The 52,346-nt window shown below is 47.0% G+C and carries 51 protein-coding genes and 6 pseudogenes; 17 read left to right on the top strand and 40 right to left on the bottom strand.

The genetic code is table 11. From position 1 onward, the window contains the following. Nucleotides 1-161: pseudogene (locus I6E38_RS04980) on the top strand (IS1380 family transposase); the annotation flags it as partial. A gap of 278 nt (nucleotides 162-439) precedes the next feature. Here I6E38_RS04980 and I6E38_RS04975 read toward each other — a convergent pair. The 19 genes and pseudogenes from I6E38_RS04975 to I6E38_RS04885 all read right to left on the bottom strand — a co-directional run. Further along, nucleotides 440-1,012 carry a UpxY family transcription antiterminator gene (locus I6E38_RS04975; RefSeq protein ID WP_008021340.1) on the bottom strand — a complete coding sequence of 191 codons (573 nt, stop codon included), beginning with the start codon at nucleotides 1,010-1,012 and terminating at the stop codon, nucleotides 440-442. A 505-nt stretch (nucleotides 1,013-1,517) separates the two neighbouring features. Continuing rightward, nucleotides 1,518-2,726, bottom strand: a complete 1,209-nt coding sequence (locus tag I6E38_RS04970; protein ID WP_005816149.1) for a putative resistance-associated DNA invertase — start codon at nucleotides 2,724-2,726, stop codon at nucleotides 1,518-1,520. An 88-nt stretch (nucleotides 2,727-2,814) separates the two neighbouring features. Beyond that, nucleotides 2,815-3,312: a lysozyme family protein gene (locus I6E38_RS04965; protein WP_005816141.1), complete on the bottom strand. Its 498-nt coding sequence runs from the start codon at nucleotides 3,310-3,312 to the stop codon at nucleotides 2,815-2,817. Between the two features lie 53 nt (nucleotides 3,313-3,365). Next, nucleotides 3,366-5,555 (bottom strand): type IV secretory system conjugative DNA transfer family protein, encoded by a 2,190-nt coding sequence (locus I6E38_RS04960; RefSeq protein WP_005816140.1) that lies wholly within the window; start codon nucleotides 5,553-5,555, stop codon nucleotides 3,366-3,368. Nucleotides 5,556-5,635: 80 nt separating this feature from the next. Then, entirely contained in the window at nucleotides 5,636-6,544 is a 909-nt protein-coding gene (locus tag I6E38_RS04955) for a fimbrillin family protein (RefSeq protein WP_005816138.1), read from the bottom strand. Nucleotides 6,545-6,610: 66 nt separating this feature from the next. After that, a complete protein-coding gene (locus I6E38_RS04950; protein WP_005816136.1) occupies nucleotides 6,611-7,264 on the bottom strand; it encodes an Lcl C-terminal domain-containing protein in 654 nt (217 codons plus the stop codon). An 8-nt stretch (nucleotides 7,265-7,272) separates the two neighbouring features. After that, nucleotides 7,273-7,746, bottom strand: a complete 474-nt coding sequence (locus I6E38_RS04945) for a hypothetical protein (RefSeq protein ID WP_425285375.1) — start codon at nucleotides 7,744-7,746, stop codon at nucleotides 7,273-7,275. A 71-nt stretch (nucleotides 7,747-7,817) separates the two neighbouring features. Then, the gene (traN, locus tag I6E38_RS04940) at nucleotides 7,818-8,663 is read right to left on the bottom strand and encodes a conjugative transposon protein TraN (protein WP_005816133.1); all 846 of its coding nucleotides are present in this window, start codon (nucleotides 8,661-8,663) and stop codon (nucleotides 7,818-7,820) included. A gap of 69 nt (nucleotides 8,664-8,732) precedes the next feature. Beyond that, nucleotides 8,733-9,875, bottom strand: coding sequence for a conjugative transposon protein TraM (gene traM, locus I6E38_RS04935; RefSeq protein WP_005816128.1), 1,143 nt, complete (start codon nucleotides 9,873-9,875; stop codon nucleotides 8,733-8,735). Next, a complete protein-coding gene (locus I6E38_RS04930) occupies nucleotides 9,859-10,278 on the bottom strand; it encodes a hypothetical protein (protein ID WP_005816127.1) in 420 nt (139 codons plus the stop codon). The genes traM and I6E38_RS04930 overlap by 17 nt, the downstream gene beginning before the upstream one ends. A 12-nt stretch (nucleotides 10,279-10,290) precedes the next feature. Next, nucleotides 10,291-10,905 carry a conjugative transposon protein TraK gene (gene traK / locus I6E38_RS04925; protein WP_005816126.1) on the bottom strand — a complete coding sequence of 205 codons (615 nt, stop codon included), beginning with the start codon at nucleotides 10,903-10,905 and terminating at the stop codon, nucleotides 10,291-10,293. A 3-nt stretch (nucleotides 10,906-10,908) separates the two neighbouring features. Then, the gene (locus tag I6E38_RS04920; protein WP_005816123.1) at nucleotides 10,909-11,310 is read right to left on the bottom strand and encodes a hypothetical protein; all 402 of its coding nucleotides are present in this window, start codon (nucleotides 11,308-11,310) and stop codon (nucleotides 10,909-10,911) included. Nucleotides 11,311-11,375: 65 nt separating this feature from the next. After that, nucleotides 11,376-12,506 (bottom strand): hypothetical protein, encoded by a 1,131-nt coding sequence (locus I6E38_RS04915; RefSeq protein ID WP_005816122.1) that lies wholly within the window; start codon nucleotides 12,504-12,506, stop codon nucleotides 11,376-11,378. Continuing rightward, nucleotides 12,506-12,907: a hypothetical protein gene (locus I6E38_RS04910; RefSeq protein WP_005816121.1), complete on the bottom strand. Its 402-nt coding sequence runs from the start codon at nucleotides 12,905-12,907 to the stop codon at nucleotides 12,506-12,508. Before I6E38_RS04910 ends, I6E38_RS04915 begins: the two co-directional genes overlap by 1 nt. A 15-nt stretch (nucleotides 12,908-12,922) precedes the next feature. After that, on the bottom strand, nucleotides 12,923-13,753 hold the full coding sequence (locus tag I6E38_RS04905) for a phage antirepressor (protein ID WP_005816120.1): 831 nt from the start codon (nucleotides 13,751-13,753) through the stop codon (nucleotides 12,923-12,925). A gap of 43 nt (nucleotides 13,754-13,796) precedes the next feature. Next, nucleotides 13,797-14,561, bottom strand: coding sequence for a DUF5045 domain-containing protein (locus I6E38_RS04900; protein WP_005816119.1), 765 nt, complete (start codon nucleotides 14,559-14,561; stop codon nucleotides 13,797-13,799). A 27-nt stretch (nucleotides 14,562-14,588) separates the two neighbouring features. Beyond that, on the bottom strand, nucleotides 14,589-15,314 hold the full coding sequence (locus tag I6E38_RS04895) for a hypothetical protein (protein ID WP_005816118.1): 726 nt from the start codon (nucleotides 15,312-15,314) through the stop codon (nucleotides 14,589-14,591). Nucleotides 15,315-15,328: 14 nt separating this feature from the next. Further along, on the bottom strand, nucleotides 15,329-17,869 hold the full coding sequence (locus I6E38_RS04890; RefSeq protein ID WP_235392955.1) for a hypothetical protein: 2,541 nt from the start codon (nucleotides 17,867-17,869) through the stop codon (nucleotides 15,329-15,331). A gap of 220 nt (nucleotides 17,870-18,089) precedes the next feature. Then, nucleotides 18,090-19,442: pseudogene (locus I6E38_RS04885) on the bottom strand (TraG family conjugative transposon ATPase); the annotation flags it as partial. A gap of 546 nt (nucleotides 19,443-19,988) precedes the next feature. Here I6E38_RS04885 and I6E38_RS04880 point away from each other — a divergent pair. Genes I6E38_RS04880 through I6E38_RS04860 form a run of 5 tightly spaced genes read left to right on the top strand, consistent with a single transcriptional unit; the run spans nucleotide 19,989 to nucleotide 22,730 of the window. Beyond that, entirely contained in the window at nucleotides 19,989-20,204 is a 216-nt protein-coding gene (locus I6E38_RS04880; RefSeq protein ID WP_235392954.1) for a helix-turn-helix domain-containing protein, read from the top strand. Then, a complete protein-coding gene (locus I6E38_RS04875) occupies nucleotides 20,179-21,009 on the top strand; it encodes a DNA-methyltransferase (RefSeq protein ID WP_235392953.1) in 831 nt (276 codons plus the stop codon). Before I6E38_RS04880 ends, I6E38_RS04875 begins: the two co-directional genes overlap by 26 nt. 8 nt (nucleotides 21,010-21,017) lie before the next feature. Then, nucleotides 21,018-21,989, top strand: a complete 972-nt coding sequence (locus I6E38_RS04870) for a HindIII family type II restriction endonuclease (RefSeq protein ID WP_235392952.1) — start codon at nucleotides 21,018-21,020, stop codon at nucleotides 21,987-21,989. A gap of 12 nt (nucleotides 21,990-22,001) precedes the next feature. Beyond that, entirely contained in the window at nucleotides 22,002-22,259 is a 258-nt protein-coding gene (locus I6E38_RS04865; RefSeq protein WP_235392951.1) for a hypothetical protein, read from the top strand. After that, entirely contained in the window at nucleotides 22,260-22,730 is a 471-nt protein-coding gene (locus I6E38_RS04860; protein WP_235392950.1) for a hypothetical protein, read from the top strand. 65 nt (nucleotides 22,731-22,795) lie between these two features. On the opposite strand, the gene I6E38_RS04855 is transcribed toward I6E38_RS04860, so the two are convergent. The 11 genes and pseudogenes from I6E38_RS04855 to I6E38_RS04800 form a co-directional block, all read right to left on the bottom strand. Then, nucleotides 22,796-23,101, bottom strand: a complete 306-nt coding sequence (locus tag I6E38_RS04855; RefSeq protein ID WP_235392949.1) for a hypothetical protein — start codon at nucleotides 23,099-23,101, stop codon at nucleotides 22,796-22,798. Between the two features lie 21 nt (nucleotides 23,102-23,122). Continuing rightward, nucleotides 23,123-23,671, bottom strand: coding sequence for a hypothetical protein (locus I6E38_RS04850; protein ID WP_235392948.1), 549 nt, complete (start codon nucleotides 23,669-23,671; stop codon nucleotides 23,123-23,125). 18 nt (nucleotides 23,672-23,689) lie between these two features. Continuing rightward, a complete protein-coding gene (locus I6E38_RS04845) occupies nucleotides 23,690-24,955 on the bottom strand; it encodes a relaxase/mobilization nuclease domain-containing protein (RefSeq protein ID WP_235392947.1) in 1,266 nt (421 codons plus the stop codon). Further along, nucleotides 24,952-25,347: a plasmid mobilization protein gene (locus tag I6E38_RS04840; RefSeq protein ID WP_235392946.1), complete on the bottom strand. Its 396-nt coding sequence runs from the start codon at nucleotides 25,345-25,347 to the stop codon at nucleotides 24,952-24,954. Before I6E38_RS04840 ends, I6E38_RS04845 begins: the two co-directional genes overlap by 4 nt. Before the next feature lie 259 nt (nucleotides 25,348-25,606). After that, nucleotides 25,607-26,419: a hypothetical protein gene (locus I6E38_RS04835; RefSeq protein WP_235392945.1), complete on the bottom strand. Its 813-nt coding sequence runs from the start codon at nucleotides 26,417-26,419 to the stop codon at nucleotides 25,607-25,609. A 111-nt stretch (nucleotides 26,420-26,530) separates the two neighbouring features. Continuing rightward, complete coding sequence (locus tag I6E38_RS04830) at nucleotides 26,531-26,968, bottom strand: helix-turn-helix domain-containing protein (protein WP_235392944.1); 438 nt, start codon at nucleotides 26,966-26,968, stop codon at nucleotides 26,531-26,533. A 25-nt stretch (nucleotides 26,969-26,993) separates the two neighbouring features. Then, on the bottom strand, nucleotides 26,994-28,133 hold the full coding sequence (locus I6E38_RS04825) for a site-specific integrase (RefSeq protein ID WP_235392943.1): 1,140 nt from the start codon (nucleotides 28,131-28,133) through the stop codon (nucleotides 26,994-26,996). 412 nt (nucleotides 28,134-28,545) lie between these two features. After that, the gene (locus I6E38_RS04820) at nucleotides 28,546-29,259 is read right to left on the bottom strand and encodes a helix-turn-helix domain-containing protein (RefSeq protein ID WP_262912330.1); all 714 of its coding nucleotides are present in this window, start codon (nucleotides 29,257-29,259) and stop codon (nucleotides 28,546-28,548) included. A gap of 267 nt (nucleotides 29,260-29,526) precedes the next feature. Then, a pseudogene (locus tag I6E38_RS04810) lies at nucleotides 29,527-30,924 on the bottom strand (TraG/VirB4 family ATPase); the annotation flags it as partial. Nucleotides 30,925-31,046: 122 nt separating this feature from the next. Further along, a complete protein-coding gene (locus I6E38_RS04805) occupies nucleotides 31,047-31,346 on the bottom strand; it encodes a DUF4133 domain-containing protein (RefSeq protein WP_005816074.1) in 300 nt (99 codons plus the stop codon). Between the two features lie 48 nt (nucleotides 31,347-31,394). Beyond that, nucleotides 31,395-31,490: pseudogene (locus I6E38_RS04800) on the bottom strand (DUF4134 family protein); the annotation flags it as partial. A 362-nt stretch (nucleotides 31,491-31,852) separates the two neighbouring features. Between I6E38_RS04800 and I6E38_RS04795 the strand changes: the two are divergent. From I6E38_RS04795 to I6E38_RS04780, 4 genes are read left to right on the top strand one after another with little or no spacing between them, the layout of a single operon-like run. Continuing rightward, nucleotides 31,853-32,050, top strand: coding sequence for a helix-turn-helix transcriptional regulator (locus I6E38_RS04795; protein ID WP_217348435.1), 198 nt, complete (start codon nucleotides 31,853-31,855; stop codon nucleotides 32,048-32,050). 2 nt (nucleotides 32,051-32,052) lie between these two features. After that, the gene (locus I6E38_RS04790) at nucleotides 32,053-33,168 is read left to right on the top strand and encodes a DNA cytosine methyltransferase (RefSeq protein ID WP_235392942.1); all 1,116 of its coding nucleotides are present in this window, start codon (nucleotides 32,053-32,055) and stop codon (nucleotides 33,166-33,168) included. 2 nt (nucleotides 33,169-33,170) lie between these two features. Next, complete coding sequence (locus tag I6E38_RS04785) at nucleotides 33,171-34,250, top strand: restriction endonuclease, SacI family (RefSeq protein WP_235392941.1); 1,080 nt, start codon at nucleotides 33,171-33,173, stop codon at nucleotides 34,248-34,250. Nucleotides 34,251-34,262: 12 nt separating this feature from the next. Then, a complete protein-coding gene (locus I6E38_RS04780) occupies nucleotides 34,263-35,528 on the top strand; it encodes a hypothetical protein (protein WP_235392940.1) in 1,266 nt (421 codons plus the stop codon). 120 nt (nucleotides 35,529-35,648) lie between these two features. Here I6E38_RS04780 and I6E38_RS04775 read toward each other — a convergent pair whose 3' ends face one another. The 9 genes and pseudogenes from I6E38_RS04775 to I6E38_RS04735 form a co-directional block, all read right to left on the bottom strand. Then, on the bottom strand, nucleotides 35,649-36,254 hold the full coding sequence (locus I6E38_RS04775; protein WP_235392939.1) for a hypothetical protein: 606 nt from the start codon (nucleotides 36,252-36,254) through the stop codon (nucleotides 35,649-35,651). A gap of 12 nt (nucleotides 36,255-36,266) precedes the next feature. After that, entirely contained in the window at nucleotides 36,267-37,493 is a 1,227-nt protein-coding gene (locus I6E38_RS04770; protein ID WP_235392938.1) for a relaxase family protein, read from the bottom strand. Between the two features lie 8 nt (nucleotides 37,494-37,501). Further along, nucleotides 37,502-37,891, bottom strand: a complete 390-nt coding sequence (locus I6E38_RS04765) for a plasmid mobilization protein (protein ID WP_235392937.1) — start codon at nucleotides 37,889-37,891, stop codon at nucleotides 37,502-37,504. Between the two features lie 284 nt (nucleotides 37,892-38,175). Continuing rightward, nucleotides 38,176-39,000, bottom strand: coding sequence for a hypothetical protein (locus I6E38_RS04760; RefSeq protein ID WP_235392936.1), 825 nt, complete (start codon nucleotides 38,998-39,000; stop codon nucleotides 38,176-38,178). A gap of 64 nt (nucleotides 39,001-39,064) precedes the next feature. Further along, entirely contained in the window at nucleotides 39,065-39,382 is a 318-nt protein-coding gene (locus tag I6E38_RS04755) for a hypothetical protein (RefSeq protein ID WP_235392935.1), read from the bottom strand. A 2-nt stretch (nucleotides 39,383-39,384) separates the two neighbouring features. Beyond that, nucleotides 39,385-39,702: a helix-turn-helix domain-containing protein gene (locus I6E38_RS04750; protein ID WP_004302115.1), complete on the bottom strand. Its 318-nt coding sequence runs from the start codon at nucleotides 39,700-39,702 to the stop codon at nucleotides 39,385-39,387. A 141-nt stretch (nucleotides 39,703-39,843) separates the two neighbouring features. Continuing rightward, nucleotides 39,844-41,112, bottom strand: coding sequence for a site-specific integrase (locus I6E38_RS04745; protein WP_235392934.1), 1,269 nt, complete (start codon nucleotides 41,110-41,112; stop codon nucleotides 39,844-39,846). Between the two features lie 28 nt (nucleotides 41,113-41,140). Further along, nucleotides 41,141-42,313, bottom strand: a complete 1,173-nt coding sequence (locus I6E38_RS04740) for a site-specific integrase (RefSeq protein ID WP_235392933.1) — start codon at nucleotides 42,311-42,313, stop codon at nucleotides 41,141-41,143. A gap of 198 nt (nucleotides 42,314-42,511) precedes the next feature. Further along, nucleotides 42,512-42,772, bottom strand: a pseudogene (locus I6E38_RS04735) (DUF4134 family protein); the annotation flags it as partial. An 889-nt stretch (nucleotides 42,773-43,661) separates the two neighbouring features. Here I6E38_RS04735 and I6E38_RS04730 point away from each other — a divergent pair. The 7 genes from I6E38_RS04730 to I6E38_RS04700 all read left to right on the top strand — a co-directional run bounded on the left by I6E38_RS04730 (nucleotide 43,662) and on the right by I6E38_RS04700 (nucleotide 51,039). Continuing rightward, complete coding sequence (locus tag I6E38_RS04730) at nucleotides 43,662-43,856, top strand: hypothetical protein (RefSeq protein ID WP_177831165.1); 195 nt, start codon at nucleotides 43,662-43,664, stop codon at nucleotides 43,854-43,856. After that, complete coding sequence (locus tag I6E38_RS04725; protein ID WP_235392932.1) at nucleotides 43,853-44,449, top strand: GNAT family N-acetyltransferase; 597 nt, start codon at nucleotides 43,853-43,855, stop codon at nucleotides 44,447-44,449. Before I6E38_RS04730 ends, I6E38_RS04725 begins: the two co-directional genes overlap by 4 nt. A gap of 428 nt (nucleotides 44,450-44,877) precedes the next feature. Further along, the gene (locus I6E38_RS04720) at nucleotides 44,878-45,153 is read left to right on the top strand and encodes a hypothetical protein (protein WP_235392931.1); all 276 of its coding nucleotides are present in this window, start codon (nucleotides 44,878-44,880) and stop codon (nucleotides 45,151-45,153) included. Then, a complete protein-coding gene (locus tag I6E38_RS04715; protein WP_235392930.1) occupies nucleotides 45,143-45,334 on the top strand; it encodes a hypothetical protein in 192 nt (63 codons plus the stop codon). The genes I6E38_RS04720 and I6E38_RS04715 overlap by 11 nt, the downstream gene beginning before the upstream one ends. Nucleotides 45,335-45,339: 5 nt before the next feature. After that, entirely contained in the window at nucleotides 45,340-46,455 is a 1,116-nt protein-coding gene (locus I6E38_RS04710; RefSeq protein ID WP_235392929.1) for an efflux RND transporter periplasmic adaptor subunit, read from the top strand. Nucleotides 46,456-46,463: 8 nt separating this feature from the next. After that, nucleotides 46,464-49,652 (top strand): efflux RND transporter permease subunit, encoded by a 3,189-nt coding sequence (locus I6E38_RS04705; protein WP_235392928.1) that lies wholly within the window; start codon nucleotides 46,464-46,466, stop codon nucleotides 49,650-49,652. Further along, the gene (locus I6E38_RS04700) at nucleotides 49,636-51,039 is read left to right on the top strand and encodes a TolC family protein (RefSeq protein WP_235392927.1); all 1,404 of its coding nucleotides are present in this window, start codon (nucleotides 49,636-49,638) and stop codon (nucleotides 51,037-51,039) included. The genes I6E38_RS04705 and I6E38_RS04700 overlap by 17 nt, the downstream gene beginning before the upstream one ends. A 204-nt stretch (nucleotides 51,040-51,243) precedes the next feature. On the opposite strand, the pseudogene I6E38_RS04695 reads toward I6E38_RS04700, so the two are convergent. Continuing rightward, nucleotides 51,244-52,281, bottom strand: a pseudogene (locus I6E38_RS04695) (PD-(D/E)XK nuclease domain-containing protein); the annotation flags it as partial. Nucleotides 52,282-52,346 lie beyond the last annotated feature (65 nt).

Here is a 52,346-nt window from a genome sequence, read left to right as displayed (position 1 = left end):
CCAAGGCTTTTGGGCTCAAGAAAACGAGTCGCATAAAGGCTTTTGTCTTCAGATTCATCTCCGTACCTGCCAAGTGGATCATGACTGCAAGGCAATACGTGCTGAATATCTACACAGAGAACCGAGCTTATGCAAAACCCTTCAAAACAGAATTCGGATAAGAATCCTTTCTTTCCGGTTTGAATCTGCGTATTACCTCAAGTCGCATCGTGGGGTAAGGGGATGGTGGCTACATATTGATGTTGTGCTGTTGCTTTTTACTGAAAGCTGCTACTAACGACTCATAAATCTACCCTTAATCGTGTATTGGATGATAGTTGCGGATTTTAGGTTAAACTCATTCTCTATCTAACTTTAATAGGCCGTTTGTGTCGGTCTGTCCTGTACTAATCCCTCTGTATCAATCAATTCGGGGGGGGTAATTCGTGTTTCCATAATCTCAGTCTATGATTTGAATATATTCCGGCTTCACCTCAGCTGAAACCGCCAGTAGGTCGGGAATAATGACGACAAGCTGCCGACCTCTCTTTTTTGCCACTTTTATGAAGTAGCCCTCCACCTGGTCGAACGGTCCGCCATGTACCCTTACTCTTTTACCTTTTTCAATGTTGATTTTATCTTTTTCCTTGTTGATTTCGCTGATTTTGTAGAAGTGTACCTCTTCATCTGCCTGCTTGCACACCTTGATGAAGTTGGTCATGTCTTCATCAGGTACAGTCAGATAGACAAGTTCTCCGCCACTTTTCCATGTGACAAACTGTAGGTCGTAATAATAATTGTGTTTGAAATCAACAATCTTCTGATGACTTGCATGCACAAACACCAGACTATGGATGACGGGTACCATGAAAAAGACTTTCTTGCCCTTGACAGTGCGAAGGACTTTCTGCTTGGGTATGAAATACTCTAAGCCATACGTTTCATTAGAGAGCCGATCTTCGGCAGTATTCTCGTTCTTGTAGGCCCGCATGACATACCACAGTATCTTATCCTTGTCCAATACATTCACCATACTGTTTTGACATGTGTTTTTTGAGAAAAGAACGTACTCATGGTTCATCCCGATATGCGTATCGGTCTGTATATCAGCAACTTTCTATGTGTTTCAACTACAATAGTCATCTATTCTCATCTTTCTGAGTCCACCCCCTGCAAAGCCCCTCTTTACGACATAAAAATTCGGTCGGAAAAGGTATGCAAAAGATGTTTCTCTCTTTAAGAGAAATATCGTTTTGCTAAACAGTTGATATTGAGGTATCATTTTATCGTAAAAGACATATTTGCTCAACAATTGCTTGACGGAAATCAACAAATTTTAGCATTTTTGTAAAAAAGTCGCTATATAATTTGGTGAATTGGAGTTATTTTCATATTTTTGCATCCCGAAGAGTTTCTCTTAAAGAGAGAAACACCTTTTTGCTCAACAATCCCCGACTTTTTTATTATAGTTGCGGTATCACACCGCAATACAATAGTTATAAATATTGAAATAAAGGTGCAGTGAGACGCTGCACCTCCTAAAGAGAATTGATGATGAGATTGTTGGCGTTGTCAACGACAGAGGTGTCCAATGAGGAGAGGTATATCTGTGTGGTTTTCTCGGAGTCATGCCCCAATGCCTCGCTGATAGTAGATACGGGCACGTTCTTGCTCTTGGCTATGCTTGCCCAGGAGTGGCGGGCTACGTAGGTGGTCAGGGGTACGGACAGGCCTATCATTTCTCCGATTTTCTTCAACTGCTTGGTGATACGGCTATAGGCATTCTTGTACTGTCTCCAGAATATGGCTCCCTCTCCTTTTGCTATAGGGAGCAGGTAGGGAGAATCATCTGTTTTGTACTTCGCCACTATCTCCTGCATGGCAGGTTCCCATTTGATGTGCAACTGTTGTGAGGTCTTCTGACGGCGGTAAATGAGCGTACTGCCATGCAGATTGCTTGGTGTAAGTTGTGCCATATCGATGAACGACATCCCACGGGTATAGAAACTGAACAGGAACATATCCCTTGCAAGCTCCAAACGGGGGTTCAGACTCAAGTCCAGCTCTTTCAGTTGCTTGATGATTTCCAAGGGGAGTGCCCGCTTGACGGTCTTGTCGATGCCGGTATATACATGCTTGAACGGTGAGGAAGAGATGACCAGTCCGTCATCTACGGCATGATTGTAGATGGTGCGCAGGTTGCGGATGTAGAAAGAGGTGGTGTTGCGGCACAGTCCGCTGTCTTTCAGCCACTGTTCATAGCCTTGTATCGTTGTCCCATCGACTTCCTCCAATGGCACATCGCCTCCTTTCAGGTAACGCTGGAGGCTGTTGAGGGTGGTTTTGTACCTTGCTACCATCCGCTTCTTGCCGATGCGTCTCAGTTTTTCGTTCAACTCCAGCGTATAGCCGATAATGCCATGTAATTCTTTTCCCTCATGGAAGTTGTCAACGACGGTGTCTGCTGTATATGACTGCCCTTCCTTGTCCAACCGTGCAATGACCAACAGCAGTTTCTTCCTGTCAGCATCCAATGTATCTTTCAAGGAAAGAAGATAGGCTTGACGTTGTGGAGTGACGGAAGTTGGCAAAATGATGTTTGAATGGTCCGCATCCCACTCTGAGGAATAGATTCTGTACTCTGTATGGATCTGACGTGCCACACGATTGTGTATCACCTGATAATACAGGCGACCCTCTTTCTCTTGAACAGATGATGTTCTGAACTTTAATTTGATGGATGCCATAATGCTCTGACTTTAACATTGAAATTGCAATTATTACCTTTATATATAATATAAGTGACAGACAAACAGGTATAGGAGGGATGGTGCCTCACCGCTCGGCATACAACAGCTGATATTCCACCCACCTCCGTTTCCTAATGGATGCCACTGCTTTTCCCCTCCATTTGCAATAGCTCAGATAGAGTGGCAGGATGTCCCTGTCGCCACGTTCCAATCGGGTGAGCAGGGACGCTTTCGGGTATCGTCCATTGCCTAACAACTTGGCTGGTCCAATCTGGTACGAGAGGGTGGCAAGCAGATAAGCATCCCTGCCATAACGGGCATATAGGCGCAGGTGCCGGAGGAGGTCTGTCCGTAACAGCAAATCTGCACGCTGACGTGTCAGTGTTTTCGGGAAACGCTCTCCCTTCTGTAGCTGGTGACCATAGCCCACATAGCCCGGTGTGGTCTTTGGGTCGTGCCAACCCTCGAAGTGTTTGGTAATGGCTACCATCCGTTCAAACAGTGCCCTGTCAATGGTTTGGCTTTGACAGGGCACGCTACAGATGGCCAACATGCTCAATAGTACGATGATGTATCTTCTCATTACATTATTTTATATAGGAGGTGCGATGTCTCACCGCACTCTAATCAATATCACTACATCATAGTGCGGAACTGCTGAATCTCTTTAATCATGGCTTTCACGTCCTCCCCAACCTGAACGAAGTTCTTGTAGAGGATGCGCTCTCGCTCTTCTTTCGACTTGAACTTATAGAACTTAGGGAGAGGGACATACTCCGATTCCTCCTTCTTTATTTCCGTCATATCGAAGTCGGTCTTGCAGTAGAACTTGGATGTCTTGAACTCCTCGCTCTCCTGGATGTTCATGCTTCCGTTCATCCCGGTCTTGGTGACTACGAAGTCACGGGCGGTCTGTCCACATATCCAACCTGTGGGCATATCGGAGATTTTGCTTGCAGGCACCAGGCTGTCCATATTCTCATTGAGGTTGATGGAGGTCTTGTCACGGTCGATGGTCACGCCCTTTTTGAGTTGCACTACTTTACCGAAGATGTCACTCGACAGCCATTCGAGGGTTTCCTTGGCTCTTGCCGAACCGCTCACCACATTGCCCACGGTGGTGATGATTTTCTGCATACCCACCTTGCCATAATCGGCTTCCAACTGCGGAAGTTCCTGAAAGCCAAGTGCCACGCTCACCTTGTTGCTTCGGGCTGTGCCTATCAGTCGGTCTATCTTGTGGAAATACAAGGTCGGCAACTCATCGACGATGATGCTGACAGGAACGTTCTTGCCCTGTCCTGTATTCACCCTCGTTACAAGGCGGTTGAGAATCAAGGCATTCAGTGCACCGATGATGCTCTCCATCTCGGGGTCGTTGGCAATGAGCAGATAACTTGGATTCTTCGGGTCACTGACCTTCAGGTCGAAGTCATCGCCGTCCTTGTGGAATATCCAGTAAGATTCCTTGGTGGCGAGACGGGAGGTATAGACACGTAGCGTGCCAATCATACCTTCCAACTGCTCCATGGCTTTGTTGGCAAAGGCAGTCTGGAACGGGCCAAGCAAGGGGGCTACCTCGTTGTCGGTCTGAAGTACCTCGAAGATGGTCTGATAACTCTCATTGAGGAACGATAGGATATGTGGCATGTCGCTGTACTTGCCCAACCAATAAGCGGGCTGCACCTCCGCGCCCGAATGGTCGAACACCCGTCCTGTGGGTATCAGCCTTTTCGTCTTTGGGTCTTCACGCCGCTCGGCAATCAGCATCTTTCCGTCCTTGTCGTAGGGCTCCTTGCCGTAGTTGCAGAAGAAATAGATGCAGGCGGCAAGGAAGTTGACGGCAGAGGTCTGGAAGAACTGGTCGCTGCCACCGCCGCCTTCCTTCTTGCCTTTTTGCAGGGATTCAAGCAGGGTCTCGGCGGTCTCGCTCGCTGCGGCAAGGTTGTTGATGTACTTCAACTGGATGGGGTTCACACGGCGCGAATACTCCACATCCACAAAGTTGATGATGTTGAACTTCATGCCATGGGGCATCTTGCTGTCCTTGGCATTCTTGTTCTTCAAGTAATGATAGTAGAGTTTGGTGGCGAGAGTGGGAAACTTATAGTCGTACACCACCATGGCAAAGCCCTTCTCGCTGTGCTGCCTGATAAACGGCTCGATGATGGAGAAGGTCTTACCAGAACCAGGAGTACCCACAACCCATGTGCCACGGAACGGATTGACGATGTTCACCCATCCCTTGCGGAACTTGCCCTTGTAATAATAGCGCATAGGGATGTTCACGCTGTACTTGTTCTCCTGCAACTCCCTGCATTGCTCAAAGCTCTCATTCTCGAAGTTGAAGCGGTCTTTCAGCAGCCCTTCCTTCAGGAACTTAGAGATATTGTCGAGGGCGATATGCACCAATACGACACCGACGATGGAAGTGAGCATATAGAGCCAAGTGTTCAAACGGAGGGTATAGAAACAGGGCATTATCGAATGACCGAACAGCCATACGGACTGCACAATCAGCAGCACTCCCGACAGCAGCGGATAGAGCACCTGCCTGCGAGCGTCAAACTCCAGATGCTTCTTGTTGCGCGTTCCCACACAGGTGATACATATCAGCAGGAACGTAGCCACCTTGCTATACACGAGGTTGCCGTCATGGTAAATCATCCACCGCTTGATGCGAGTGTGGATATCCGTCACTACGCCGCCCAAGAAGTCCAACTGCTCCGGCTCCAGTGCGTAGGCGAAGAACTCCATCAGGATGGAGACATAAATCACCGCCCTGAATATCTTGTAAAAACCCTGTAACTCTTTGCTTTCTTCCATTTACTTTACGATGATGTTGGGTGATAATGAGAAAAGATGAAGGATGCCACGGTGGACACCCTCCAATCCTCTTATGAGTTTTATTCGTAGCCGTTGATGGTCTTCTCAGACTCTACTGTCCACGGAGAAATAGTTGCAGATATGACCTCCAAGGTGTTGCGTACAGGCTTCAATGAATAGCTGTAGGAATGACCCGCTTTCCACGTGTCGTTTGTGAGGAATACGAAGTTCTCCCCATTGCTGAGTTGCAATGTCATGTCTGGCATAACCTGTGCAGGAACATAAAGCGTATATTCCATGTGGTCACTTTGTGGGTCGCCGAAATAATAGGTCGTCACCGACTCGTCACTGCATTCTACCTTTCCGGTCTTGATGTTGAAAGTACCGCTGTCAAAATAACCGACGAACGTGAGTAGGCTTCCTGCAAAATCATTGGTGGTGAAACCGTATTCTGGTGAGGTATAGACCTTGATGATGACACGCACCATCTGATGGGTGAAGTTCAATGTAAGGCTCGGATTGGCGTATGATGCCGCTCCACTGGCAAACAGAAAATCATTGACCTTCTGCTCACTCTGTACAGCTGCCTCCGGCACTTGGAACTCTATGAGGTCGTTGGTAGGATTTGCCGTATAGGGATAGTAGGCATTGAAGGTGTGAGTGTCTGTGTCCGTGAAAAACACCTTGTTGGCTGACACAAACTGATTCGTGCCGCCGCTTCGGGTGAACTTCATATTGTTGATCATCCCTGTGGAAGAGATGCCAATCATATCATTGAGTTCCCACTGGTTGTCAACGGCTCGTGTGGAAACGGCAGGTTGCAGCATCTCCAGATTGGTGAATACCTGAAGCTGCTTGGTTGATGTGCTGTCGGTCACGACCACAGAACCTCCGCCACCGGGCAGGTAAATCTCATTGACGATGTCTTGGTCACAGGACGTGAGGAGCATGGCTCCAAGTCCCAACATTAGAAACAAATTCTTTTTCATGCTTTTTCTTTTTTAATTGTTGTACTTTGATGATGATACGGGTGATACTCGATGTCTGTATATGGGCTAATCCATAATCGTGATGATGGGTCTCGCCTTATGCGGCTGCCACTTGGGAGTCTCCTGTATGGCACCGCTTCCCAGTGAGTAAAGCCATGCCTTGGCGGTCGCTTGTCCTTCTACCTCCGTTGAAGTCCAATACCAACAGTCATCATCCTCATCGGGGATAGGTGTGCCGCCGCATTTCAGGATGTATGGGTTGATGATGTCCTTGGCATGATAGAGCAGACGCATCTGTGCCACACTGGGGATATAGGCACTTTGCCCGTAACGCCACATGTCGAAGACACGCTCAGCCAAAGGCGACTTCACATCGGTCGTGCCATAAAGGGCAAAAGTGTTCTTGTTGCCGTCGTAGGCGGTGAGGTCACAGGATGTGTCCTGTTCCACACCGATACTGTCAGCAAAGGCTTCGGGAGCGATGTCCCACAGATAGACGGCATATCCGTTTCCCTCCATTTCTTCCCTCTGATTGACGTTGAACACCACTGCAATGGCTTGCTTGCACGATTGCTCGTAGGTTTCGTAGGGCATCACCTTGCCGTCAGTGGTCAAGATATGGGTGACCTTCATGGCTGTGTCGGGAAAGTCCTGATGCTCGTCACAGGCAGTCAGCAACACCGTTGCCGCAACTGCCAAGATTGAAAACAGTTTCTTCATACGCATAGTCATTTTACAGGAAGTTTCACACCCAGGACAATACCCGTTCTGAACAGGTCTTCACCCTTGATCATCACATCGGTCTTCACCTGCCAGAAGAGCTTCCAGCCGTGTCTGAGTGTATAGTTTTGCTCATAGCCGAGGTGGATGCCACCCAAGAACCTGTCAGTATCGCTACCTGCCGATGCTCCTATGCGCATGTTGCCATGGTGGTTGCGTCCTCTTGCCACACAGGGCTTATAGGCAAAGCCGAAACCATAACTGCGGTAGTTGTTCCAAAAACTCTCAGGACAGACATGACCGCACGATGCGCACTCGTTCCACTTGATATATCCGTTTGCAAAATACTCCCACGCATTGTGGTACTTCGTCTCATACTCGTAGGACAGCGTCACGTCCAGTCCTCGCTCATACAGGCATCCGAACCCCAAGGATATGCGGTCGCTATTCTGCTGCGCCATTGCCGGAGTCATGCTTGCCATAAAACAGATGACAACGAGTAAGGTATGCACAAGCCAATTCCTCACTCCTAATTCCTCATTCCTAATTCTCATTATTCCTCCTCCAACAGTATATGGTTAAACGAATCGGCAGACAGCACATCCTCATAGTCGATGCTGAGCGAGATGGTGCGTCCACTTATCTGTTTTTCCGACAGCTCGATGGTCAGCACCTTGTCGTTGGGGAAGGTCATCTTCTTCACCACAATCACGTTGCGATAGCCATACTTGAAGGTCTTCGCATCGTCCAACACAAGAGATGGGGTCAGTTCCACTATCTGCGCATTGGTAGCCTTGCTCTGCTTCTTGTCCGATAGTTTGATGCGCATCTCGTCGATGTCGAAGCGGATGTTGGTCTTGTTCTCCACGGAGAAGTCGATGAAGAAATATTCGCCCACGCTGTAGATGTTGTTCAGGCGCATTACCATGCGGTGCATCTTCGTCGCCACGTTGCGGTATTTGGCAGACGATGACCATATCTGACGTGCATACTTGGTCATGTCGGCAGTGGACAGGCTTACAGCGGGATTGTTGTAGGCATTGCGCTCCGAGCATTCTATTTCCTTATCGGTTACTGCCTCCTGCATCCTCGTGGTATAGAGCAGTGCATACTGCGTGCGGTAGCGTTCCGTCACGATTGTCACTATCGCCAACACCTCACCGTCGGCATACACGTTGTCCTTCGGCTTCAGGCGGATGGTGTTGTTGATGGGTTGGTCGCCCACCACCTTGTCTGTGGATATATCGACAAAGCGGATGGGTTCGGAGGCGGTGATGACGGTGGTCACTTGGTCGTTGACCGTCAGCTGCTCCATCTCCATGTAGGTGGTCTGCGCCTTGGCTGAAAGCACGCTCAGCGAAAGCAATGCACAGACATTCATTTTCTGAAAACAATTCATATTAGTTGATTTTTTGATGTTTATACTCTATGAGCCACCGTTCCCGACAATTCCGTTGTCGGGCAGTGTCTATTTCCTTTTCTCTTTCCCATTTACAAGGTAAACAAACGTCCCATACTTCAGCTTCACTTTGTTCTTCTTGATAGCCTTGCTGATGGCATTGCTTGTCTTCTGGTAGGCATTGGTCACGGCTTGCATTCCCCATTGCGAGAAACTGTTGTTCGCTCCACTCTGGTCGATGTTCATGTTGCTCTGCATAGCACCGCTCGCCACATCTTTCGTGGTCTCACGGAACTGGCTGCCGGGGACATACAGTCCCTCCAGTCCGTCCGTGTCATAAAGCGAAAGCGAAACCTTTATCAGCTCGTCATCCACAAGGATGGAGTTGATGCTACCCTTCACTCGCTGCGAACCGAAACCGCTCATGGTGGCATAGAGGTACGACCCTTTCTTCACCACGGTCTCACCAATCTCAATATCGTCCAACAGTCTCAGCCGCACCCTCGACCCGTCCGTAGCCTTCACGTCCTCGTCAATGATGGCCTTGATGAGCTTTGGCTCATGCTCGTTCTGCGTCAGGGTGTTGAAATAGTCCGAAGTCACCTTCACCTTCTTCACCACCTCCTGTGCCTTGTCCTCCTCGTCCAGTGCCTTCACCGCCTTGCTGTCCTCGGCAATCTGACCTTTCACCTCAATCTGCTCCTTGGGAGGCCCAGCCTGTGTGGTATCCTGGGCCACGGGGGCAACTGCCGCCTGTCCTCTCAGCCTCGCTTCGGCGAGTGCCTTGTTGAGTGCTTCGAGTGCTTCCGCTTCTCGCGCCTTGGCATCGGCCACTTCGGCTGCATCGTCCTTCTCTTCTGCCTGACGGACGAGTTCCGCAAGGTCTTCTTCTGTGTACTTGGATTCATACGCTTCTTTCTCTTCTTCGTTGTCACGCTCAATGTTATCAACAGCCGAATAGTCTGCTATGCGACCATACGACTTCGCCATGTTCTCATACTTGCCACCGATGCCGTCACCATTCTTAATCTGCGCTCCGGGCAGGTTGGGGTTCAGAAACTCGGTGGTCTGCAGGTTCTTGTCCTGCGTTTCCGCCACCTCCGTATTGAACATGTCAAAGACAAAATAGCCTGTGGCAATCAACGGGATGTACACGATGGCTGGCAGCATGTACTTCGGCTGACGGAAGTTTATCTTATCTGTTATTCTCATCGCTGTCTGATTTTGATGTTACTGACTTGTCTCGATTCTCCTCGTTGGTTCGATGCGTCACGGGAGGAGTGATGCAATGGGCTGCATTCATCATCTGCTTCATGCGCCCTTCCTGCCGCTCGATGGCACTTGCAGCCTCCGTCCGATGACCGTAATACCGCACCATCCTGTAGATGTTGATGCCGAAGCACGTGGCGACAAAGCCGAAGACGATGACGAGAAACAGCGTCTTGTGGGCATTGGCAAAGCCTTGCACCTTAGCCGCCGCACGGTCTATCCTCGCGGTCTTGGCAAACTTGCGCCCTGCCGCCACCTCCTTCTCATACCGCTTCTTGTACTTGGGGTCGTTCTTGTCGGGCATATCCTCGCCCACAAGCATCCGTCTGATTCCTTTTACACTCATACCGCTAGGATATTAGAAGTTTGACTTCGACTTCTGCTCAATATCCTTGTTGAGCAAGGTTCTCCAGTTCGTGATGAGCAGTCCATGAGGATTGTTCTCCGTCCTCGGCACGCGCTTCACCTGTCCCGCCGTCACCAATTCACGCATCAGAATATTGCTCCTTCGCTCTATCCTTTGCCTACCGTAGTAGGTGAACTCCATCTTCTCCTTGTTGAACTTGATGCTGTCGCAAAAGATGCTGAACACGGCACTCGTACCCATGATATTGTTGTAAAAGCCCTTTTCCTTCAGCGTATTGTACTGCGCCAAACCAGTTTCATCGACCAAATACATCGCCTTCTCCATCGAATAGCGGATGTACTTGTCATCGGGAGCAAGCGTAAAGAAGTAATGGTGGAACATCTCGATATGGCTCTTTGCCTCCACATCCAGCGTTTCCTCCATCGTGGTGCGGTTCACCAGTATGGGCACGTTGCCGTCCAATACATACACCTTTTGCTGCGCGTCCGTCACCATGCAGCGCGCCGTCCAGATGCTCGACACCGAGATGATGATGCAGCCCATGAGGAACGCAGAGCAGATGATGCCCACCAGCTTGATTTTGTTTTCTAAGTTCTTGATTACCATACGTTACTGCTTGTTTGAGGTCTGATTTCTCTTCATTCTCACATATTCACGGTGCAGGATGGTGTATATGTCCTTCTCAACTTCTTCCACCAGTTTGGCGTAATACTTGATGCAAGCCTCTACGTAGATGCCTTCGTATTTCAGTTGGATCCACACCCACCAGATGTCACGTTCACGTCTCCGTCGATTTCTGTAGATTTTGGCACGATGCAAGCGATAACTCAGGTAATCTACCATAGGCACTACATACTCGTCGTTATCCTCAAAGCCTTCTGCCATCTCCTCATACTGTGGGTCGATGTAGTTGTTTTCGGAATTGAAAAACTCTTCCTTTGCACGCTTGTTGGCAAACGCCATGAATTTCTCATCTTTGAGCCAACGCTCAATTTCATTTTTTGCTTTCATTTTTCTTGATGGTTACTTTTATTTGTTTCAATAGGAGGTGCGGTGACTCACCGCACACTCACATGTTATCTCATCACGGTCGCCATGGTTCCCGTAGCCGTCATCTTGGCTTGTTGTGCCACGCCCTCGCCGAAGTTTCGGGTTGAGAAGGCGGTGTCGCCCTCTGGTATCATCCATGCCGCAAGGTCGGGCACGAGGTTCAGGCATTTCAACGCCACGATGCTCGCTGCCATCAGATAGCCTGCCGAGAAGAACGAGTTTTGCAGATAGGCTGCCATCGTCTGCTCACTGGCGGTGATGGCCGTCAGGTTCTCTACCTGTATGCAGAGCACAATATCAAACAGCAACAGGACGTAGAAACCGACGAAGTAGAGCATGGCTCCGTAGAAATGAACTGTCAAATAACGGGTTAGCCACTTCGCCCACGCTCCTTCCCACTTGGGCAGCAACGAAAATGCCCATTGTATTGGACCGAATATAGTGAGCATTCCGAGCAATATCTGCTGACAGTATATCGTCGCCCACCAACCGATGCGGAACACGATCAGGGCTATCAGCATCACTATCTTGTCGATGCCCACCACGGCCCCTGCCGTCAGTGAGGTGAACCACAGTTTGCTGGCATCCTTCTCCATGTTGGTCACTTCGTCCACGCCCGTCTGCTCCATCGTCGCCTCTATCAGGTTGGGGTCTGATGTGCCCTTATGCGCCACGTCTGCCTGTGCCTGGAGGTCAGTGTACATCGAGTCCCTGACATATACCAACTGCTGCACCTCCTCAAACTTGTCGGAAATTTGGGTCGCCTCTGCCTCATAGAGGTCGTGGGTGTAACTGCCGATGCAATTGGGAATATAGGATAGAAAATCCAATACGCACCAGCTGCTGCCGCTGTTGGTCATGCCTGTGTCAGCAGGTGGGTACCACCAACAGAGGATGATGCTCACCACCAAGGGCTTGAACAGTTTCATCACGTCCAACGGTTCGTTCTTCACCATCATCTTGTAGGCCATGCTTGCCGCCACGATGATAGAGAACAGTGCCGCCAATGCCATACACATTTGGAGGATCCACCAGAACGGCCCTTGTGAGCCTGTGAAGGTGGCATCGGTCAGGAACTCGTTGGTCTGGAATATCACATCGTCAATCTCCTCTTCGAGGATGTTGATGCCGAAATCGCTGAGTATGTTGTCTGCCATCAGTGCCTGGTTCTATTGTTGATAATCTCTTTGATAAACTCTATGCCTTTCGGTGTCCATGACAGATAGAAGTGGTAGAAGCAGCGCATCCTGCCTGTGACATATACCGCAATGCCCTTGTCCTGAAGGTCTTCACGCAGTTTCCACATTCCATATTCCTTGGTGATGATGCCTTCCTCTTTGAGGGTCTTCACAATCTTGCCGTAGTAACTTCCGACATATTTGTGAAGCTTTGACATTGAAACTACCTCTAAATCAGATGGCATATAATGCTCATCAACGATGGGTGTCCTGCCGATAACGCTGATTCGCTTCGGCATCCTTGACATCTCCAACTGCCACTTGCCGTTTTTCCTCTTGGCGGCATAGAGACGTAACTGTATTTTTGATATTGATTCCATAGCTATTTCTTTATTTTATGTTCTTTCGATAACAGGAATGACTCCCACGCTCTTCAGTTTCTCATAGAGGAAGCGGCGACCTTTCTGTGTCCATTTGGTGTTCATGCGCACATCCTCCGTACCGTCCTTGTGTTTAATGAGGTAGGTCTCGCTGGTCACATAACCGCAGTCCTTGTAGTCGGCATACAGAATCCACTGCTTGCCACGCTGATACTGGATGTTCATCTCCTTCAGACGTCGGTTGAAGCGGATGGACGACTCGCCATAGTCCTGTGCTATCTGTGTGACCAGGACACTGCTCTTCGTGGCAAGGATGATGTCAAGGTAACTCACCTTGTCCTTCATCTCCGTCACCTCCTGTTGCAGGTCATCCACCTTGGATCCCAACTCAACGATGCGTGTCCTTTGGTGTTCACACTCCTGTTCGACAAGCAGACGCTTTTGTCGTTCTTCCTTCAGATTGACTGCTAACCGTATCAGGAAGTCTGGCTCTGCCAATGCCTTCTCGATGGTCTGCTGTGTCATATAGGCACCATGCTTGCGGATAGAGGGGAGCACCTCCGATGTCACCCACTTGCGGAAACGTTTGGCTTCGGGTTTGCGACTGTCAAGGATGACATCATACAGTCCGTCTTCATTGATAAAGTTTGTAACCTGTTCTCTTCCAAGACTATCCGAGATGGGGTACTTTGAAAGTACATCATCCGAAAGTCGTTGTACCAACTTGCTGGTTTTTAGTCCAAGAACTCTTGCCACATCAGCCAAACAGAACAAGGGTTGCTCTGGTGTTCCTGTGGTTCGGACTGCTCCAAATTCCTCGTTGTTGAAAATCTGAATATCGTTCATATCTCTATGCTGTTTTGTGATTATTTCTTCTCTTCCCTTATTTCTATCTGTTCACACTTTCTTCACCCTCACCGCTGTTGGCATCATCGCCGTCAGTGCCTGTCGAGCTCCTCACGCCCTTCATGTTTTCCTGCCAACGGCTCTTGGCATCGCTGATGATGCTGCCTTTATGTACTACACGGTCGTTGGTGGCTGCCAAGAGGGCGGTAGTCTGGCTTTGGGTGTTGAGCTGCACAAGGTATTTCAGTAGTGTCTCGTTCTGTGTCGTCAGGTCGGCATAGATGCTAAGATACTGCCGCTTTCTCTGTGCATTGGGCATATAGGCATCCTTGGTGGCTTTCACGGCACACTGGTACATATTGTACAGTTCCTCCCACCGACGCTTGTCGTTGATGGTGCCTCCTGTAGGGATGATATGGTCTATGTTCGCCTTCATCTTGTCCAACTGACCGTTGATCTTGCTGCTTTCGGCAAGCCAGGCGAGGTCTATCTGTCGGTCGGCTACGTTCAAGGCTTCCACCTCAGCACGCTTGGTGAGGGCAGAGTCTATCTTCTCCGCATCATCTACTTGGTTGTAGAGGTTGATGCCGGCAAGAGTGCGGAAACCTAACTTGTTCTTCTCTGCCGCTGTCTTCTTATAGTTGTTATGTAACAGCCAATAATAGAACTCAGGGGTGAGAGAACCGCCACCTGTCTCCATCACCGTTATCTGGTTCTGCTTGGAGGAGTCGTGGTTGTAGGTCACGCTCTGGGCTGTGGCTTTGATGGTGGTTGCTACCGCCATGATGAGTATCATTGTCTTCTTCATGTCCGTTCTTCTTTTGTTTACAATCCGTCAATAGTCAAGTTTTCCTGCCACTTTCCATCGGCTGAAGGCATCTTCCAGTATCTCTTCCTTCGTCCTCGTCCGATACACCTTCTCCTTCCAATAGCCCATGCGCAGCTGCACATACCGCCATGTCTGGAAGTAGGCTTGGTTCAGATGTTTTTCTATCAGGTCCAACGAATTGTTGATATTGTCCAACACCATCAGCAGGTCGGAAGTTGAACAGGCTGCCGCTCCTGTGGCATACAACACGAGGTCGTTGACGCTATGGTAGAGTTGGCTTCCTTCGTTGTATATGTTGTCGATGGCTTTCTTGTTGATGCTGATGAGCATCGTGTCAGCCAGTTCGATGTGTTTCCGCTTGATGACCTTATCATTGAAGTCCTCCAACAGGTTCTTGTAGTCACTGATGCGGTCGCTCACCGTCTGGTAGGTGCTCTTCACGTTCAGCACCGTGCGCAACGACTGGTACATCACATCGATGATGTCGAAGGCCCGGGTGTATTTGTCCAAATCCACATTCAGTTCCTTGTATTTGCCCACCTCTTCACTGCTGTATTCATGCAGCAGTTGATTGCTGTACTCCAAAGTGCTGCGTGCCAGCAAGAGGCTGCGCTGCTTCTTGTGGTCGTTGATGTATGCTTCCACCGATACCGCATCGAATCCCCATTGCGCCAAGGCTGTATTGGGGAAGAGGGTAATCAGCAGGAGAGCTATGATGATGGTATGTCTCATTCTCCGTTCCTCCCTCAGTTTTCGTTCTCGTTATCTTCACCATTCCCTCTGTTAGGGTCTGCATTCTCTCTCCATCGCTCGTAGCACTCTTCAATGAGTGTCCTTCTGCGACCTTGGTCTGCGTCGATTGAAGGAAGAATGTCCTTCAGCACGTCAATGATGCTGCGCTTGTAGTGCATCATTTTTTCTAATGATACCAAGTCGGCGTAAATCTTGGTGATACGGCTATCTACTTCACGGGCTATCTCCAGACGGTCGCTCGACCAGAGCAGGTGTATTACATCGTCATTGTCGGCGGTCTGGGTTGCCTCGCTCTTGGCATATTCTGTGGTGATGCTGCACGACGGGAACTCCTGGGCTATCTCCGAGATACGGCTGTTCACCTGCCTCGTCTTCTCCTCGTCAGAGGCATTCGGGTCAAGGGTCAGCACATCCACCACCTGTGTGTCGGTGTATTCCGAGGTCAGCTCCCACGATATTTGCAGTATCGCACGGTGTATCTTGATGCCAAGGAAGTACTTGGGCTTCCTTGCAATGGACAGTGTCGCCTTGAAGGTGATAATGCCGTTGATGTTGGGCATGGTGGCAGTTCGGACGTAGGTGTAGCCGTTCCACGAACCGGCACCTTGCCACGTGAGATTGTAGGCTGACTTCACATCCTGCATGATGGCAGGGATGCGGTAGTAGTCATCGGTGGAGGTGGCATTGTCGTTAGCCGCCTCGCTCTTGGCATTCTGTATGTCTGCCAACTGCTGCTGCCATGTCGCCAATTCCTTCTTCAGGTTGTCTATCTTCGTCTTGTTGACATTATGTTGCTGCCGCAAGGCAGGGGCTTCCTCCACAGAGGCATTGGCTATCTGCGTGAGCAGGTTCCTGTTCTCTGTCTCCAACTGGCTTATCTGCGCCTCCAACAGGGCTATCTTGCTATTCGCCTCACGTTCCTTCTCGTCCAGTTCCGATAGGTCGAGATTATTTTCTGATACGCTTGTCCTCATGGCGCATTCCTTGCTGTGGGCATTGAGCGAACCGCCGCACTCACGGCACTTGTACTGCGTGCTGCCCTGTCCGAGGGTGACACCGTCCGAACAGGTGACGCTGATGGTCACGCTCTCCACGCCCTTCAGTTTGGCGGCATCGGTGGCTTGATAGTAACGGCGTGCGTCACTGCCGATGTAATAGACATAGCCCTCCTCGTTGTCGTTATACTCCGAGAGACGTGCCTGCAACTGACGCTTGAAGGTATTCAAGTCCATGCTGTAGGAGTCGAAGACATCCTCATACACCTCTTCCACGTTGTTCCAGCTCTTGGTAACGTGTATCTCGTAGGCGTAGGCCTTCTTGGTCTGCTTGCCGCCACGGCTGATGATGTACGACGACATCCAATAGTTCATCGTATAGGTGAAGCCGTCGCTCTGGGCGTTGAGCTGCTGCACACGGCTGCGGCTCCATCCGGCATGGTTCTCCGAGTTGGCCAGTATCTGCTCTCGCTGCGTGCTGTTAGGGTAGAAGTTGGGGTCGGAGGTGTTGATACGATACCAATGGTCACCGTTCAGAATACTGTTGTCATCGGTCGGCGGATAGTAGTCACAGAGGCTTACGCTGCCTTGGTCTCGTCGGGCAATGTACCAACGCTGTGTATAGTAGTTGCCCTGCGTCTCGCTCAGATAGTCTGTCATCCACGAGGTGATGTTGTAGTTGGAGAGGTCGAAGAGGGCTGCCACGTTGTCCTCGCCACCCACCAGACTAAGGAGTGTGCTGCCGATGCCGTTCTCTGCCTGTTCATAGAGGTCATGGTGGTTGTCATAGATGTCGATGATTTTACTCACCTTGCCATTGAAAAGGTCGTTGAAGGCACTCTGCTGCAAGAGTGCGCCTGATGCCCCGTTGATACCTGCCGTCGCCAACGATGCTCCCATATTGTAAAGCGTCTCGATGTCGGCGGTGAGGTTCTCCACGGTGAAGTTGCCGGGCACACTGGCGATGTCATCCAACAGCTGCTGCCAATCTACATTGCCTATCTCCGAGAGTTTGAGGATGGCGGCTATCTCTTGGTTGATTTCCAAGAACTGAATGTCGGCAAAGGTCAAGCTACTGTTGGTCACGACACTCTCAAACTGCATACACAGCGACTTTGTGTCGGCGCATATCTTCATCAGGTAACTGCCCCAGTAGAGGGCGGTCTGCGGACTTTTCAGCATCATTCCTGCCACCGTCCATATCTTGGGCATAATCTTGTTCGCCACCATATTGTGGATGCGGCGGTAATAGTAGTTCTCCGTGCTACTGCTCCAAATGCCGAGGTCGGTGAATGCCTTGCGCTCCAAGAACTTGGCAGCGAAGATGCCGGCAGTGGCAACCTCTGCGGCATTGTAGTGCTTCAAGATTTCGCCCACCTGCTCGTTATAATAGCTCTCTGCCATAGCTCCAGCACCGAATGCGGCAGCCATGGCGGCAACGATCTGCTTGTCGTAGTTCACGCTGTAATACTGCGCATGAACCCTTCCCACGACAAGTGTAAGACACATATATATTATAATAAGGTATAAACGTCTCATTGCTTCACTACTTTACGTTTTTACTACTTTCAGTTTCTACTATTCCACTACTTTACTACTTGTAGTATTTACTATTGGTAGTATTCACTACTAATCGTATTTACTACTAATCGTAAATACTACCCAGCCACCGTTCCCGAAAGTTTTGCTTTCGGGCATCTGGGCTTTACGTCTATTCCGGGATTTCCGTTTCCATCAATCAGCCCCCGTGCTCGCCGTGTCAGCGGCGAGTGGCTCCATCGTCCGTCAAATTGAGCACATGCCCCGCCTCATTGACCTTCTGCGCAAATGCCAACGACTTCCCGATGCCACTGGCATCCCAATCTCTGCAATACCGCTCGATAGCCTCCTGATGTCTGCACTTCAGTTCATGCTTATAGAGTTTCAATGCCTCCTTCTCAGCTCGCTCGGTGGTGTAGGTCATATAGCACTCGTGCGGCTCCTCCACACCATACACTCCGCTCGTCGATCCACGTCGGATAAACACCTCACGGAAGAAACTTCTTCCCTCCTTGTTATCCAAGCGGTTGACAGTGAATATCTTCTTGCAATCCACATCCGTCAATCCTAATATCGCCTTGATCTCGTCGAATCGCTCACGAAATTTGCTTTGGTCGAGCAGCATCACCACGTCGGAGTTGTTGATGATGGCTTCCTTCACGATGGGACTGCCGATGATGTCCTGTATCTCCTGTGTCACTACGCCCACGCTCGCCCAGAACTTTCGGGCTGTCTTGTATAGGTACTTGATGTACTCGGCCATCAGCGGCGAGGCGATGGCTTTCCATGCCTCCTCGATGACAAGGCACTTGCGGTTCTTCTTCAGGCGCATCTTCTGCAGGAACACGTCCATGATGATGAGCGTCACGATGGGGAAGAGCTGCTTGTTCTCCTTGATGGCATCCACCTCGAAGACGATGAAGGTCTCGTCGAACAAGGTGCTATCCACGTTCTCGTTGAGAATCTTGTCGTACTTGCCGCCACGGTAGAAGTTTTGGAGCATATAGGCGAAGTTGTCGCAGTCGATGGTGGTGATGTTGTTCTCGATGCAGATCTGGTCGAGACGCTCACAGGCGAACTCATAGAATGAGTCGAAGGAGAGGGTCTTCACGCTCAATGCCATGCGCCGTTCCTCCAGTCCCTTGATGAGTTTCTCCACCTTGTCGTGTATCTGCGTCAGCTCCGTGCCGCGCCGCTTCTCCATGGTGGAGAGGTTTTTTCTCAGTGTCTCCTTCTGTGAGGAAGGATAGGGCTGCACACCGTTGAAATAGAAATCGTAATACTCCGTCACCAACTGCTCCACGACACGGAACTCCAGTTCGGGTATCTGCGTCTCCGAGCCTTTCCATATCAGCAGTATCAGGTTCTTCAGGAAGTCTATCTTCTCAATGTTCAGCTCCCGCTTGCTGATGTTGAAGGGGTTCATGGTGATGGGCTTGTCCTCCGTATAGGCGATGTACTTGCCGCCCACATACTCGCAGAGTCCCTCATACGAGTTACCCGTATCGACCATGACGATGTCGGTGTTCTGCTCCCACAACTGACGCACCACGCTGTTCATGTGGAAGCCTTTTTGTATTTCCTAACACGCTGAGCCACAGCACTCTCTTAAAAACAACAAATTCAAAACGGTACAAATTTTGAACAGGGGAAATCTATAGTTCAAGGCACTCGGCAAAGAGAAAAAACTATGACAGGGGCAAAAAGCAGTTTTAAGATTATTTATGAAAATATTTTGGGCAATTTTGGCTGGTTGCTATCCAAAGAGCGCATTTTTGATGAAAAGTCCCACTTTCATCAGCCATAAAGAGTGAGACGGTCGAAAAAGAAAAAGAGGGATGAGAGAGCCTTCTTGGTGGCTTCAACATTGGGCGAAAATGGATGTCTTGTACCTCAGTTGTATCTCAGTCGGCATATATTGCTGATAGACAATGCAGGTTAATAATTCGGCGGCAATAGTAGTAAAGTACATAGCTCAATGTTGGTTAATAAACATACAATTGTTGTGTAAATAGCCGATAATACCTCTTTTTGAAATTACAAAGTGAAGATTTTTCTATAAAAATTTGGTTTATAACATAAAATTGTGTACTTTTGCAAAGAAATCCGATATATTTTTATGAAGATAAATCGCATAAAAGAAATCTTGGATGAGAAAGGAATCTCTCAAACATGGTTGGCAAAAAAACTCAATAAGAGCTTTAATACTGTCAATTCGTATGTCTGCAACCGTTCTCAACCGACTTTAGAAACATTGCTAACAATAGCAAAAATTCTAAATGTAGATGTAAGACTTTTAATTGAAAATAATGAAGATGAACAACTTGATAAATAAAATCACAGCAGGAAACTGTGTTGAATTAATGAAGCAACTCCCAGATGCTTCTGTGGATATGTGTATCACATCACCCCCATATGACAATCTGCGGACATATAAGGGCTATAGCTTCCCGTTTGAAGAAATAGCCGCAGAATTATTCCGGGTAATAAAAGAAGGTGGTGTTGTTGTATGGGTTGTCAACGATGCCACAATTAATGGTACTGAAACAGGAACGAGTTTTAGACAAGCATTGAAATTCAAGGAAATAGGTTTTAATATTCATGATACAATGATTTTCCTAAAGTCTAACCCCATTCCGCAGATTTACAGAAAGAGGTACACAAATGTCTTTGAGTATATGTTCGTATTTTCAAAAGGAACAGTAGCAACGCATAATCCTATCTATGTTCCTTGTATGCATGCAGGACTGGAACTTAAAGGTACTACATATAAAAATTTCTCAACTGGTACACAGACAAGAGGAAAGATGGCGAAACCTGTAAAAGAGGATAAACTAAAAGGTAATATATGGGAATATGTAGTTGGAAAAAAAGCCGTTGACCAAGAAGCAAAGGGTCATCCTGCACCGTTTCCATATGACTTAGCAAAGGATCATATTTTATCATGGACTAATGAAGGCGAAATTGTATTAGACCCAATGTGTGGCAGTGGCACATCCATTGTTGCAGCGAGTGATTTGAGGAGAAAGTACATCGGTTTTGATATAAGCGAAGAGTATTGCGAACTTGCAAATAAGCGTTTAGAAAAGCATAAGGCACAGACAGATAATGATTTGTTTTATAGTAATCGAATAATTTAACTTTAGACATGTTCATAGATAAGTACAAAGACAAGCAACTCAATGATAGTTTCGATTATATTGAGAGATTTATTAAATCTAAAGTGAAAAACTGGGAAGTCGCTCCTAATACATCAGTAATAGAACAGGAGTTTGCTTCTCAGATAAAATCTATGACCAATGATGATTTTGCATTGTTGGTCATGCATTCTGGATATATTCCCGAATTTTATCTGCCAGATTCTTCCCAAGAAACACTTTATTCAAAGTTGATAGAATCTTTGGTCTGTGAATGGGCAAGAAGAATAGGGTTTACTGATTCTTTCCTGCAAACCCAAAAATCAAACAAAGAAGATGTAACTATAAAAAGAAGGAATAATGTTATTGTGTGTGATGCTAAAAGTTTCAGATTAGGAAGAAGTCAGGCAGCACCTAATGTCAAAGATACAATTAAGAAACAGGCATATACAACATGGCTTGACCAATACAAGGAGACAAAAGTCGGAGGATTGGTTACATTCCCATCTTTGCATGACTGGAAAAAAGGAAGTGAAGCCTATTACTATTTTACAGAAGGAAATCCCCCAATAATGATGCTCTTTTATGAACAAATGGCATATATGTTGAAGAAGGGAATCTCATACAAACAGGTCATTACCTTTCTTAAGAACTATGACAAGATTTTCCCAGAGGCAAAACAAGACAGGTCGTACTATTGGGATGGGGTCAAGAACCACCTTCTTGCTCCAACCCAAAAAGACAGGGCTGCATATAATAGGTTTATGGAAGAAGCTGCCAAAATTATTAAAAAGAAGGTCAACCATGTCATATCCCAGATTGTTGCATATCTTGCAGAAAAACGTGGTATGATAGAGTTTGAGCTTCAACAACTTAGCATCGATGAGCTTCGGAATATAGCGATTGAGGCAAGATATAAGAATGAATGCGAAGATATTGAACGGCAACAATACAATATTCTTAGATTTCGTCCACATGATTAAATTCTGACTGATATGAAAAAAGAATATTTTCTTCGTCTTAGATGTGCCACATGTGGTCGCGAAGACAGTTTTGAGTATAGTGATGACAAGTCATACGTTAAATGTACTTTTTGTAACAGAGAGTACTTTGGTGGCATTGATGAATTGAAAGAACTAAATGAGGATGCCATTGAGGAAGTTAAAGAAGAGATAAAATCGGACGCAAAGAGATACTTAGAAAGTGAAATCAGAAAAATTTTCAAAGGTAATAAACATATAAAGTTCAAATAGATGGATAGCATATTAGGACTCTTCAAAGAATGGGGCGGTCATATACTCTCTGGTTTTGGAATAATTGGAGGGCTATGGGCATATTTCCGACATGACCGTATTATTAAAAATCAAGAGAAGTTACTAAACGAGCTGCAAATAAAGCAACTCTCTAAAGCTGTGGATGAAGAAAATAAAGCTGAGATAAAGTGTAACTTCGTAGCATGTAAAGGAGGAGGTCGTATCCGTTTCGTTAATGCTGGTAAATCAGATGCCAGAAATGTGCGGATAGAAATTCTAACTCCTAAAAAAGAATTGGATGGTTTACTTATGTATAATGACTGGGGAGATTATGATTTAATCAATCCCCAATCATATAGGGAAGAGTCTGTAGGATTATGTATGGGTTGTCCTGATGTAATAAAGATTAAAGTTTTATGGGACGATGATTATGAATTAGGAAGAAGTTCTATTTTGTCAGTTCAGTTATAATGTATATCATTAACATGCAAAAACGCTCAGACTGAACTGATAAAGCAATACAATCAGTACTGCAATTATCGTCTTAAAGAATGCCCTTGCCTCGGAACATCTCCAACAATCCCCTCCAACTCCCTATCCACCTTGTATAGTTCCTCTTTGGACAAAGCATATATGCAGTCAATCGCCAGTCGGTTGGCTGCTATTTTTCTGTGTGCGAGGATGGTCTCTTCGCCACCGATGGAGGGGCGGTTTGCACCGCTCGCCTCCAGATAGTTGTTTACTGCGTCACGCATGGTGAACTGTCTCATGCCTGTCTTTGCCCAGTAGATAAGGGCATCGGCTGCTGCTTTTCTTGTCTTGCGGTATTCGTTGTCTGTCATAATTCTGATGTTTTGAGTTTGCTATAAAAGTTTAATACATATCCAAATGGTTAATTCAACCAAGATGATTGCCCAACTCACAAAAGCTAAGCCGAACATCCAGGCATAGGTGCGACCGTTGAAGTATGCACCCTCCTCGATATTTCGGATTCGTTTGAGCTCCTTTTGCTGGTGAGCGAACAGTTCTTTTATCCGCTTCTCATGCTCGTCAAGGGATTGCTTGAAGGCTGAAATGGCGGTGTTGTTCCGCTCGTCCAACAGAGCAAGTCCTTCATCGTTAATGCCTACTTTGAGGTTGCTTTGCTCAGCCTTGACTATGGCATGGCAGATGCCGTCAACGATGTTCTCCGTACTCCTGTGGGCAGCCATAAGTGCCACTTTCGTTGATTCCAATCTCTGATAGGCATAGCCCAGTTCCTCCTTGGCTTTATTGAGTACTTCCTTGGCTGATTCAATCTCTTCCAGAGTCACCTTGATTTCGTCTTTGCCACTCTCGATGTTCTCGTCCTCCTGCATCTGATTGTACAGGTTAAGCACATCCTTTGTGGCATCTTTCTTGTTTCTTCCCATACCGTTTTTGTTTGAAAGTTATCGTCTCATGCCTCTCTTTATAGGCTTGCAGAGGCTGTTTGCCTGCCTTGCGCAGCGTCTTGCCCAGTCACGGTCATCCTCGTCCTTATCCCGACCCCAACCACTGCCAGGACTGCCACCGCCACCACAGGACTCAGACATAGATGTGGCAGCATCGAGGTAGTCCATGAAGAGCAGCATAGCCACATTCAGAATGTCAGTGTGGCTTGCAGATCCATTCTCAGGGACTTCGATACAACTGTTCATCGTGTCGTATGCGGTTCTTTGCATGACTATGTTGAAACGCTCGCCATCAACCTCAATAATCTTCCTCAATCTGGCAGGAGGGACAAGTTTGCTATCATAGGTTGTCCGAGACTGACCACTTGAAACTGCCGTATTTCGGCTGTCCAATGTAGTAGCGCTTGGAACAGAAGAAGCAGGTCTTTGACCAACTGCAACAAGGGTTGTCTGTGAGTGCAGTTTACGGAAGGTATTCCCGATTTTCGATGCTGTGAGATTCCTGCCTACACCAAGTTCTGATGCCTTGATGGTCGTTCTGCCGAAATTGAAGCGATAGCCATGCACCCTGCCTTGACCAGTCTTGTCACGGATAAGCTCGATGTCATATCCCTTTGCCTTCAATCGGTCGGCATATTCATCCCAGTCAAAGAACGGCATTGACCGCAGCACATCCATACATGCTTTGGTCACCTCTGCAATACGCTCCTGACGAATATCCATGGCATCCTTCCAGCCATGACGCTTATTGACTGCTTTCGCAGCCATCACGGCACGCTCACCGATGAACTTCACATCATTGAGATTACCATCCATGTCGATGCGGTTCACCACCAGATGCAGGTGGGGAATACCACTCTTGGAATCACGGTGAAGGGCGGCAAAATACTGCGAGTTGGCGATGTTGGTCGGCTTGACCGAAGATGCAGCCTTGCTCTTCTTCTTCCCGATATGGTTCACCTTGGAGATGCCATCCAACTCACGGATGAACTCGTCAAGGAATCTCCGCCAGTCTTCCATCGTCCAGTTGCGTGCCTCTTCCTCAGATGGGGAAAGCTCAAAGCGGATGGACGTCAGTTCGATGGGCTTCTTGACATACCTCTGCTTGAACATAGACTGATGCAACACCATTTCATCCCACATCCCCATAGGCGGCAGACCCTCGCTAAGATGGTTGGTCTTGACGATGTCCGCACGGTTGTTCTTGGTTGCGTAATTGGTCATTGCCTGCCCATGCTGAATTGCTGATGCTTTTGCTATCATAACATATCTAAGAATTTGTCCCTAATGCGGCTCAATTCCTCTATCAGGGTGTTGATACCTTGGAGCCAACGCTCCATGAAGTCGGCTCTCTTGAAGAGTTTCAGCCTCTCCGTCTGTGGCAGGGCATGAAGCGCATTGCGCACATAAACCAGTTCAGACCTTGCCCCGATTAAGCCCTTCAAGGCTTCCTCCTGCCCTTCGGTCATGGGTAGGGAAGGTTTGTGTCCGATGCCTAAGTCATGGAGATAGGTGCTCTTGCTCCTGCCTGACAATCGGGCATTATGCACTACCTCATTGTATTCTTCTTCTGTGAAACGAACGTCAATGTGTCTGGTCTTCGGAGGTCTCTTCATTGATGTCTTCTCCGTATTGCTATTCTTGTCTTTTGCCATTGTAAATGGGGTTTATAAAGTTTATACTCTGATATAACAGGACAGCCAATGTGAGCCTGCGAACATTCAAGAATGCCAGTAGGAAGCGGTGGGCGAAGCGAAACCGTCTGACACTGGTACTTCTTGTTTAGACCTCCGAAAAAACTACGGCTAATAGAGGTGCCGGCTCCTGAATAGCTTGTCTGTCAGGACTGTCAATAGTTGAAATAAGGGAAAAGGAGAAATGGCATCATGAATGCCTTGGGGAGTTGTGTGCGTCTTACTGCTCCGTGTTCTCCTCAAAGAGTCTCTCATCGCCTGGAGGCTGCAAGAGATTGCCTTCGTCATCATAGACAGGAGGCGGCAGCAGTTCAACAGAAGGAGTCTCTTCGTCCTGGTTGTAGTTATCTTCTGACGGCTGTCCAACCTCATACTCAAAATAGGTATCACCTTTCTCTTCCCTTTGTTTGAAGTCTTGTGGTATCGGAGAAGGATTTGAAAGTCCGTCCCCGATGACATGAGAATTAACGGAAGGGGAAGAAGTATTATAAGAGGCAGGAACATGGGGCTGCTGAATGTCAGCAGTGGCAGGAATGACACTGTTGTCTTTCTGCTGCCCTGTGCCATTGGAGAGATTGCCTCCCGAAGAGTAAACGGTTTCGGATGGGACATCGGACACCAGTTTCTCTTGGGTGGCGGAAGTCACGGCTTGACGGTTATAGAAAGGGTTCTTGATGGCTTCCTTGATGCCGTCAACGTACCAGAAGGCGATGCAGAGTATAGTATGGATGGAGGTGCGGTTATTCCTCTCTGTTGAGAGAATACCCACCTGATTGAACAGTTCCACCACCTTTGCCGCTGTCTTGCGGTCACACTTCCAGAGGGCAGACAGCTCTACGGTTGAGATGGCAAACTGCCCGATGGAGAGTGAAGCGGAGAAGCCTGTCTTCTGATAAACACTTGGCTTGATGGAAGCCATAGATACAAAAGTGTCGAAGGCGGTCATGCGGTGGAAGCCCTGCCTGTCATCCTTCAAGAAATCGAGCTGCTCCTTGGTCAGCAGGATTCCGTATTTTATGCTTTGGTTACTCATCTTGAAAAACTGGTTATAAGTGAAACGGATTACTCAGCAAAGAGAAAATGAATGTTTATTCTTTTTCCCTTTCGCAAAAATGTAGATTCCGTGGTTCTATTGTCCATCATGTCATTCTTCTCCATTGGGTAATCTCTCATCCTTGTCCCTCTTAATGGAGGAAGGCTTGTTCTTCTTGCTCTTCTGCAACATTGCCAGATGAGCCTCGAAGTCTGCCTGTTCCTCCTGGGTCGGTTCGTAGGGCTTATCCCAAGAGCCACCTGACTCAATCCATTTTATCAGCTGGTCTTTGAAGAAATATAGCGTGTTGCCTCTCTTGTAGAAAGGGATGCGCCTCTCGGATGTGTAAGCATAGAGCGAAGAGACCTTCTTTCGTACAAAGGCACTTGCCTCTCTGATGTCCATAAGAACATGGTTATCCTCGCTCGGAGCATTGCCTATTCTCTGACCAATGTCATCAAGACGAGTCATCATCGTATTGACCTTCGTCAGAAGTTCGCCAACAGCACTGGGCAGTTGGTCGAACGATAGTGATTTGTTATCTTCCATTTGTTATCCTGATTTTGTTATTCACTTATGTCTGGTCACTCTCTGCCTTGGTTGGCATTTTGAGCGAGATACGTTCTGCCGCATCACGTTTGAGTTCGTCCACTACATCGGCATAAACCTGTGTAGTGGCAAGATTGCTATGGGTAAGCAGCTTACTCACGGTGTAGATGTCCGTACCCTCTGCCAACTGCAAGGTGGCAAAGGTATGGCGGAAGCAGTGGAAGGTGATGTGCTTCTCAATGCCGGAATCCTTTATCCACGGTTTGAGGTACAATGCCACTGTACTGTTCGTGAGGTTCTTGAACACCTGTCCTGTGCCTCGCTCGCCACAAAGCTGTAGAGCCTCTTCGCTGATAGGCAGGATTGCAGCGGTGGAAGTCTTCTTTGTGATAATGTCCATTCCCCAGCCGCCATCAGCCAACTTGACGATGTTCTCCCACTGGAGTCTGATGCAGTCAGAGAGGCGAAGACCAGTGAGGCAGGAGAAGAGACCTGCACGGCGAAGAACATCACTCTTGCAAGGAGTCTGAGACAACTGCAACAACTCTTCCTTGGTGAGGAACTGTCGCTTGTTGCCATGAGCCTTTGCACGTACAAGTTTCTTGGCAATGTTCTCTTTGAGCAGTCCGTCTTCGTAAGCGATGGCAAGGATGCACTTCAACTTGGTAAGGTTGTTGTTGGCGGTCGTACCCATCATACGCTTGCCATTGTGCATACAGGCATCCGACAACAGATAGTCAAGGAAGCCCTGACAGTAAGGAACTGTAAGATCACAGAAACGACACTCACCATGGGTGTAGTTGTGGAAGTGCATGTAGGCGGTAGCCCAGTTCTGGCTGCTGCCACGTTCAATCATGAGGTTCTTGAAGTATTCCAAGAAACTCTCCTTTCCCTTGTTGCGGTCGAGGAAGCCATACTCCTCATTGATGATGGATTCAGTCCTGCGGCACTTGATGATTTCCGCTTTCTGAATCATACTCTTGTTATACTCCTGCTGAAAGCGTTCAACAGGGTTGGTGTAGATGTAAAGACCAAGGTACTCCCTGCGTGAGAGCTTGCCTGTCTTCGGGTTGCGGACTGGAGGATAGAAATCCAAATAGAGGGAAGTCTGTCCGTTCTTGATAGGTCGTCTCCGCACGGTGACCTTTGTACAAATGTTTGTCATATTGTTACTGTTTTATTATTGTTTATGATATGTATCTGTAAATGCGAATAGCCTTTGTTGGCTTTGCCTTCCTCACTTGCGACTCGGCATAGTTCAAACATGTTTGGCTCTGCTCTCGCTGCTCGTTCTGTTGCAACGCTTTAACTCTCAAATCCGATGCAAAGTTAGATTGCCGTGAAAAGAGAAAAGTAATGATGGCTTCAAATACTGTCTGAATTTAACCTGAATTTGCTTTTGAGTATGATTTTACGCTAAAAATCAGACTTAAAACAGGTGTCGGATGCGCTTTTTATCTTATATCCGTTTCTCTGCGTTTGGGGTTTGTTTCGACCGTCAATGATAGCAGTTTCAGACCATTTGCAACGGCATGGGTCGTATATGAATTTGTTTGAAACAGTCGTTGCCTTGTGTCTCACTTCCGTTTTGCTTTGGTTGAAGTGCTGTTCTTCTCTGCCTTCTTGCGTGCAGCCTCCCAGTCTGCTTTCAGATAGTAGTTGGCTCTTCCGCCTTTGAACTTTCGGATTCTCACTCCATGAGTTTCTGCAAATCTGCGTACCTGTGTCTTGCCCAATCCGTAGAGCTTCATAATGTCGAAGCAGGTGTACCAGTCATCGGAAATGTTCTTTCCCTGTTCTTCATTATAAAGCCCGATGACCCTCTCTACATCTTCTTTCTTGAAGCATGTCGTACCCCATGCATGGACTGATTGGAGTTGGTAGCGGTTGCGGACTTCATAGAATCTGCCATACTTAATATCAAAGGTGCTCAACACCTCTGCCATCGTGTAATGGGTGTCGTGGGTTACTCCATCAGGTGCTCTTTCCCCAGCCTTGGGAGTCTTGCGACACTTTGCCAACTTGTTGACTGAGCCTGTCTCGGCATCTTGGCGAGAAATAGTCTCGTTCGGCATTATCACCTCATAGCCTTTGGAGTGGGCAAGTTTCAACAGTTCATCCAATGTAATCCGCGTCATTCTTGACATGATTTTTACCGTGATGATTTCACCTCTTTGAATTAGCCTATACATAGACCTCTTACTTATTCGGAGGTAATCGGCTGCATCTTGGACAGTGAAGAATTTTTGTGAGGACAGTTGATGTCTCTCTGTTTCATTTACTTGTGCCATACTGCAAAATTTTAGTCCGTTCATTTACTTTGTTTGCAATTCTGTACACGGTCCATAACGGAAAGTGACATAGAGTGCCATAGTGTGCCATAATGTGCCACAAAGTAACAGCCTTCTGTCCGTGTCCGTGATTTCACGTGGTACAACCGTGGTACAAAATTACTCTAAACGGATGAAACTCGCAATAGGCGGTTGGAGCGTTATGTTAATGAATATGTATTGAAAATGAGCATTTTATGACGATTCTCTAAGTTTTGTTTGGAGTTCTTTTCGATGCGTTTTAGTCCATATGACATGCATGTGGAACGACTTGCCGCTGCCCGAAGGACCCAAACAAAAAAAGTTCGAGTTGTCGGTCAGCTTCTCCTTTCCCTCCTTTCCTGTGATGTCGATGGCTACGGGCACACCTTGGCGGTCGGTATAGTATATCTTCAGCGGGGTGTCCTCATTATGCACGATGCGCTCCTTGTACATCAGACAGGTGGCGGCATCGCCGAGGGTGAGGAATCGGTCGTAGTCGGCATTCATGCCATAGCAGTTGCCGGGGAAAGAGTTGACGAACAGCTCCAACTGGTTGTAGGCCCGCTTGCTGATGTGGATGCCCATGCGCGAGAAGGAGTTTTCGAGATGGTTGGTGCATTTCTGTATGTCGGTGTCGCCGCTCACTGCCACCACGAGGTTGTAGTGGGTATAGACGAGCTGCTTGCTCTCACGGGCTATCACCTCCTGCACACGCTTGATGTCCTCTACAGCCATCAGGTTGCTGGGGTTGGGCATGGAGGCATGGCGGTTTTTCTTCTTGTCGAGTAGGGCAAGCTCACGCTTCTGGTTGGGCACGAACACCATCTGGTTGAACACCACGCAGTCGGCTCCGGGCACGCTATCGACGATGCTCACGAGATCAACGGGCATACTGGTGTTGTTCACCTCGATATTTGCGTAGGGACGGATGACCGACGGCAAGTTGGCATAATCCACATCCACAAGGCTATACACCTTGCAGCTACGGTCCCCCATGCCGATGGTCTCGTCATCGACCTTGAAGTTGGTCATCGACACCACCTTGTCACGGAAGTTCATGGAGAAGAAACGGTCCACATACTCGCAGGCTTCCGTTTTGCCGAGGAATCGGGACTTCACGCCGGCATCCCTCAGCTGGTCGTGCACCTTGCGTATCTTCACCAAGAAGTCACGCCATTTCTTGTTGTCGAACGACATCAGACGGCTCTTCTTGTTCTCCTGTGTGATGGTGAGGTAGCAGACGCTGTCGGTAAAGGGTCTGCCGTTGAAATAGCGGAAGTAACTCTCGCTCAGGAACTCATGATTTCCACCGTTCTCTTCCTTGAATGCCTTCCTCACAAACACGTCCTGCTTGTGCAGCGCATAGCCTTCGCCCAAGGTCTGGGCAAGGGCGGCGAAGAGGTGGGTGAACTCATAGTAGGCCTCGATGTTGGCGGAATACTTCTGCACAGGGTTCTCCATCTTCAGAACAGCGGAGTATTCGCCCGTCTTGGTATAGAGCACGCCGATGCCATCCACTTCCTCGATGGAGAAGTAGATGTCCTGGAAGATGCGCTTGCGCTTCCCTCCCGTGCCGAATGCCTTGACACTGATGGCCATGCCCACGCAGATGGCTGAGAATATGAGTATGATGTATAGGGTCATTGTTCTTTTTCTTTTTTAATCGCAAAAAGGCGGGCGCACCCTCATGCGTGATGCCCCCACCTCCATTCACTTACAATCATTGATAGCTTTCCACTTGGACATAATGGATTCTCTTTTTTGTTTTACACTTTCTTTGAATAGGCATAGATGAATATGCCGTTGTCACTCTTCTTGCTGTGCAAGCCCTTGCGCTGCTTCATGACGATGAGAACGCCACCGACAGCTACGGCGAGGACTAGCAGCACGAGTCCTGCCACGAAACCGAAGATGCAGTAGCCGAGGATGAAACCCGCAACGGCTCCTCCTGCGGTGGCTGCCGCCCAGTAGATGTAGCGTCCCTGCAACCCGAAGAACTCCAATGGACGTTGCAGTCCCTTGAAAATGGGATAATCCGGAAAACGCTCTTGCTTCGTATCTGCCATAACTGTCAGTGTTTTAACGTTCTACATACTCACAATCTCACGCTGCGTTTAACCTCCAATGCCGAAGAACAGAGGCAGTGCCTGGGCTGCTGCAATGAGGAAAATACATGCGCCGACGACCATCATGATCTTCTTCTTGAAATCTTACTGATTGTTCGTAATGTGCTGATAGTCAATACTAATCGGGATAATAAAATGACGAAAGAAACAAATTAGGAACAACAAAATCAAGAAACTCCAAAATGAAAGCATGAGAAAACATAAATTAACATGGAAAACAATGGTAATTTTCCGATTCTATCATTAAAAGACGAAGTTGTATTGTGTGTGAATCTCATATTGAACCTCTATTATGTAAAGCTATAAACTCACTAAAAAGCAGTAGTCACTTCCCTCATTGATAACATATTTGAAATAGAACACATGCCTAACAAAAGTTAAAGTTATCGTTTTGTGTTAATATATTAAATTAAATTGCTAACTTTGTAGTCTAAAATGAATAACAAATGCAGTTGGTAAATAGACTTAAAATAGTTCTTGCTGAAAAAAACATTACAAACAAATGGTTGGCAGGACAACTCAATAAATCTGTGATTACAATAAGTCGGTGGTCTCAGAATAAATCTCAGCCTTCTCTTGAACAGTTAAGAGAAATTGCTAAAGTTTTAAATATAAGTCCAAAGGATTTAATTAATGATTTGTAAATATGAATCTTAAAGAGTTAAACGAATCAAATAAAATAAAGACAGTATCTTTATTCTCTGGTGCAGGAGGATTAGATATTGGTGCCATTTTGGCTGGATCCCATATCGTTTTTGCCAATGACATGATGAAAGAAGCTTGTATGTCATATCGTGAAAACATAGGTAATCATATCGTTCAGGGTAATATCAATGAAATACTTGAACATTTTCCTGTTATAAACGATGCAGATTTACTTATTGGCGGTCCTCCATGTCAAGGTTTTTCTGTTGCAGGAAAAATGGATATTAACGATGTACGCAGCCAACTTATTTGGAGTTATCTAAAAGCTATTTCTATCGTTAAACCTAAAGCTTTTGTTATGGAAAATGTAAAAGCATTAGGCTCTCTTGACAAATGGAAGCCTATACGCGAAAAACTTCTAGCAGAAATGCGTGCATTAGGATATTCAGTTAACCTGATGATATTAAATGCTTCGGACTTCGATGTTCCGCAAGCAAGAGAAAGAATTTTTATTGTTGGTATAAAAGGAAATGGTAAGCAAATTCCTGATTGGCAAACGATGATAAAAGATTATTCAAAAAAAGCCCCAACGGTAAGAGAAGCATTGAGCATTCTTGATAGAGCAGGAGAAGGCAACAATACAGGAACATGCAAAGCCAAAATTACATTGGCGGCAAACCCTATAATGCGTAAGTCTCCATATGCTGGGATGCTTTTCAATGGTTTAGGCAGACCGACGAGACTTGATGGTTATAGCGCTACACTACCTGCCTCAATGGGTGGAAACAAGACCCCTATTATTGATGAAAATGAACTGTATGAGGGGAAAGAGGCTTGGGTAAAGGGCTATCATGAGAAGATTTCAAAGGATATAAGTATTGCAAAATTTCAAGAAGCTCCTCCATTCCTTAGGCGCATGACTGTAGAAGAAGCCGCAGTATTGCAAACATTTCCATTGGAATATGATTTTCAAGGCTCGCAGTCATCCAAATATACCCAAATAGGAAATGCAGTACCCTGCAATTTGGCAAAGGCGGTTGTTTCTATGGTAATAGACATACTGCAGAATAAAAAATCAATTGTTTATTGTAAAGTAGAACAAACTCTATTCGATTAGGAATGAAAAAAGTATCAGAAACAGTAGCAAAAAAAATTCTTTTGGCTCTTTCAAAGAACCCTACTTTCTGTAACGATGAAGTAGGTGAAGAAATAAAATCCGTATTAAACGGAACACATAAGACGTATAAATATGTCTTAGTAAATGGTTTATTGGCAAAAGCTGTTAACAAAGAGATTGATGCATTAAGTCTTCAAGCTGGTGACGAATCAGACGGAGCTTATGATGCACGAAGTCTTTGTCATAAGGTATTAGTGCCTTTTGAACGAGAATTTATGCCAAATAGTTTGGGTGGGTCAAATGAGCCATTCCTTAACAAGCCTGCAAGATTCCCAAGATTAACAACGGATAATGCAGTACGAAAGGGAAATGATATGAGAACTCTCCAAAGCCTCATATCTATTCTGTCCAAAGTAAAAAATTCCTCTTTGGCGAAGAAGTATCTTTCGTCCGCTCTTGCTAACATGGCAGAAATTGCAAATGCCGTGGCTGAGAAATACGAACTTCCAGATTCAGATCTTGAAGATTTTACTGGACCTCAAATAATTTTAGATTATGTATGTGATTTAACAAAGTCTAAACTTGAAGGTGAAATGTGTCCACTAGTTGTCGCTACAATAGAACACTTTTATTATGGTGGTACTAGACTGGTTGTTGCACATAAAGTTAATGAAAGTGGAGCTTCTTCGAAAGAGGTTGGTGACATTGATATTTTTGACAAGGAAGGAAATATTGTATCTTCTATAGAGGTGAAAGATAAGGATTTTGCAAAAATTGATGTTGAACATGCGATTAAGAAATTTGCATATGCAAAACTGACAAATACGCTATTTATTTATGGTAGAGCAGTCATGTATGATGCAGAAGAGGTAAATGAGACAACATCAAGTTATGGAAGAAACGGATACTTTTGTTCTGTTGTTTCAATTATTGACTTCGTTAAAATTAGACTGTATTCTATAGAACGCCCCATTTCGCTACAAGAATTTGTAACAGTTCTTTTGGCATATGCCAAACGTATCAATGCAAAGGATGAGACTATCGAATGGATAAAGAACACTGCACTAGAATTTGCACTATAATAAATCTTCTAAATGTTAAAGATATATTTTGATTGGAACTGCATTACTCACTCAAAAAATAAATATAAATTTATTTTGAGTATTGCAAAATGTTTTGGGAGAAATTTTATTTTTCCCTTTTCAAACGCACACATAAGGGATGTCCTGGTTAGTCATAAAGAAGGTAATGATTTTTTTGACTCTGACATTTCGCTTCTTGAAACAATATGCGGAAATCATTATTTACGGGTAGAAAATGGGCAGATAATGCCAATGTTCTATAAGCCTAGAGATGTTATAGAAGTTTATGGTGATCAACTTGAAATTCTACAAAATTTTGAGTTGATTACTCCAGAAATGTATTCATCAATCAAAGATGAAATTAAGAAGTTGTTGCCAACTAATGTGTTCAAAAGAATTCAAGGCGCTGCTCCTCAAAATATTTTTTCAATTATTGATGAGTACATATCCCAAAACTTGCCTAATCATAATCTTAATTCACTGATGTCCATGTCCTATTCCCATCCTAGTCTAAGTCAATTGATTGATGCAGAATTAAGATTTAAAAGCATGTGCATGATTCTTGATTTATTTGGTTTTAGACCTGAAAAAAAGGATAAAAGTTTAATGAATATTGACACAGATGCTACTCATATGTTTTATGGTATGCTTTGCGACATTTTTGTAACTGCTGATAAAAAGTTGGCAAACAAAGCTAAGGCTGTGTATCAGAAATACAATTGTCAAACTAAAATATTACATCCAGAAGAATTAGAAGCTTTTATTATAGATGAATTAAGAAAAGAGAATTCACTCATATACTTATCAGAAGTAATAGATAATTTTGGTGTACCTGCAATAAAAGAAGATAAGCTTTGTTATAAGTTTCTTCCTACTCAAATATTTGGTATGTTTAATACATGTCATAAAATTGATGAGTCTTGTGGAATTAAGTTTAAACACAAAGCTGGATTATTTAGATATTGTTTCAATAATACGCCTTTTTTGTTCAGTACTGAAATAACATATTTCTGTGAAACTATAGAAAGTTTTCTGCCTGATTCTGAAAAAGATAAGTTTATAAATAATTACAAGATTCCAATTCTTTCTGGCAATTTCGAAATGACATCTAAGGCTCAATATATATGCGATTTTAAGGAAATGGAGACCCAATTAATATTGCTTTCTGATCCTTTAAATCCTGTTCCAACACCTATGATGCTCGTCATTTTTGGAGATATATTTGAAGAATATATAAAAAAGAACGAGCAATATTGCAAATCCACGATTGCCCATTAGAAAGTGTAAAAAGCACTTTATTCCATAATGGCAGTAACAGTGTAAGTAGAACCCAAGACGTAGTTCTGCTTACACTTTACATATTAAGGGCGTAAGTTTCAGATTAATAGGTGGAGTAATTTATTTATCATAGTTTTGTGTAATCATCACACTAATGACTCCTACAAACACTGATATACCTATTATGAAGAAAAACCAAAAGAACCACTGGGCATAGTGACCGAGATAACAACCATCATATTCCTTGTAGCGTTCACGGACTTTTTTCCGTTCATCAGCAAACATGGAATTGACCTCACGGATATGCATCTGCATCTGTGCGGTCATCCATTGGCGTTCTTTAGCAAACAGTTCTTGAATCTTCTTCCAGTCAGCATCATTGACATTTACTGTCACCTTTAATTTCGTGGGAGCATTTTCCAAGACTTTGTCTATGTGCTGATTGATGGTATCAACCTTTTTGCTGATAGTCGTCACAGCACCACCTAATTTGGCTTCCGCACGTTGATACTGCAGAATGGCAGATTCCAGTTCAAGTGTGGCATTGATGAAGGTGTTTGTAGCCTTGTCAATGTCCTCACTCAACTGCTTCAACTCAGGAACTCGGTTTACAAGTCCATCCTCAGCTTGCTGTTCCTCAACCTCGTTTTCGACATCATTCATCATGTTGTCGAAGTCGGATCTTTCTTCTGTATCTATGTATATCTTGCTTTTTCTGATTGCCATATTGTCATTGATTTATCGGTGAAAACTTCTGCTGCGTGGCTTTGGCTTGCACATGGAATGAGCCATCTGTGCGCAACGGTGGGCAAACTTCCTATCATCTTCATCATCCTTCTTTCCCCAACCAGAAGAAGGAGCAGAACCGCCACCACCATATGACTCCGACATGGAAGTGGCTGCATCAATGTACCCTGCAAACAACAGCATTGCTACATGAGCGACATTCTCTGTTGTCGCTATATCATTATCCTCTGGAATCTGAACCTCATTAGTAAAGACATCTTTGACAGAGCTCGGAATCCACACCTTTTTGACTTCATCGCCAATGTTGATTGTGAATGCCGTTTGTGTAATTTGAGGTTGCGCCTTTGGTTGTGATGCTGTTTGAGTCTGAACGACAGGACGAACTGGGCGAGGCGCAGGAGCAACGGATGGGGAAACAGGCTTTGTCTTGACTTGTGTTGGTTGTGGGTGCAGTTTCTTCCAGGTGTCTTCAATCTTTGATGCCATAAACTTTCTGCCAATCTCAGAAGCCTTGAACACGGAAGCATTCTTGCCGACTGTGTAGCCGACAAGTTTCCGCTGCTTGTCGTAACGAGGTTTAACCTCATAGCCTTTCATGCGCAACAGATTGAAGTATCTGTCTATGTTGAACTGTTGCATATCTTTGAGAGTATGTTCGCAATCCTCCGCAAGCTCCACTTTCCGCATATTCCGAATCTCCTGCGGTTGTTCCCATCCATGCCGCATATTGATGATTTCCGCAGCCTTCATTGCACGAAGATGAATATCATGCACATCGTTGGTGTTACCCTCCATATCCACACGACAACAATCAATGTGAAGGTGCAGCGTTCCAGACTTGGAGTCAGAGTGCAATCCGCCCACATTCATAGAATTTGTGAAGTTGGTCTTTATCTCATTGGAGAAACCATTGGGCGTAAGTCCAACAGAATCCAAAACTTCCAAAGCTTCGTCTTGAAGGTCCGCCCAATCTTCCATCGTGAAGTTGGCAGACTCTGTCTTTGAAGGCGAAAGTACAAACGTGGTCATGAACCTTTCCAACTTTCTGCCCACAGTCCTTTCCGCCTGATGATACTGGCAATGATGCTTCATCATGTACCAGATGGCGGTAGGGTCAAGACCATCGGGCATATTGTTCACCTTGACCGTCTTTGCATTCTCCTTTTCCAATGCGTACCTTACGGAGTTGCCTCCATACGATACTACCTTTGCGAGCATAATCATGATTACTCCTTTGATTTGGTCTGTACGTTTGTTGCAATATTCTCTTCAATGCTATACCAATGTTGGATAAGTCCTGCTACGGCATCAATCCACCAACGCATGAACTTCTCATTCTTGAAGAACCGAGCCTTTTCCTCAGCCGTTTTCTTGGATAGCACGTTGCTGATTTTTATCAAATCCGTCCTTGCGATGGCGAGAGAGTTGAGAGCGTCCACCTCTTCCTTGGTGAGCCTCATGCGTGGACGGTGCTTCAAACCAGTCTCAACGACATAGCGGCTCAGACTAATTCCACACTCCTTGGCAAGCGTCTGGAGCTGCTTAAACTCTTCTTTCGCACATCGATAGGTATGGACTTCCGTAGGCGGTTTCCTTATGATTTTCTTCTTTCTCATTTGTCTTTGTCTCTGATTAAAATGGGATGATTACAAGCACCTTGCAAAGGTGGTCACGACTGCGAGCCTGCGAGTAGTCCGAGAAACTTTTAGGAATACAGAAAGACGGACACGGCTTCTGTATTACAAAAGGATTTCTCGAAAAGTACCTATAAAATGACGGCACTTTTAACAGCGTCCGTCCCCAAGGCTGCTTAAACGTATAACAGTTTGGCGGTAGCCTATGGCGGTCAATCGTCCTTTGGGATGTTTATTGGTATGGTGGCTCATAAACCTCTTTATACCTATTGATTGCCGTTATGGTAGCTGTTAGCCTTGTAACCATTGGCATTAGAACCGTTAGACAGTTGTGTTTGTCCTCCTGCCAGATGCTGTGGATATGTGTTGTGTTCTCCCTCATTCTGATTGGCATCTGCTTCTTGCATGGAAGAAGGATTGCCAACAGACTGTCTGGAGTAATTCTGTTGTGGGGAAATTCCACCAGTAACAGCATCGGAAAGATTGCCATTCGTTCCGAACTTACCCACGGTTCCATTATCATTAGATGAAGCAGAATTTAGGGAAGAGGAAATATCTGCCGTAGAAGAATCGCCCTTGTTGTCAGTATCGGATATGCCATTGTCAGAATACCCATCTTCCTTGTCCGACTTTGTATCATCCTCCGTTGTCGTAACAATTACTCTTGCTTGTGGAACTTCCGTGTGGATGATTGCAGAGCCATCCGCATTGCGCTTCAATGAAAAGCCGTTCTTGACAAATCTTCCGTCCACATACCAACCAGAGAGTGAATGCAGGGTAATGATGCGGTTGTCTCCAACCTTTTGTGAAGAGGAAATGCCCACAGCCTCCATAGCCTGTAAAAGTTTGGGTACGGTCTTGCGGTCTTTATCCCAGAGTTTGGCAAGTTGGGTATTGTCAACCATACATTGCCCACACAAGATTTCTACTTGTTGGGTCTTGCTGATAGGTACAAGTGTTGTTTCACGTTCGGCAAGAGAGGCAAGAGACATGAAGCATTCCATGCGGTCAATCTTGTACTTCTTGCAGCGAAGATACTCCATCTGTACATCGGACAGCGTGAAGCAGTAATGTATCTTTTGTTTATCCATGTTCTGTGAATTTTGAATATTATAACCATAAATGGCAAGACTGTTTTTCTCAGTAAAGAGAAAATCATCTGTGCCGTCCTCGCCTTGGGGAAATGTCCTCTGCTATAACATAGAGCTCGCCTTGCAACCTGTCATTAGAATGATTGCTTAATCGTGAAATGCACTCAATGCAAACAGACTGGGCAAGAAGTTTTCTTCTGCCGACAGTTGCTTCATCATTGATGCCCTTGTTGGCTCCGCATTGCTCGGCAAGTCCATTGAAAGCATCACGCATCCGAAAGTAGCCGTTGCCAGTATTGATGTAGCTCACGGCAAGGTCAGCAACATTTGCCAACTTGCTTCTGTACTCCTCATGGGAAATATCGTCCTTCATCATCGCCATGTCTATTTACAAAGTTCACTCATGTGCTTGGTCGCTGCAGCCTTGGTCTCAGCCTCGGACATACTGCGGTTCTGGCGCATCCAGTTCAAGAGTTCGGACTTTTCAAAGTATATAATCTTGCCGTTGGGACGGAAGAACGGAAGTTCATGCTTGTGTGTCATCTTGTAGAGACTGCTCTTTGATATACCCATGAATAAGGCAGCTTCCTCCAGTGTCAATACTTGCTTGGCATCACGGAGAAGGTTCTCCATTATCCCAATGCGGTGCTCATGTGACTCTACCTTCAAAAGAAGAGTCTCGGTGTCGATAGTTTTGTTCATTATCCTGTAATTTAATTGTTTATGATTTGTTGTATTGCTTGTTTTGAAAGTGTAGTCCCCCAAGGCAGAGAGAAATCCCTGCCCGAAAAATGGGGAACTACAAAAGTGAAATTTACTGGTTGTTATCCTGAAAAGTTCCGTTTACTTGTTATCCTGTAAAAAAGTTATTCTGCGTGGATGGGTGTTGGTGGCTGCTGTCCGCTTTGTCTTCGGTATCTGCTTGTTCTCCTCACGTTGTTTGCGACCTCGAAAGGCTTTCTTCGTGTTGTCAACAGCCTTGACCTTTTCATTCGTCAGCACATCTGCATAGATGGCTGTGGATTTGAGCGATTTGTGTCCCATCAGCTTCTTGGTAGTCTCAATGTTGCCGGTAACCGCCTGCACAAAAATTCCGAATGTATGTCGGGAACAGTGAAAAGAGATATTCTTCTCAATGCCCACCTTTTTGGCTATCCTTTTAAGGGCTGCATCCACATTAGCCTTAGCAGGAAGGTGGAACACAAAATCATCATCGCCTTTGGGTGGCATCCATGACAAGGCGGTATTGCCGATTGGTACGGCATTGAGAGCCTTTGTTTTCTTCTGGACGATTACAAGAGTGTTCGTTTCTTTGTTTCTCTTGATGTCGCTCCACCGCAGAGCCTTGATGTCGCTGATACGAAGTCCTGTCAGACAGGCAAAACCGAAAGCTCTCTGTGCTTCTGCAACTCCTGGACTTCTCTCATCTGAAGCCATGAACCTTTTCAGTTCATCGGGAGTGAGATACTGCTTATGTGATGACTTCGGCTTGGGAAAGATGTCTGACTTCTCCAACTGGTAGAAAGGGTTAGCCTTCAACTTGCCGAACTTGACCGCCTTGTTGAACACCGTCACTATGCGCTGTTGAACATTGTGAAGGGAGCCTTCACACAAAGGCTTGGCTTCAACTCGTACATACTTCTGTGGTACATAGTCGTTCTTCAACCAAAGGAAGAAAGCCTTGAACCATTCCTTGTCGAACTTCCTCAAAGTGATGTGAGGTCTGCGCTTATTGGCAAGGAACTCGCTCATTAGGTATTTCAGATACTTTGACTGGTCAACAATAGCCTTGGAATAGTCTGTATTGTCGCTCATCCAGTCGATGTAAGTCTGGATCCAGTCCAAGACTTCGGGAGACTCGTCATTGGGGATTTCCTTCACAATCATCAAGTGACCTACCTCTGGGATGGTCTCTGGATGAAGAATACGCTCTGCCCTTATCTGGTGAGCACGTTGCAATGTTTCTTCGTTTCTTGCTTTGGTCTCTGCATCAACCTCCGGCAACAAATAGAGGGAAAGAAATTCAAACTTGCGCTTGCCACCATCGTAGATGTCAAGATACAAGCTTATGTTGTCGTTGGCAAGTGCCTTTTGTCTGATAGTTATTGTCATGTCTCTATATATTTTCGTTGTCAATGATTTATGTGAACATACCGTCAATGAGGTTGATGGCTTCCTCCTTCTTCTTATCCACGATTTTAGCATAGATTTCCGTGGTCTGAATGTTGGAATGTCCCATCAGCTTGCTTGTGGTAAAAAGGTCTGCACCGAGCGTGAGCATCATCGTTCCGAACGTGTGCCGTGAGCTATGGAATGAGATATGCTTCTCTATCCCTGCCGCTTCCGCCCATTTGCGGAGAGCCCTGCCTATAACGGTCTGTGTGGTTGGTATATCAAAGAAAGGAATTTCATTTCCTCTTTGCTTTGGCAACCACCGCTTAGCCTCTTCCGAGAGAGGTATTATAACTGGCTTCTCCGTCTTTTGCATTTCCATGTCTATGTATTCGCCCTTTCCGTCAGCGGTCTTGAAGATGTGCATCGGAGCAAGACGGTACATGTCGCTTAATCGCAATCCAGTAAAACAGGCGAAGATGAAAGCCTCCTTGACTTCTGGACGATAACTGTCCGTAGCCATGAGGGTACGAAGTTCCTCAATGGTCAGATACTCTTTCTTGCCGTCCTTGGGCTGAATGCGCTCACGTGCATCCAGTTCTTTCATAGGGTTGTTGCGGATAATGCCTTGTCGCACAGCGTTGTTGAGAGCAGTGGAGAACATTCCGAGGTATCGGCTTGCCGTATTCTCGCTGATAGGTCTTGGCTCGCCATACTTGATATGGGAGTTTGGGAAGTTTCGCAAGAACTTCACATATCCACGGCAGAACTCCGCATTGACCTCTTCAAGCGCAATGAAGCCTTTGTTAGTCTCGTCAAGATACTTCTCCACAGTGTGCATCATTTCCACACGGCAATGGAGCGTTGACTTCTTGATGCCGACACCACCTTCACAATACTTCTTTATCCATGTGGTAAGAAGCATCGAGCCTTGTTTTACTGTCTCCCAGTCCTGTATGCCATGACCATGCAGGGCTTTGATGCGCTCTGCCTTGATGCGTTCTGCAACCGCCATAGTCTGCTTGTTCTGTTCCTTGCAGACAGGGTTGATTTCGGGGACGAGGTAGAGTTTGAGGTATTCATACTTCCTCACTCCCTTATAGTAGATGTCAAGATAGATACTCTTGTTGTCATCTGCGAGCGACTTCAACCGAATTTTAATCGGCTCTTTCAGCTTTACTTGTTTCTTTGGTCTTGCCATAATGTATGAAGTGTTATTTTGTTTTTGTATTCTGCTACATTGGAGGGTCTTTCTCCCTCTTGTTGAAAGTCTATGTCAGATATGGTTTCCTATGCTGACATTTGCTTTTCTTTCTCTTCCCTTACTTCGGAAAACTGATGTAAAGATAAGAAAATAAACCGAGAAACGAGAAACAAAACGGAAACAAAAAACAGTCTTTTATGTCTTTTTAAGAGTGAGTTTAGCAAACATCGGAAAATTCAAATTATCGCTTAAAGCATTGATACTTAGCGCATTTACTTTCATTTGCTTTCTTGTCTTTTCAAACGTATTTCGGAGGACTAAGATATTCTTGACGTCCTGTTCCTCGTTGTTCATGGCGATGTAAACGCTTATGGCTCCGACAATTGCAACGACACCTGCAATGGCATAGCAGAGCTTCACCACGATAGGTACATACTTGGCAATCTCCTCCGAAACGCACAATATCTTCATAAGTCATTGATATACAGTATATATTTTTAAGTTTGATAGTAAAATTGTTCCCAAAATGAGACAAGAAAGCAAACTTGTGGGTTATACCCAAAGACAATGGTTCAGTAAGATAAATTAGGCTTCAAATGGCGATTTCTCCGTTTACATTCATTAACACGGCATTTTGACCGATTGCGAAACTAAACATGGCAAGTGAAGACAACTGGATATAACTGGAGACGGGATTTGCCTTGGCTTTATAACTGTGCGTTTCCTGTCGTAACTATGGAAGAACTAAATAGTCTTGGCTTTGCTTCTCCGATGGGGTGTTTTGAATCCACATCATACACAATGCGATATAGACTATTTGCCGTGAAAGCAAATGCAAATCGAGAGCAGAACTTGCCAAGCTTGCTTGGGCAATTATGCCGAGATGTAGCTTTGCTTATTCAAAGAAGAAAAGATGGGTCTTGTGTGTCAGTAATCAGCTTCTATCCGTCATCCTTGTTTCCTTCTTTTCCCTTTGCTTGAAAAGGGACTATCGAAAAAAGGGAAAGATAGGTCTGATGTATCGGACTTCATCTTGAAGTGAGCTGCTTTCTACGCTGAACGATTCGTTCACCATTACAAAGGTACTGTGCATTTCTACCGAGAATGTGAAAGGGTAATGATATGTAGTTGAGATTGAGGGGAAATGACGACCAACGTTTTTCAGTTGTTCCCAAAATGTACCTAACAACAAGTCTTTACTTGTCGATTTTTGCTAAAATCAGCTCGAAAAGTAGGATTTTCAGCTTGTTCAACTAAGAAAAATCCCAAAACTTTGCTTACTCTCAATTTTTCTAAGTACCTTTGCAAGGTAATATATAATGTTGAATAGTAAATAATAAAAGATATGGCACTACCGATAGCATCCATACCAGTACTGACTGGTGAAGTGGCTCAGCGATTCGAGGAGCGTGCGCAGGCTAATTACCAGCGTTACCTCAATCGCACGGAAGAGCAGAAGAAGGCAGACGAGGCTATTCTTGAAAAGAAGTTTGCCGAGTTGTATAGCATGTTGTCAAAAGCTCATTTAGGAAGAAGATGAGTTTTTTGAAAGAACACTGCTCGCTGTTTTCCGTCAATGAGCCAAAGGAACTTGAAGGCTTCAATTGTGGAGACCTTGACATAGACGAGTTCTTTGCCAATGATTGTTTTGGTTTTACCAAGCAGTTGTTGGGCAAGACCTATTGTTATAGGTTAAATGAAGATTCAGACAAAGTCGTATGCGCCTTTACCCTTGCCAATGCAGGAGTCAGGGTAAGCGATTTGCCTAATGCACGCAGAAAGAAAATCGAGGCTGGCATACCACACGCAAAAGCCTTGAAGGACTATCCTGCTGTATTAGTGGCAAGACTTGGGGTTTCTTCCGAATTCCGTTCAAAGCATATCGGCAGTGATGTTCTTGATTTCATTAAACTCTGGTTCATCGAACCTCTAAACAAGACTGGATGCCGATTTGTGATTGTTGACGCATATAACACCTCATCAACGATGGCGTTTTATGAGCAAAATGGCTTCACGACAGTGTTCAGTACAGAGCAACAGGAGAAAGACTACCGTCATATCACCTCAGAAACAACATTGAGCACTCGCTTGATGTTCTACGACTTGATGTCGATGGTAGAAGAATATAGGTAGGAACACGTATTCATTCCTGCTACCCCTGCAAAGGGGACATTGATAGAATACAATGTTGAACATAAAATAGTAGATAAAAAACAGATATTATTGAAGAAATAGCGAACAGTAATAGGAGGGCAACCTCCTCGAATACCTCCAAAGAGCAAATGTCCAGCTCTGTCATATCATTTGACGAAATGGACAATAGTGTTAACTTGAAGGAAGGTAAACTACTGGTTCGACATATATAACACATGAGCTGTCGCTCTTGTTCTCAATTCTGAAAACCGCCAAAAAGAAGATTGGGTAGAACAAGTTTGTGAATGGCTCACGTCCCGTATCGGGGCGTGACCTTTCGTCCTACTTGTTACCCAAAGGTACTTGGCGGTACCTCAGAATTGAATAAGTGATCGGACAGGGTTGCGCCCTTTCTCTTATTCAGTCATATGAAGAAAAAGATTATTTTATTTTCGGTACTTGTTGTTTCTTCGATATGCATATATGCACAAGAAACAAGCAAGGAATGGCGTAAGAAATTCATTAATTTGAGTTTTACGAACGCTACCATATCACAAGACAATGTGCAAGATTTGAAAAGTAATTATGGTGTGGCATTTACTGTAGGACGAACATTTTTTCTACATAAACCTATTGGCGATATGCTTCGCTTCGGTATTGATGCGACTTGGTTTGACATTAATTATTCCAATTATGAGGCGTAACTTTGCACAATATTTCAACAAACAGAGCCTCGGTTTCGTGCTTTCGGCACAGTCTTATTGTGGCGGCGAAAGTCTTGTGGGCATGCTTTCTGCTGTCGGCAAACAAGTGTTGTGGCGCAGAATTATGGCAGACGAAACTTGGGAGGCACAAGTATTCGGAAAAAACAAAAAAGGAAAATAGTGAAAATGAAGCAGACTTTTATTCTGTTGTCGGCTCTTTGCGCCGCCGTTCTTGTGGGATGCGGCGGCAAAGGAGATTCCGCCCAGAACGGAGAAAACGGCAATAACGGCGGCAAACAGTGGAAAACCATGGTGGTGAAGCGTTCCGACACCGAGGTGTCGCAGCTCTTCCCTGCATCCATTCAGGGCCGGCAGGACATTGAGATACGCCCCCAAGTGCAGGGCAAGATAGTGTCGGTGAACGTGAGCGAAGGTCAGGAGGTGAAGCGCGGGCAGGCGTTGTTCGTTATCGACCCGGTGCCTTTCCGCGCCGCTTTGGCTCAGGCTTCGGCCCAAGTGCGCGCCGCTATGGCGAGATCGGCCACTGCCCGGCTCAATTACGAGAGTCGCAAGCGCCTGTTTGACCAAAAGGTCGTGTCGAAACACGACCTTCTGTTAGCTTACAACTCATGGCTCGACGCTCAGGCTCAGGTGAGTTTGGCGCGCGCTTCAGAGGCAAGTGCCCGCAACAATCTGTCTTACACCGTTGTGAGGAGTCCCGGCAACGGCGTTGTTGGCGTGCTGCCGTTCCGCCAAGGAGCCTTGGTGGGGCCTGAAATCACGCAGCCTCTCACCACCGTGTCGGACAATTCCGAGATGTATGTCTACTTCTCCATGGACGAAAACCAACTCTTGGGACTGCTGCGCAAATACGGTTCCATGGCAAAGGCGGTCAGTTTGATGGACAGCGTGGGCTTGATGCTGAGCGACGGAGGCATGTATGTCAGGCAAGGCAAGGTGTCGAGCATCAGCGGAGTAATCAACAAAAGCACGGGAAGCGTGTCGCTTCGCGCCGATTTTGCCAACCCCGGACGCCTGCTTCACAGTGGCGCCACGGGCAATGTGGTGATGAAAAACAAGTATAACGGAGTGATTGTCATTCCCCAGTCGGCCACCGTCACTTTGCAGGACAAGCTCATTGTCTACCGGGTCGTGAGCGGAAAGGCCGTCTCCACAGCCGTGAGTGTTGCGCCTTATAACGACGGCCGCACCTACATAGTGCTTTCGGGACTGAAGCCAGGCGACGAGATTGTTGCCGACGGAGCAGGACTTGTGCAGGAAGGAATGGCTATAAACAAATAAGATTATAAATGAAAAAAGGCAATATCTTTATAAAGCGTCCGGCGATGGCGGTTTCCGTTTCAATCATAATGTTGGTTGCCGGAATCATTTCGCTGTTCACGCTTCCGGTGGAACAATACCCCGACATTGCGCCGCCCACGGTGTATGTGAGCACCAGTTACACCGGAGCTGATGCCGATGCGGTGATGCAGAGCGTGGTGATGCCGCTTGAGGAGGCAATAAACGGCGTGGAAAACATGATATACATGACCTCGAACGCCTCCAACGACGGTTCGGCTGAGATTTCGGTCTACTTCAAACAGGGCACCAATCCCGATGTGGCTGCCGTGAATGTGCAGAACCGTGTGGCGCGTGCGCAGGGACTTCTGCCTGCCGAAGTAACTCGTGTGGGAGTGAGCACGGAGAAGCGTCAGAACAGTTTCTTGAAGATTGCTGGTCTCACTTGCACCAACGGCAAGTACGACGAGAACTTCATTTCCAACTATTTGGAGATAAATGTGTTCCCCCGGTTGAAGCGCATCGAGGGCGTGGGCGATGTGCAAGCCTACAGCAGCACCTACGCTTTGCGAGTGTGGATGAAGCCCGACGTGATGGCACAATACGGTTTGGAGCCTGACGATGTGAACGACGCCATCAACCGGCAGAGCTTTGTTGCGGCGGTGGGCGCGTTGGGAGAGCAGAGCAAAAACGCTTTCCAATACACAATCAAGTATAAGGGCCGTTATGCAGATGTGAAGCAATTCGAGGACATTGTGCTCAAGAACGACAAAGACGGCAACCTGCTGCGGCTGAAGGATGTGGCGAAAGTGGAACTCGGAGCCACCGCCTACAACTTCAAGGGAATAATCGACGGCAAGCCGGGAGTGAGCTTTCAGGTGTTCCCCGTGTCTGGAGTGAACATGACGGAAGTGAACAACAACATCAACAAGGCACTTGACGACATGAAAAAGGACTTGCCCGACGGGCTGAAGTTCGTCACCTTCATGGACACCAACGACTTCCTTTTCGAGTCGATTCACGAAGTTGTGGAGACGCTTGTCATTGCAATTCTGCTCGTGATACTCGTTGTCTACTTCTTCTTGCAGGACTTCAAGAGCACGCTCATACCGTCGCTTTCCATCATAGTGTCGCTTGTCGGCACGTTCGCCTGCCTGAAGATAGCCGGATTTGCCATCAACATCCTCACGCTCTTTGCCCTTGTGCTCGCCATCGGAACGGTGGTTGACGATGCCATCGTGGTGGTGGAAGCAGTGCAGTCGAAGTTCGACGCAGGCTACAAGTCGCCTTATCTTGCCACGCGCGACGCCATGAGCGACGTCACGATGGCGGTGGTTTCCTGCACGCTCGTGTTCATGGCGGTGTTCATCCCCGTCACCTTCATGGGCGGAACGGCAGGCGTCTTCTACACACAGTTCGGCATAACCATGGCCACTGCGGTGGGTCTTTCTATGGTGAGCGCCCTCACTTTGTGCCCGGCATTGTGTGCACTGCTCATGCGCCCGGCATCGGGAACTAAGGGAGCGAAGAGTCTCAACGGCAGGGTGAAGGCGGCTTACAACGCCACTTACAGCGCCTTGCTCGGCAAATACAAGCGTGGCGTGATGTTCTTCTTCCGTCGCCGGTGGACGGCATGGACGGCTCTCGGCATCGTGGTGGCGCTGTTTGCCTACCTCATCAGCACCACGCGCACAGGACTTGTGCCTCAGGAGGACAAGGGACTCATACAGATGTTCGTTTCGGCTTCGCCCGGAACCTCGATGGAGGAAATGGGAAAGATAATGGAACGTGTGGAGAAAGTGGTGAACCAGCAGCCCGAAGTGGCAAGCTATGCACGCATCGACGGTTTCGGAGGAGGCACGGGCTCGTGCTACGGTGCGCTCTACATAACGCTGAAAAAGTGGGGAGAACGCAAGGGAAGCGAGCACAGCATAGGGGCGGTTATCGGCCGTATGCAGGCCGGAACGGAAGCCATAAAGGAAGCCACGGTGTTCTGCATGGAGGACGCAATGATTCCCGGCTACGGCGAGGGCAACGCCATCGACCTGAATTTGCAGGATCGCACGGGCGGCGATGCCAAGGTGTTCTACGACAATGTGCAGCGCTTTCTCATGGCGCTCAACGACCGTAAGGAGATTGCAATGGCTTTCTCGTCTTACAGCATCAACTTTCCGCAGTACGACATTGATGTGGATGCGGCGAAGTGCGAGCGTGCCGGTTTGTCGTCGCAGCATGTGCTCGACGTGCTCGGCGGATACACCGGCGGCACTTATGTGAGCAACTTCAACAAGTTCGGCAAGGTCTACCGCGTGATGTCGCAGGCTTCGCCGGAATACCGCACCGACGAGTTTGCACTCAACCGCATCTTCGTGCGCACCGACGACGGCATGGCTCCCATAAGCCAGTTTGCCTCGCTCCGCAAGACGGTGGGCGCAGAAGGGGCGAGCCGCTTCAACCTTTACAGTTCGATTGCGGCAAACGTGGATGTGGCAGAAGGCTACTCCACGGGCGAAGCGCAGCGCGCCATCGCCGAAGTGGCAAAGCAGACGCTCCCGTCGGGCTACTCTTACGAATACGGCGGCATTGCCCGCGAGGAGGCGGAGCAGGGCGGCGCGTCGACAGTTGTGGTCTACGGACTCTGCGTTATGCTCATCTTCCTCATTCTTGTGTGCCTTTACGAGAGTTTCCTTGTGCCGTTTGCGGTGATTCTCAGCGTGCCGTTCGGACTGATGGGAAGTTTCCTCTTCGCACGCATCTTCGGTTTGGAGAACAACATCTATCTTCAGACTGGTGTCATAATGCTCATCGGTCTGCTTTCCAAGACGGCCATTCTTATCACTGAATACGCCTCGGAGCGCCGCCGCAAGGGCATGGGCATTGTTGAGGCTGCCTACAGTGCGGCCGTGGCGCGGTTCCGCCCGATATTGATGACGGTGATGACGATGGTTATAGGAATGCTTCCGCTCGTCTTCGCCTCGGGGGCGGGAGCCAACGGCAACCGTGCTTTGGGCACCGGAGTGGTGGGTGGACTGCTTGTGGGCACGTCGGCATTGGTTTTCGTCGTCCCCTTGTTCTTCATCGTGTTCCAGTATCTTCAGGAGAAATACGTGAGAGGACCGAAGCACGAAGAGGCTGATGTGCAGACGGCGGCGGAGCATGAATCGTTTATGAGCATAAAAAACAATGAAGATGAAAAATAATCGTTATACATTGGTCAGTGGCGCGTTTTGTGGTATTGCGTTGTGCCTTTGCACCTTGTCTGCGCCCGAAGTTTCGGCACAAACGGCAACCGGCGTGGTGGCACCGACCGATGCCGCTGAAGGATATTCGTTCGACGGCGACTCGTGGCGCAAGGTGTTTGCCGACAGTCAGTTGCAGCGGCTGATAGAGTGCGGACTCGCCCACAACACCGACCTGAATGTGGCGCGCCTGCGCATAAGCGAGGCTGAGGCCACGCTCAAGTCGGCACGCCTTGCCAACCTGCCTTCGCTTGCATTCTCGCCAAGTGCCGGAATAAGCAGTTTCGGCGGCGAACGTGCGTCGAAGACCTACTCGCTGCCGTTGCAGGCAAGCTGGCAGATTGACTTGTTCGGCAAACTGAAGAACGCCAAAATGCAGCAGAAAATGCTCGTGGAAAGCAGCAAGGCTTATCGGCAGGCGGTGCAGGTGAACCTTGTGGCGAGCATAGCACGCGAGTATTACAATTGCGCCTTGCTGCATGCGCAGCTGTCGCTTGCGCGCCAGTCGGTTGATGTCTGGAACGAGACGGTGAGGACTATGAAGGCTTTCATGGAAGAAGGACAGTACACCGATGCCGCCGTTTCGCAGGCGGAGGCGAGCCGTGAGCAGGTGAAGGTGACGGCAGTGGACTTGGAACAGCAGATTCGCGAGAGCGAGAATGCCATGAAAAAGCTTTTGGGCGACAGTGCAAATACCGTTGTTATGGCATTCGATGCCGACAGTTCGGGCGGCGGCAGGAGTCTGCTTCAGAGTGCTTCGGAGTCTATGGGTGCCGACATTGCGGAGGGGCAGGGCATCGCCTTGTCGCGCCTGTCGGTGCGCCCGGACGTGCGTCAGGCCGAAATGAACTTGGCGGCGGCAGCTTATGCGGTGAAAGAGGCAAAGGCGGCGTTCTATCCTTCGCTTACCCTTACGGGTACGGCGGGGTGGACTAATTCGGCTGGCGTGATAGTGAATCCTGCCAAGATGCTCTTTGAAGCGATAGCTTCGCTCACGCAACCGATTTTCCAAAACGGACGGTTGAAGGCGGACTTGAAGATAAAGCAGTCGCAGCAGGAAGAGGCGCGCCTGCAATTTCAGCAGGCTCTGCTAAATGCAGGAGTGGAGGTGAACGATGCTTTGACGCAGGTGCAGACTTACAACGGAAAGTCGGCATTGCTCGACAATCAGGTGAAACTGCTTGAGCGCACCGTGAAGTCCACCCGTTTGCTGCAGCAGAATGGCAGCAGCAACTATCTTGAGGTGCTCACGGCGCAGGAGAATCTGCTTTCGGCGAAGATGACCGTGTTGCAAAACTGCTACATGAAGGTGGCTTCCTTGATAGCCCTCTATCAGGCTCTGCCGTAAGCTTCGCGTGGCGGTGGATGCCGCAGTGCGGCAGAAGCTGAATTGAGTGTGAAAACCGGCAGTATTTTGCCGCTTTAAAAACAAGGCTTGTTTGGAACGCAAACAAGCCTTGTTTTGATTGCAAAGAAGTTCGTTTTGCAGAGCAAACAAGGCTTGTTTTTGAATGGGGTGGAATATGGCTTGATTAAAAGTGAAAAAAGATGGTTATTTAATCACCCATTCCGTGAAATTGGCTTCGTTTTCCACGTTGAAGTTTATTCCCACCTTAGTCACAGGTTTGCCTGCGTCTTTGTAAGCGTCGGCATAAGCCTTTTCTTCAATCTGCCGCATGGCTTCTTCTGCCGAGCCGTTTAATTTCGTTTCAATTACATATATGCGGTTCGATGTTTCGAGCACGGCATCGATGCGTCCCTTGTGGGTGCGCACTTCCACCTGCATGCGGTAGTTGGTGAGAAGCGAGAACATTATGTAGAGCAGTTGCTGGTAGTGCCCTTCATATTTCGTGTTGTCGCAATAAGGAACGGTTGACAGAAAATCTTTCATCAGCCGCAGGGCGCCGTCCATGTCGTCGCGGTTGATGAGCGAAGCCATCTTTGCCACGGCCGTACCGCCGCGCCCTCCCTTGTTGCCGAGATATTTTGGCAACAGAGATTGGAACAGTCCCACACGTATTTCCTTGTTGGGTATGCCGAGATGATACACTTCGCCAAAAGCGTCGAAATTCTTTATTGTTAGGTACCCGCTCTGATAAAGCAACGGAGTGAGCGACTCCATGTTCTCTGTAGGAGCGTCAAATTCGGGGCGGATGGCATCAACCCCTTCGCCTATGTCCGACGGAATAACGCCGAATTTCCGCATCATCTCTATCATGTAAGTTGGCGTTCCGCTTGAGAACCAGTACATGTCGAACATCTTGTCGGCGAAACAGTTGAGCAGACTGAACGGGTTGTAGATGTCGGACGACGGCCATGTGAAATGGTAGCCGTCGTAGTTGCTGCGCAATTTCTCAATTGTCTGTTCGCGCGTAAGCTTTTGGCTGGCAGCAAGTTCGTCTATGTCCTCGGACAGTTGGGTCAGCAGTTCCTCTTTGGTTATGCCGCATATTCCTTCATATTCGGGCAGCATGCTGATGTTCTTTATGTTGTTCAGTTCGCTGAATATGCTGAGTTGCGAGAATTTTGTTATGCCTGTGAGGAACACAAAGCGCAGGTATGGGTCGCAATCTTTCAGCGGACTGTAGAAACCAAAGCGTTTATAAGCAATGTGTTGAGTTTGTCTGCAGTATTGAAATCATAGGTCTTGCCTTG

The sequence above is a fragment of the Leyella stercorea genome, assembly GCF_021531355.1.
In the GTDB taxonomy this organism is placed as follows: domain Bacteria; phylum Bacteroidota; class Bacteroidia; order Bacteroidales; family Bacteroidaceae; genus Prevotella.
The sequence above is the reverse complement of the archived record's forward strand: the minus strand, read 5'-3'. Positions and strand labels throughout refer to the sequence as shown.

What these genes read in the sequence shown, in the direction of transcription:
- I6E38_RS04750 (WP_004302115.1), bottom strand. Translation starts at nt 39,702, where the DNA reads ATGAACAAAACTATCGACACCGAGACTCTTCTTTTGAAGGTAGAGTCA.
- I6E38_RS04910 (WP_005816121.1), bottom strand. Translation starts at nt 12,907, where the DNA reads ATGGAATCAATATCAAAAATACAGTTACGTCTCTATGCCGCCAAGAGG.
- I6E38_RS04705 (WP_235392928.1), top strand. Translation starts at nt 46,464, where the DNA reads ATGAAAAAAGGCAATATCTTTATAAAGCGTCCGGCGATGGCGGTTTCC.
- I6E38_RS04920 (WP_005816123.1), bottom strand. Translation starts at nt 11,310, where the DNA reads ATGAAAGCAAAAAATGAAATTGAGCGTTGGCTCAAAGATGAGAAATTC.
- I6E38_RS04730 (WP_177831165.1), top strand. Translation starts at nt 43,662, where the DNA reads ATGGCACTACCGATAGCATCCATACCAGTACTGACTGGTGAAGTGGCT.
- I6E38_RS04950 (WP_005816136.1), bottom strand. Translation starts at nt 7,264, where the DNA reads ATGAAGAAACTGTTTTCAATCTTGGCAGTTGCGGCAACGGTGTTGCTG.
- I6E38_RS04765 (WP_235392937.1), bottom strand. Translation starts at nt 37,891, where the DNA reads ATGAGAAAGAAGAAAATCATAAGGAAACCGCCTACGGAAGTCCATACC.
- I6E38_RS04970 (WP_005816149.1), bottom strand. Translation starts at nt 2,726, where the DNA reads ATGGCATCCATCAAATTAAAGTTCAGAACATCATCTGTTCAAGAGAAA.
- I6E38_RS04720 (WP_235392931.1), top strand. Translation starts at nt 44,878, where the DNA reads ATGAAGAAAAAGATTATTTTATTTTCGGTACTTGTTGTTTCTTCGATA.
- I6E38_RS04760 (WP_235392936.1), bottom strand. Translation starts at nt 39,000, where the DNA reads ATGGATAAACAAAAGATACATTACTGCTTCACGCTGTCCGATGTACAG.
- traM (WP_005816128.1), bottom strand. Translation starts at nt 9,875, where the DNA reads ATGAGAATAACAGATAAGATAAACTTCCGTCAGCCGAAGTACATGCTG.
- I6E38_RS04860 (WP_235392950.1), top strand. Translation starts at nt 22,260, where the DNA reads ATGGATAGCATATTAGGACTCTTCAAAGAATGGGGCGGTCATATACTC.
- I6E38_RS04930 (WP_005816127.1), bottom strand. Translation starts at nt 10,278, where the DNA reads ATGAGTGTAAAAGGAATCAGACGGATGCTTGTGGGCGAGGATATGCCC.
- I6E38_RS04825 (WP_235392943.1), bottom strand. Translation starts at nt 28,133, where the DNA reads ATGACAAACATTTGTACAAAGGTCACCGTGCGGAGACGACCTATCAAG.
- I6E38_RS04895 (WP_005816118.1), bottom strand. Translation starts at nt 15,314, where the DNA reads ATGAGACATACCATCATCATAGCTCTCCTGCTGATTACCCTCTTCCCC.
- I6E38_RS04790 (WP_235392942.1), top strand. Translation starts at nt 32,053, where the DNA reads ATGAATCTTAAAGAGTTAAACGAATCAAATAAAATAAAGACAGTATCT.
- I6E38_RS04725 (WP_235392932.1), top strand. Translation starts at nt 43,853, where the DNA reads ATGAGTTTTTTGAAAGAACACTGCTCGCTGTTTTCCGTCAATGAGCCA.
- traK (WP_005816126.1), bottom strand. Translation starts at nt 10,905, where the DNA reads ATGGTAATCAAGAACTTAGAAAACAAAATCAAGCTGGTGGGCATCATC.
- traN (WP_005816133.1), bottom strand. Translation starts at nt 8,663, where the DNA reads ATGAATTGTTTTCAGAAAATGAATGTCTGTGCATTGCTTTCGCTGAGC.
- I6E38_RS04855 (WP_235392949.1), bottom strand. Translation starts at nt 23,101, where the DNA reads ATGACAGACAACGAATACCGCAAGACAAGAAAAGCAGCAGCCGATGCC.
- I6E38_RS04775 (WP_235392939.1), bottom strand. Translation starts at nt 36,254, where the DNA reads ATGGCAATCAGAAAAAGCAAGATATACATAGATACAGAAGAAAGATCC.
- I6E38_RS04890 (WP_235392955.1), bottom strand. Translation starts at nt 17,869, where the DNA reads ATGAGACGTTTATACCTTATTATAATATATATGTGTCTTACACTTGTC.
- I6E38_RS04880 (WP_235392954.1), top strand. Translation starts at nt 19,989, where the DNA reads ATGAAGATAAATCGCATAAAAGAAATCTTGGATGAGAAAGGAATCTCT.
- I6E38_RS04905 (WP_005816120.1), bottom strand. Translation starts at nt 13,753, where the DNA reads ATGAACGATATTCAGATTTTCAACAACGAGGAATTTGGAGCAGTCCGA.
- I6E38_RS04770 (WP_235392938.1), bottom strand. Translation starts at nt 37,493, where the DNA reads ATGCTCGCAAAGGTAGTATCGTATGGAGGCAACTCCGTAAGGTACGCA.
- I6E38_RS04785 (WP_235392941.1), top strand. Translation starts at nt 33,171, where the DNA reads ATGAAAAAAGTATCAGAAACAGTAGCAAAAAAAATTCTTTTGGCTCTT.
- I6E38_RS04945 (WP_425285375.1), bottom strand. Translation starts at nt 7,746, where the DNA reads ATGGCAAGCATGACTCCGGCAATGGCGCAGCAGAATAGCGACCGCATA.
- I6E38_RS04955 (WP_005816138.1), bottom strand. Translation starts at nt 6,544, where the DNA reads ATGAAAAAGAATTTGTTTCTAATGTTGGGACTTGGAGCCATGCTCCTC.
- I6E38_RS04965 (WP_005816141.1), bottom strand. Translation starts at nt 3,312, where the DNA reads ATGAGAAGATACATCATCGTACTATTGAGCATGTTGGCCATCTGTAGC.
- I6E38_RS04845 (WP_235392947.1), bottom strand. Translation starts at nt 24,955, where the DNA reads ATGATAGCAAAAGCATCAGCAATTCAGCATGGGCAGGCAATGACCAAT.
- I6E38_RS04755 (WP_235392935.1), bottom strand. Translation starts at nt 39,382, where the DNA reads ATGGCGATGATGAAGGACGATATTTCCCATGAGGAGTACAGAAGCAAG.
- I6E38_RS04795 (WP_217348435.1), top strand. Translation starts at nt 31,853, where the DNA reads ATGCAGTTGGTAAATAGACTTAAAATAGTTCTTGCTGAAAAAAACATT.
- I6E38_RS04850 (WP_235392948.1), bottom strand. Translation starts at nt 23,671, where the DNA reads ATGGGAAGAAACAAGAAAGATGCCACAAAGGATGTGCTTAACCTGTAC.
- I6E38_RS04700 (WP_235392927.1), top strand. Translation starts at nt 49,636, where the DNA reads ATGAAGATGAAAAATAATCGTTATACATTGGTCAGTGGCGCGTTTTGT.
- I6E38_RS04870 (WP_235392952.1), top strand. Translation starts at nt 21,018, where the DNA reads ATGTTCATAGATAAGTACAAAGACAAGCAACTCAATGATAGTTTCGAT.
- I6E38_RS04915 (WP_005816122.1), bottom strand. Translation starts at nt 12,506, where the DNA reads ATGGCAGACAACATACTCAGCGATTTCGGCATCAACATCCTCGAAGAG.
- I6E38_RS04835 (WP_235392945.1), bottom strand. Translation starts at nt 26,419, where the DNA reads ATGAGTAACCAAAGCATAAAATACGGAATCCTGCTGACCAAGGAGCAG.
- I6E38_RS04740 (WP_235392933.1), bottom strand. Translation starts at nt 42,313, where the DNA reads ATGGCAAGACCAAAGAAACAAGTAAAGCTGAAAGAGCCGATTAAAATT.
- I6E38_RS04820 (WP_262912330.1), bottom strand. Translation starts at nt 29,259, where the DNA reads ATGGCACAAGTAAATGAAACAGAGAGACATCAACTGTCCTCACAAAAA.
- I6E38_RS04830 (WP_235392944.1), bottom strand. Translation starts at nt 26,968, where the DNA reads ATGGAAGATAACAAATCACTATCGTTCGACCAACTGCCCAGTGCTGTT.
- I6E38_RS04975 (WP_008021340.1), bottom strand. Translation starts at nt 1,012, where the DNA reads ATGGTGAATGTATTGGACAAGGATAAGATACTGTGGTATGTCATGCGG.
- I6E38_RS04900 (WP_005816119.1), bottom strand. Translation starts at nt 14,561, where the DNA reads ATGAAGAAGACAATGATACTCATCATGGCGGTAGCAACCACCATCAAA.
- I6E38_RS04875 (WP_235392953.1), top strand. Translation starts at nt 20,179, where the DNA reads ATGAAGATGAACAACTTGATAAATAAAATCACAGCAGGAAACTGTGTT.
- I6E38_RS04865 (WP_235392951.1), top strand. Translation starts at nt 22,002, where the DNA reads ATGAAAAAAGAATATTTTCTTCGTCTTAGATGTGCCACATGTGGTCGC.
- I6E38_RS04840 (WP_235392946.1), bottom strand. Translation starts at nt 25,347, where the DNA reads ATGGCAAAAGACAAGAATAGCAATACGGAGAAGACATCAATGAAGAGA.
- I6E38_RS04715 (WP_235392930.1), top strand. Translation starts at nt 45,143, where the DNA reads ATGAGGCGTAACTTTGCACAATATTTCAACAAACAGAGCCTCGGTTTC.
- I6E38_RS04710 (WP_235392929.1), top strand. Translation starts at nt 45,340, where the DNA reads ATGAAGCAGACTTTTATTCTGTTGTCGGCTCTTTGCGCCGCCGTTCTT.
- I6E38_RS04960 (WP_005816140.1), bottom strand. Translation starts at nt 5,555, where the DNA reads ATGGAAGAAAGCAAAGAGTTACAGGGTTTTTACAAGATATTCAGGGCG.
- I6E38_RS04780 (WP_235392940.1), top strand. Translation starts at nt 34,263, where the DNA reads ATGTTAAAGATATATTTTGATTGGAACTGCATTACTCACTCAAAAAAT.
- I6E38_RS04805 (WP_005816074.1), bottom strand. Translation starts at nt 31,346, where the DNA reads ATGGCAGATACGAAGCAAGAGCGTTTTCCGGATTATCCCATTTTCAAG.
- I6E38_RS04745 (WP_235392934.1), bottom strand. Translation starts at nt 41,112, where the DNA reads ATGACAATAACTATCAGACAAAAGGCACTTGCCAACGACAACATAAGC.